Source organism: Streptomyces sp. NPDC005496 (genome assembly GCF_042872045.1).
Classification (GTDB): domain Bacteria; phylum Actinomycetota; class Actinomycetes; order Streptomycetales; family Streptomycetaceae; genus Streptomyces.
In genome coordinates this window covers 56,290-112,533 of sequence record NZ_JBIAJQ010000005.1, presented here as the reverse complement: position 1 = coordinate 112,533, position 56,244 = coordinate 56,290, and the positions used below count along the sequence as shown (strand labels likewise).

The following is a 56,244-nucleotide window of genomic DNA, read 5'->3' as shown; positions in this document are numbered from 1 at the left end:
CCACCACCGGCGTGATCGCGGCGATGTACGACGAGTCGGCGTGGCCGCAGCTGCGCGAGGCCCTCACCTCGGCGATGAAGGACAAGGACGGCGCCGGCCTGCTGGTCCTCTCGGACAGCTACTACGAGCGCGACGAGAACGGCCGGTACACGAACCTGATGTTCGCCAACGCGGCGGTGAACTGCCTGGACCTCCCGGCGGCCTTCTCCACCCCCGAGGATGTGGAGAAGGGGCTCCCCGCCTTCGAGAAGGCGTCCCCGGTCTTCGGCAAGGGACTGGCGTGGGCGTCCCTGAACTGCGCGTACTGGCCGGTGAGGGCGACCGGGGAGCCCCACCGCATCGAGGCGAAGGGCGCGGCCCCGATCCTGGTGGTCGGCACCACCCGGGACCCGGCCACCCCCTACGCCTGGGCGCAGGCGCTGGCCGACCAGCTCTCCTCCGCGACCCTTCTCACGTACAACGGCGACGGCCACACCGCCTACGGCCGCGGCAGCACCTGCATCGACTCCGCGATCAACCGCTATCTGCTCCAGGGAACCGCTCCCGCCAAGGAGAAGCGCTGCTCGTAGCACCGTCGCCCGCCCCGGTGCCGTGGGCCCCGGGGCGTGTGCGGAGCACTCCTCGAAACTGTGTAGACTTACCGACGTTGCTGATCGCACCATGGTGCGGACAGCGCGCCGCCTTAGCTCAGATGGCCAGAGCAACGCACTCGTAATGCGTAGGTCTCGGGTTCGAATCCCGAAGGCGGCTCTGCCGAAGCCTCAGGACTCACTCGCCGTGACCTGGGGCTTTTGCTTTTGTCGGGGGCGGGGAGAGCCCGGAGTCACGCGTCTTGTTCCGGCGGGGCGTCCGCGTAGTCCTCGGCCAGGTTGGCGATGAGTGCCAGGAGCGCGTCGGCCCGGGGGCGGTCGTCCGGTTGGGTCCGCAGGGCCCGGTGGACCTCGCGGAGACGGGCCAGGGCCGCGGGCTCGCGGTCCTGCACCGCTTCGAGGAGCGGCTCGGAGACCAGGTCGACGCAGGCGCTGAGCAGCCGGCGGGTGGCCGGGGACGGCGGGGCGGTCTCGGGCGCGCCGTGGACGGCGGTCAGATGGCGCGCGGGGTCGGTGAGGCTCCAGCCGGCGAGGGTGCCGTGCTGGACCAGGAGCGCCAGGTCCGGGGCGATCCCGATACGGGCCTCCAGCGGCGCGTCGAGGACGTCGGAGTCGCGCAGACAGGTCAGCACCGTGTCCCCGGGCACGCGGCACAGCACCGTGCACATCTCCAGCCGGACGTCCTTCACCTCGTCCGCGCGGAGGCCGCCCGGACGCAGTGGGGGCAGGACGGGAACGCGCTCGGTGGTCTCGGCGTAGGACGACACGTACGGCAGCTGGAACTCGGCCGCCACCAGGTCCCGGCTGTCCGGGTCGAAGCGGAGGATGTCCGGGGTGTCCCACAGCCAGTCCTGGCTGCCGAAGGTGGCCGCCAGCAACCGCTCGCGTTCCTCGCCGCTCGTGTAGGGCGCGAGGTCCACGGAGTTGCCCGTGAAGCGGGGCGGGACGGCGAGGGGTTCGTCGGTCACGCTCGCGTGCCAGTCGTCGCCGATGGTCAGTCTCATGGTCGGTGCCGCCTCATTTGATCTGCTCCGCCGGAGCCATGTAGCCGTTCTTGGACGGAATCCTGCCCTCCACCACGTCGGCGTGGGTGATCGGCCCGCCGGGGTCGGTGGGCAGGCCGCCCAGGGCCTGCGCCCCGGAGTCGCCCTTGAGTCCGGACGGACCGTAGGCCGTGATCACGTTGCCGCCTCCGGCGCCGCCTCCCCGGGCCACCACGACGTCCTCACCCTGCCGGAAGATCAGGTTCCCGCTGCCCGCCGTCGAGTGGTAGACCGCGTCCGGTTTCTTCAGGATCTCCAGGACGCGTTCGTCGCTGAAGCCGTGCCGGGTGTCCGCGTGGTAGTTGCCGTCCTTCCTCATCCGGTCGCCCTGGGCCCGTTCCACGACCTCGTCCGCGGTCTTGACGGCCTTCTCCCGGGCCATCTGGGCCTTCTCCTCCTTCGTGTACTTGGGCATGAGGCCCAGCGGGTCGGACCCGCCGAAGGGGTTGTCCACGTACGCGACCGGGTTCGGCGCGGGAGCAAGGCCGAGGGGGTCGGGGGAGGTGTAGCGGCCGGCTTCCGGGTCGTAGTAGCGGAAGCAGTTGTAGTGGAGGCCGGTCTCGGGGTCGTAGTACTGGCCGGGGAAGCGGAAGGGCGTGTACGTGCTGCTGTCGCGGGCCCAGGCGGTGGTGCCCCACAGGGTGGAGCGGGAGCGCCAGGCGATGTCGCCGCGCTCGTCGACGAGTTCGGTGGGTGTGCCGATCAGGTCGGTGGCGATGGCGAAGAAGCGGCGGTCGATCTCCGCCTGGCCGTCGTCGGCCGTGAGGATGCGCTCGGTCTGGGTCAGGGGAGTGGCGCCCCGGTGGTCCCAGGTGAGGGCGATCGTGTGGGGCCCGCCCGGCTCGTGGCCGGTCTGCTCGCACAGGGTCAGGCCGTCCCAGGTGAAGCGGACCTCCTCGGCGACGCTCTCGCCGTCGGCCGCCAGACGCTGTTTGGCGGTGCGGCGGCCGAGCGGGTCGTAGCGGTAGCGCCAGCGGGTGCCGTCGGGGGTGGTCACGGAGGTGAGGCGGTTCTCCGTGTCCCAGGTGTAGCGCCAGGTGTCGGGCTTGCGGGAGAGGCGGGTCTTCTGCCGGAGGGTGACCCGGCCGAGGGCGTCGTACGCGAAACGGACGCCGCCGGCCCGGGTGAGGGTGGTGCCGGCGTACGCGCGCGGTCCGCCGGACTCCGCGCCGGGGTGGCCGGACGGCAGCGACGCCGAGGTCAGGTCCCCGGCGTCGTCGTAGGCGTACCGCTCCGTCCAGTCGCGGGCGTGGACGGCGGTGACCCGGCCCGCCCGGTCGAGGTCGAAGGCGCGGGTGCCCGAGAGGCGGTCCGTGACGGAGGTCAGGTGACCGTCGGCGCGGTAGGAGTAGGCGCGGCTGTTGACGGTGCGCGCACCGGCGGTGATGTGCTGCGCGGACAGCCGTCCGGCCTCGTCCCAGGCGGAGCTCACGGTGACGAAGTCGCTGAGGACGCGCGTCAGTTCACGGCCGGCGGCGTCGTGGGTGAAGTCGACGGGGCGGCCGCCGGTGGTCAGGCGGTGGGTCTGTCCGTCGGCGCCGTAGGCGTAGGTGGTGACGTGGCCGGTCGGGGTCGTGCGGCGGGTGCGGCGGCCCAGGGCGTCGTAGGCGTAGGTGACGAGTCGGCCGTCCACCTGTTCCGTCTTGGTGCGGCCGCACCGGTCGTAGCGGTACCGCAGTTCGCCGTCCGGGCCGATGGCCTCCAGCAGCCGGCCGGCCTTGTCGTGGACGTAGTCGGTGACGCGGCCGTCGACGTCCTTGCGGACCACCTGGCCGAGCTGGTCGCGTTCGAAGGAGACGGTTCCGCCGAGGGCGTCGACGCGGGCGGCGAGCCGGCCCGCGGCGTCCAGCCGGTAGGTGAGGGTGCGGCCGTCGAAGTCGGTCTCGGAGACGACGTCGCCGGCCGCGTCGTACTCGTAACTCCAGGTCAGGCCGCGCGGATCGGTGACGCGGGTGAGGCGCAGCTCCTTGTCGTGCGTGAACTCGTAGCGGGCGCCGTCGGGTTGGGTGCGGGACACCGGCAGGTCGAAGTGGGTGTACTCGAAGCGGGTGACGCCGCCGGACGGGTCGGTGTGGGTGAGGCGGTTGCCCTCGCCGTCGTAGGTCCACGACTCGGTCGCCCCGTCGGGGGCCGTGCGGTGGGCGAGTTGGCCGTCGGCGGTCCAGCCGAGGAGGGTGACGGCGCCCGTCGGGTCGGTGACGCGGACCGGGCGGCCGAGGGCGTCACGTTCCGTGCGGGTGACGGCGCCCGCCGGGTCGGTGACGTCCACGGGAAGTCCCGCCGCGTCGCACACGACGTGGGTCGTGCCGCCGAGGGCGTCGGTGACCGAGGTGAGGCGGCCGGCGTCGTCGTAGGTGAAGCGGGTGGTGGCGCCGGACTGGTCGGTGACCGCCGTGCGGTTGCCGCGTGCGTCGTACGCGTGGACCATCCGGGTGCCGTCCGGCCCGGTGACCTCCACCGGCAGCCCGAACGGGCCCCGCACGGCGCGTACTTCGCCTCCGTCGGGGCGGACGGTGCGGACGGGCCGGCCGTGCTCGTCGTAGGAGAAGGCGGTGGTGTGGCCCAGCGGGTCGGTGCGGGTCGAGAGGCTGCCGTCCGGGTGGTAGGTGAACCGGGTGGTGCGGCGGAGCGGGTCGGTGACGGCCAGCAGGCGGCAGCCGGCGCCGAACAGGTGGCGGGTGGTGTGCCCCTGGGCGGTGGTGAGCGTGGTGGTGCGGTGGCCCGTCCGGGGGTCGGGTCCGGTGTAGGCGAGGGTGATCTGGACGTGTCCGGCCTCGCCGCCCTCGGCGATCACGCGGTCCTGGTCGTCGTAGACGTAGTCGTAGCGGCTGCCGTTGGAGTCGGTCCAGGCGATGACGCGGTGCCGCTCGTCGTAGAGGAAGGTGGTGGTGGCGCCCGACGGCCTGGTGACGGTGGCGAGGTCGCCGTCCCGGTAGCCGTAGCTCATCAGCCGCAGGTCCGTGCCGTCCTCGCCCGCGCCCGCCAGGGACAGGCCCGTCACCAGGCCCTCGGCGGTGGTCAGTTCGAGGCGGTGGCCCGCCGAGTGGACGACGGCCAGCGGCAGGCCGTCGTCGGCGCGGTCGAAGGTGACGGTGTGGCCGTTGCGGTCGGTGAGGTCCGCCAGCCAGGCGACGCCGTCGCCTCCGGGTTCGCGGCCGGGCGGCGCGGTGAAGCGGCGGACCAGGCCGGTGTCGGGGTCGGTGACCGTGTAGCCGCCGTCGGCGTCCCGCGCGAGGCGCGTGCGGAAGCGGCCCGGCTGCGGCGCGGTGGGCAGGCCGGGGGCCGGGTGCGGGTACGGGATCAGCAGGCCGTCGGCGGTGACGTGCACGACACCGATGGCGTCGATCTGCAGGCGTTCGTCGACGGTGGACGTCCAGGCGGTCCCGAGGAAGCGGCCGGCCGTGCAGCCGGACTCGGTGCGGCGGGCGAAGACCAGCGGCAGGATGCCGGGCAGTTCGACGTCGGTCTGGGGCAGGTACATCCGGCCCGAGGCGAGGTCCACCGGGTCGGTGCCGTCGCTGACGCGCTCCCCGTCCGGCCGGTTGTGCGTGCCGTCCGGGCTGTCGTCCATCAGCCTGCGCAGCCGGGCCGCGTCGGCGGCGTCCTCGGCGATGCGCACGCCCTTCACGGCGGCGCCGCCGCCCCCGCTGGCCGCGGTCAGCGCGAGGTCGGGGATCAGCCGCCCGAAGCCCTCCGCCGGGTCCTTCATGAAGTCGCCGATCATCTGCTTGCCGGTGCCGACCGGGTCGTTGGCGGCGACGACGAGCCCCGCGGCGAGGCTGTTGAGCGAGGTGGCGTACTCGGCGGGGTGCGTGATGTTGTACGGGTCCGTCGGGTTGACGCTGCGGACGAAGTTCAGCAGCCCCGCGGTGCCCTTGATCAGGCCGCCGCCGACATGGTCGCCCATGAACTGCGCCTCCTGGAGCCCGTCGCGCAGTTGCTCGGCGTACGACGGTTTCCGAGGGGCCATGTCGCGGGCGGCGCGGACCGCCGAACGCGCGGTCTCCGCCGCCGTGTTGCGCTGGGTGCGGGCGTCGACGAGGAGGTCCTGCGCCTCCTGCATCAGCTTCTTGCCGGGGTCCTCGAAGGTCGCGGCGGGCTTCGGCGGGAGGGAGGCCGGGTCGCGCTTGTCCGCGGGCTGCGCGTTGTAGCGGTCGACGGCGCCGTTGTAGTCGTCGACCTTCTTGCGGTGGGCGTCGGCGGCGTCCTCGGAGGCCTTCACGCCCTTCTTCCACTTGTCGATCGCGGCCTGCGCCTGCCCCTGCGCCCAGGTGACGGTGTCGGCGAAGGTCTCCAGGGCGCCGACCGCCTTCGCGACGGAGTCGGCGGCGGTGTACCACTTGGGCGGCTGGGTGCTCACCGCGGTGCGCAGCGCCTCGGCGGCCTCGCCCTTAAGCCGGGACGAGTCGAGCCCCCTGAGTCCGTCGCCGGTGTCGTCGAACGCCGTCTGGAAGGTACGCAGGGTGGCGGCGGTCGCGTTGATCTTGGCGGGGCTGCCGTAGACGAGCTTGGTCTTGTCCTCGGTCTGGCCGAGGTCCATCTCCTCGACCTCGGCGCCGAGCCGGTTGGCGACCGAACGGGACTGCTCGCGCACCCAGTCGGCGCCGGACTCCCAGCCGACGTCGTCCAGCCGGTCGGCCGTCCAGTTGCCGGCGTCCTCGACCCGGTTGCCCACCCACTCGACGCCGTCCTCGACCGCGTCCTCGACCGAGTCGGGGGTGATGTCGCTGATGAAGTCGCCGATGCCCACGCCCAGTTCCCCCTACTCGCCCTGCTGGTCCTGTGCGGCGCGCTCCTCCGGCGAGGGGCCGAAGGTGTCGTCCAGCGCCTGGTTCCACTGGTCGTCGGATATGCCGAACGCGTCGTTGAGCGCCTCGGACTGCCGGCCGCCCTGGCCCTCGGTGAGCACGGTCCGGCCGGTGTCCTTCCAGGTCTGCTCCATGTCCTGACCGGCCTTGTCCCAGGACTCGGCACTCCAGTCGGGGTCCAGGGCGTCGGGCGTGAAGACGTCGCCCCAGTCCTGTGCGGCGATGTCCTCCTCGCTCGCGTGCGGGTTGCCGCCGAACACCGAGTTGACGCCCACCTTGATGGCGCCCTCGACGTACTGGTCGTGCTCCCACAGGGTGCCCGCCGCCAGGCCGAGGCGGTTCGCGATCTCGCTCGCGTCGTGCACCAGGGCCCGTACGCCCCACTCCCAGCGTTCGCAGAAGTCCTCGAAGTCGACGGAGAGGCCGTGGTGTCCGGCCTCCATCCCCGTCATCGCCAGCTGTGAGAAGCCCTTCCCCATGATGGAGCCGGTGGGGCCGCCCAGCTCGCCGAGCTGGTCGATCGTCGCGCCCATGCCCTGGGTGAACTTGGCGACGGACGCCTTGTCGAGATTCAGGTCCGCGTCGTCACCGCTCACGAGCGCGCCTCCGGGGCCGGGCGGCCGGTGTCGACGGCCACCGCGTCGGGGACGATGCCGGCGACCGGCGGGAAGAACATCGACCCGTCCTCCGTGGCGATGTCCACGGCGAGACCGGCGGGTTCACCGAGGGAGGGCACGATCTCGTCGACGATGCGCGCGCCGAGCAGCGCCGCGTAGTCCATCGGCCGGTCGCCGGGTCCGTGGCGCAGGGCGAACCGGGCCAGCGCGGCCTCGTCGCTGAACCCGCAGATCCACCGCACCCCGCCCGAACGCACCGACCACAGACCGCCGTCGGCCACCGGCACCAGCAGGACCGAGCGCCGCATCTCCCCGACCAGGGCGCGGGGGTCGCCGTCCCCTCGTCTGCGGTCCGCCGTCCGCTCGGCGAGCGCCGCCTTGGGCTGCTGCACGGTTCCTCCCGGGTCGTGGGTGACTGCTGGCACCGTAGAGCAGGACGCGGGGCATGGCGGCGTCGGTTCTCGTGAAGGTTTCCGCGCGGAGCCGCTCCCGGGACGGGTGGGCGCCGTCCGGCGGCAGCCCCCCCTGGCCGGGGCACGCGTCCGGCGGGCGAACGGGCGGCAGGAGCGCGGACATGGGCCGTACGGCGGGGGAATGAGCGGTGAACGGCTAGCATCCAGGACCTGGTGGTCGGCCGAGATGAGGTGGGTGTCGTGGTGGCGGAACCGCGGATCGCTGTTGCCGTGGTGACCATGGGGAACCGGCCCGCGGAGGTCGACGCGCTGCTGGCGTCCGTCGCCAAGCAGGACGTCGCGCCCGCGCGGATCGTGATCGTCGGGAACGGCTGTCCGCTGCCCGAGTTCGCCGAGCGGCTGGGCCTGCCCGGCGAGGTCACGCCCGTCGAGGTGGACGAGAACCTCGGCTGCCCGGGCGGCCGCAACGTGGGCCTGCGGACGCTGCGGGAGTTCGGGGACATCGACGTCGTGGTCGAACTCGACGACGACGGGCTCCTCGTCGACGCCGACGTGCTGCGCAAGGTCCGCGACCTGTACGCGGGCGACCCGAGGCTCGGCATCGTCGGGTTCCGCATCGCCGACGAGCACGGTGAGACCCAGCGGCGGCACGTGCCCCGCGTCGGCGCCCGCGATCCCATGCGGGGCGGTCCGGTCACCGGCTTCCTCGGCGGAGGGCACGCCTTGTCCATGCGCATGCTCGACGAGATCGGGGACTGGCCGGCCGAGTTCTTCTTCGCCCACGAGGAGACCGACGTCGCCTGGCGCGCCGCCGACGCCGGGTGGACCGTCCTGTACGAGCCCGGACTGCTCCTCCAGCACCCGAAGACCTCGCCCGCGCGGCACGCCATCTACCACCGGGTGACCGCCCGCAACCGCGTGTGGCTCGTGCGGCGGCGGCTGCCCCTGCCGCTCATCCCCGTCCACCTCGGCATCTGGGTGCTGCTCACGCTCCTGCGCACGCGGTCCGCGGGCGGGCTGCGGGCCTGGTTCGGCGGCTTCGTGGAGGGGTTCCGGGTGTCGGGCGGGGAGCGGCGGCCGATGCGGTGGCGGACGGTCTGGCGGCTCACCCGGCTCGGACGGCCCCCGGTCATCTGACCCGCGGCGAGGCGCGGGCGCCCGTGGGGGGACCGCTGAACGCGCGTGCCGCCCGTCGTTTCCGGGCGGACGAGGGCCCCGGTCGCTCACCTCTGGCGACCGGGGCCCTCCCGCGTTCCCGAACCCGGCCGCGGCGGCGTCACTCCCCCGAGTTGCGCGGCGTACGCGCGCGCCGTCGGGCCAGATTCGATGATGTGATCACATCAGACCGCACCAACGGATCGCTAACATGTGGCCAACGGTTCTCCAAGGAATCGCGAGTCGGTCGGCGTGAACTCGTCGTAAGTCGGCGCGGAGTCGCCGGGCGTGGCCGCCCGATGCGGTCTTCGCGGGAAGGCAGTGGGGCGGCGTCATGCGGGACGGGCTGCGGTTCGGACTGCTGGGTCCGCCTGTCCTGTACGCCGCTGACGGTTCCGTCACCCCGGTCGGCGGCGGCAAGACGCGCGCCCTGCTGGTCGCGCTGCTGCTGGAACCGGGCCGGGTCGTGCCGGTCCACGTGCTCAAGGACGCGCTGTGGGACGGGGCGCCGCCGGCCTCCGCCCACGCCTCGCTGCAGAACCACGTGTCCCGGCTGCGGCGCCTCCTCGACTGCCCGACGCGACTGCGCGCCGTCGCCCCCGGCTATCTCCTGCGGATCGGCGACGGCGAGCTGGACGTCCAGGTCTTCGAGCGCCGCCTCACCGCGGCCCGCGCCGCGCACACCCGGCGCGACTGGACCCTCGTACGGCGGGAGTCGGACGCCGCGCTCGCCCTGTGGCGCGGCACGCCCCTGAGCGGCCTGCCGCCGCACACCGGCGGCCACGCCCTCGTCCCCCGGCTGGAGGAGGCGCGGCTCCAGCTCCTGGAGTGGCGGTACGACGCGGAGCTGCGGCTCGCGGAGGCGGCGGACGGGGTCGCGGGAAGCGGAGCCCGTCAACTCAACCGGCTCGCACCGGAGTTGGCGGCCCTCGTCGCGGAGCACCCGCTCCGGGAGTCCTTCCACCGGCTGCTGATGCTCGTCCTGCACCGTACGGGCAGGCAGGCGGAGGCGCTGGCCGTGCACCGCGATCTCCGGGCGCGGCTGATCGGCGAACTCGGCATCGAGCCGGGGCCGGCGGTGCGCGAGGCCCACCTGGAGATCCTCCAGGACGGGGGCAGCGGGGCGGGGGAGTCCGGCACGAGGGAGTCCGGTACCGGGCCGGAATCGTCCGAGGGCTGCGAGGGGTGCCAGGGCTCAGAGCCGCGCCGGGAGCCGACGGCGCCCGAGGGGCGTACGGCAGCCGGGCGTACGGCCGCCCCCGTGGACGCGGCTGCGGGGGCTCCCAGAGGCGCGGGCGAGGTCACTCACGCGGGGGCGGGTGCGGCGCTGCACTCGGGGGCGGGTGCGGTACCCGTCGCGGTGGCGGGCGCGGCAGGTGTCTCCGGCGCGGACGCGGCAACGGAGACCGACCTCCCTCTTCCCGCTCAACTCCCTCCGGCCCCCGCCCACTTCATCGGGCGCCGGGACATCATCGAGGACCTCCACCGCGTACTGGGGCGCGGCGGGGGCGACCTGGGCGACGCCCCGCGCGGAAGCGGCGGGGGCGACCTGGGCGACGGACGGGAGGTGGGCCGCGACGGGGACGGCCGTCCGGGCGCCCGTACGCCGGTGGGCGGCGAGGGCGACCGGGGCGACGGCGCCTCGGAAATCGCCGTGCTCAGCGGCATGGCAGGCGTCGGCAAGAGCGCCCTCGCGCTGCACGTGGCCCATGCTCTGCGGAAACGTTTCCCCGATGGTCAGCTGTACGTCAACCTGCACGGCGCCACGCCCGGCATGACCCCGCTCGGGCCCGGGCAGGCGCTCGCCTCGCTGCTGCGCGACCTCGGCACCGAGCCGCGCCGCATCCCCGAACACCCGGACGCGGCAGCGGCGTTGCTCCGCTCGGTGCTCGCGCCGACGCGCACCCTCATGGTGCTGGACGACGCGGCGAACGCCGCCCAGGTACGGCCGCTGCTGCCCGCCGGTGCCGGGTGCGCGGTGATCGTGACGAGCCGTTCGCCGCTCACCGCGCTCGACGGCGCCCACCGCTTCCCGCTTCCGCCGCTGTCGGACGAGGAGAGCGCGGAGCTGCTGCGCGCGGTGTCCGGCCGGGACGAGGGGCTCGACGGCGCGCACCCACTCGTCGAACTCACCGGCCGCCTGCCGCTCGCCCTGCGGATCGTCGCGGCCCGCCTCGCCGCCCGGCGGGCGCTCACGCCGGACGTCCTCGCCGGACAACTGGCGGCCACCGAGGGGCGGTTGCACCACTTCGAGTACGACGACCTGAGCGTGCGCAGGTCGCTGGCCGTCGCCCATGACGCGCTGCGCACCTCCACGCGGGAGGCGGACCGGGACGCGGCGCTCGCCCTGCTCCGCATCGGCGCGCTCGACCTTCCCGGGTACGGGGTGCCTCTCCTCGCCCGGCTCACCGGCACCGACGCGCGGCGGGCCGAGGCCGCGCTGGACCGGCTGGTCGACGTCGCCCTCCTGGAGGAGACGGCGTACGGCCGGTACGCCCCCCATGACCTGGTCCGCGACTTCGCCCGCGAGATCGCCCGGCCGTCCACGGGGGCGGGCGGCCCGGGGTCGGCCGGGGTTGCCGGGGCGGCCGGGTCTCTCGGGACCGGCGACACGGGGTCGCCCCGGGTCACCGGGACGGAGGGACTCACGGGCACCGGTACCGATACGGGTACCGGTACCGGTACGGATACCGGCACCGGCGTCGGCACCGGCGACGCAGGCCAGCCCCCATCCACGGGTACCGGCACCGGCGTCGGGGGCCGCACCGGCACTGGTACCGGCCACGCAGGCCCGGCCCTGTCCACCGGCGTGGGTGTCGAGGCGAGCCCCGGCGACTCAGGCCGGCCCCCGTCCACCGGCACCGGCGTCGAGGCGAGCCCCGGCGACTCAGGCCGGCCCCCGTCCACCGGCACCGGCGTCGAGGTCGGCACCGGTACCAGCACCAGCACCGGCACCGGCACCGGCGACGTAACCCCACCCCCGTCCACCGGCACCGCTGCCCCCGGCGCCGCCCCTCACGGGGGTGAGGGTGTCGACGTGGTCGGGTGTGCTCTGCGCTGGTACGCCGCCGTCGCCGCCCGGTCCCTCGACGCCATCGTCGAGTCGGGGCCGGACCGCGAGGACCGCAGCCGCCCGACCGCCTCGCAGCCCCCGTCGCACGCGGCGGACGTCGCGTCGGTGCCGCCGTTCGCCTCGGCCAGGGAGGCGTTCGCCTGGGGTGACCAGGAGCTGGAGAACGTGGTGGCGCTCGTCGAGCGCTACGCCCACTCCCACCCGCACGTCCTCGTCCTGGTGCGCCTGATCCACCCGTACGTGCAACGCAGCGGCCGGGTCGCTGAGTTGGAGGTGATCCAGCGGGCGGCACTCGGGGCGGCGCGACGGCTCGGCGACGAGGCGGCGGAGGCGTACGCGCTCGGCGACCTGGCGGGGCTGCACTTCATGACGGGACGCACCACCGACGCCCTCGCCCTGAACGACCGGGCGCTGGCGCTCTGGCGGCGGCTAGGCGTGCTGTCCTGCGTGCGCCGGGGGCTGAACAACCGCGGGATGCTCCTCGAAGGGCTCGGACGCTACGCCGAGTCGGGCGAGGCTCTGCTGCAGAGCCTGGAACTGTCCCGCACGCTGGGCGACCCGCACACCGAGGCCGTCACCTACAGCCACCTGGGCAATCTGTACGAGCACACGGACCCCCGGGCCGCCATCGCCCACCACAAGCGCAGCCTCGCGATCGGCGACGCGACGGACGACGTGATCCTGCGGCACTCCGCCCACTGCAACATCGGCTTCGCGCATCTCACCCTGGGTGAACCCTCCGCCGCCGTACCGCACTTCGAGGAGAGCCTGCGCATCCTCGACGGGCACGGCTACTGGCACGGGGAGTCGCAGACCCGGCTGGGGCTGGTGCGGGCGCTGCGCCGGCTGGGGAGCGTGGAGCGGGCCGCCCGGGAGTGCGAGGTGCTGCTGCGCCGGGCGGACCGGCGTGCGGACCGGTTCACACAGGGGCTCGCCCGCCACCAGCGCGGGCTGCTGCTCCGTGCCTGCGGGCGTCTCGGCGAGGCCTACGAGGAGTGGGAGTCGGCGCTCGACGCGCTGGCGGGCAGGGACACACCCGTGGTCGAGGAGCTGGCGGCACTTCTCGCCACGAGGTGAACGGCTGCCGCCGCCTCGTGCGGGCCGCTCACTTCGCGTCCGCGTAGCACTCCACCACCGCCGTGGTGAACGGGAAGCGGACCGGGGTCGGGCCGAAGGTGAGCGTGCCCGCCAGCTCCGCGGCCTCGCGGATCGCGGTCACCACCGTGCCGGCCTCCTCGGCGGGGCAGTGCACGATCACCTCGTCGTGCTGGAAGAAGACGAGCTCGGCGGCGAGCCCGGCGCAGGTGCGGCGCAGGGCGGCGAGGACCAGCAGGGCCCAGTCGGCGGCGCTGCCCTGGACGACGAAGTTGCGGGCGAAGCGGCCCCGGGCGCGGGAGTCGCTGGACGCGTAGCCGGGGACCCAGCCCTGGTCGGCGGCGCCGGCGTCACCCGAGTCCACCGGGGCGTCCTGCGGGATGCCGGCCTCCTCGGCCCCCTCGCCGGAGCCCGCGGCCGGCGGGCACGTCCGTCCCAGCCACGTCCGCACCAGGCGTCCCTCCTCGCCCGCCCGGGCCGCGTCGTCGACGTAGGCGACGGCCCGGGGGAAGCGGCGGCGCAGCAGGGCGAGGTTCTTCAGTCCGTCGCCGGACGTCTGTCCGTACACCGCGCCGAGGACGGCGAGTTTGGCCTGGGCGCGGTCACCGGCGAAGGCCCGGTCGGACACCGACTGGTACAGGTCGCTCTCGCGGCCGGCGACCTCCATCAGGCCGGGGTCGCGGGAGATCGCCGCCAGTACGCGCGGTTCCATCTGGTCGGCGTCGGCCACCACGAGCCGCCAGCCCGGGTCCGCGACGACGGCACGGCGGATCACCTTGGGGATCTGCAGGGCGCCGCCGCCGTTCGTCACCCAGCGGCCGGTGACCGTGCCGCCCGGCAGGTACTCGGGGCGGAAGCGGCCGTCCCTGACCCAGTCCTGGAGCCAGGACCAGCCGTGGGCGACCCAGATCCGGTACAGCTTCTTGTACTCCAGCAGGGGCTTCACGGCCGGGTGGTCGACGGACTCCAGCTCCCAGCGCCGGGTGGACCTGACCTTGATGCCGGCCTGGGCGAACGCCTTCACGACGTCCGCGGGCAGGTCGGGGCGCACCCGTCGGCCGAAGGCGGCCGACACCTCGTCCGCGAGCTCGGCCAGGCGGCGGGGCTCGCCGCCGCCCGCGTACCGCTCGCCGAGCAGTTCGTGCAGCACCTCGCGGTGGACGTCCGCGCTCCAGGGGAGCCCCGAGCCGTTCATCTCGGCGGCCACCAGCATGCCCGCCGACTCGGCCGCGGTCAGCAACCGCATCCGGTCCGGGTGCGTCGCCGCGTCGTGCCGGCGCCGCTGGTCGGCGTACACCTCCAGGAGGTCGCCGAGAGGTACGCGCCTGGGGCGCGGTTCGAAGAGGGACGACTGCGAGCCGGGCTCGGCTGAGCGCTGGGGCGGGTCCTGCGGCACGGGGCCGCCGCGCAGTCTGGCGAGTGCGGCGGCCGCCGACCGGGGTTCACCGAGGCGCCCCTCGTGGCCGAGCAGCAGGGTCTCGGCCGCCTCGATGTCGTAGCACCGCTCGACTCGCACCCCCGCGGCGAGCAGGCGCGGGTACACCTCGGCCGTCGACCGCCACACCCAGCGGACCACGTCCGGCCGCGTCCGCACGGCCTCGACGAGGTCCGCCTCGCGGTGGACCGGTCCCGCGGGCAGCCCGTCCGGGCCGAGGGCGACGACTTCCGCGCCGCCGTCCTCGGCCGGGGCGAGTGCCCACCGGTCCGTCATGTCTGCGAGTGTCGCAGGGGGGTCTGACATCGGCGTTCCCCACGCGGAGCCCCCGCCTCCGTGTCCCGGCACGTGCCCGCGGGGCGGTCGGTCGGGGCGCGGCGGCCGGCACCTTTCAGCAAGGCGCCCGCACGGCGGCAAGGGGGGCCGGGGACGGAGCGTTCGGGTGCGGCGGGGGTCTGTCCGCGGGGTGGCCGCAGGCGGTCAAGGGGGCCCGGGAACGGAGCGCCCGGGTGCGGCGGGCGCCTGTCCGCGGGGTGGCCGCATGCCGTCGAGGGGGCCCGGGGACGGAGCGCCCGGGTGCGGCGGGGGTCTGTCCGCGGGGTGGCCGCAGGCCGTCGAGCGGGCCAGGGGACGGGCGGCGGGGACTGCCCGCGGGCTGCCCTCGACTCCGCACGGCCCGCCGACGAGACGCCGACGACCACCCCCGAACCGAGCCCGGGCGACCGCGACCGTGCCCCCGGCCGTGGTCACTCCGCCGTCTGTGCCATCCGCTGCTGGATCTCCGCGAGGGCCCGCGTGACGTGGTCCTCGGTCGTCGGCTTGTCGATGCCGAGGGCCGTCAGGACGCCCTCGCCGTTCTCGTGCTCAAGCAGGGCCAGGAGGATGTGCTCGGTGCCGACGTAGTTGTGGCCGAGGCGCAGGGCCTCACGGAAGGTGAGTTCCAGGACCTTCTTCGCCGCGGGGCCGTACGGCACGAGCTCCGGGACCTCGGGGGAGGCCGGCGGGAGCGCGCCGGTGGCGGCCGCGCGGACGGCGTCCAGGGTCACGCCCTGCGCCGTGATCGCCCGGGCGGCGAGTGCCTCGGGTTCGCTGATCAGACCGAGGACGAGGTGCTCGGGCAGGCCCTCGGCGTTCCCCGCGTCCCGGGCCTCGCTGTGCGCGGCCATGACCACCTTCCGCGCGCGCTCGGTGTAGCGCCCGAAGCCCTGGCTCGGGTCGAGGTCCGACTCGGCCTTGGGCACGAAACGCTTCTGGGCCGCCTGCCGTGTCACGCCCATGCTCCGGCCGATGTCCGTCCAGGAGGCGCCCGAGCGCCGCGCCTGGTCCACGAAGTGGCCGATCAGATGGTCGGCCACCTCGCCGAGGTGGTCCGCGGCGATCACCGCGTCCTGGAGCTGGTCGAGTGCGTCGGTGTGGACCTTCTTGATGGCCTCGATCAGGTCGTCGAGGCGCACGGTCGCCTTGCCCGCCGGGTTCGTCGTCATGTGTCAACCGTAGGTTGACAGTACGTCACTGTCAACCCGAAGTTGACATGCCTCTCGCGCGGCCCGTCGAGGGGCCGTCGAGACGGGAGAGCCGCGCCGCGCCCGCCACCGACGCGCCCACCGCGACCACCAGGCACACCCCCGCGCACGCGCCGAGCAGCCCCCACGGCACCGCCGCCGTCACCGGGGCCGACAGCTGCCCGAGGGCGACGGCGAGTCCGCCGAGGCACACCGCTGTCACGGCGACGCCGAGGACCGCGCCCACGGTGACCCCCACCGCCGACTCGCCCGCGACCACCCGCAGCACCTGCGCCCGGGTGGCCCCGGCCAGTCGCAGCGAACGCAGCTCCGTGCCCCGGGCCGAGGTCGCCATCAGCAGCGTCCCGGAGAGCGAGAGGACGGCGTGGACCAACGCGATGCCCAGCACCACGAGCAGCCCGAGCCGGGTCTGCGGGCCGGAGCGCGGATGCGTCGCCGCGAGCCAGGCCTCGGTCGTACGGACCTGCCCTCCGGTGCCGGACGCCCGCAGGCGGGCCTTGACGGCCGCCGGGTCCGCGCCCTTCCGCACCCCCACGTCGAGCCGGTCGACCGCGGCCCCCGGCGCGTTCGCCGTGGTCACGTACGCACCGCCGTTCCCGGTGCCCCGAGCCAGCACCGCGGCGATCCGCAGCCGGGCCGGCCGCCCGTCGCCGAGCCACACCCGGACCCGGGAACCCACCTCGTGCCGTTCCCACTCCTCGTTCACCACGATGGAGCGGTCGTCGAGGTCGCGTACGTCCCCGGCCACCACCGGCAGCCGCGCCACCGACGCGAACGCCGCCACGTCCGTCACCGCCCGCGCCTCGGACCGGATCAGCGCGGTCCCCTCCTCCCGCACGAACACGGCGGTGGACGCGCTGCCCGACACCGTCGCGCCCGGCACCCGCACCGGCCTCAGGGCCTCGCCGGTCACGACGAACCGGGCGCGCGTCAGGTCGCGGGCCTCGCTCGCCCCCGATTCCGCGACGGTCAGTGCCGACCCGAGCAGGCAGCCGGCCAGCGCGACGGTCACCAGGACCGGAGCGGCCACGGCGGACGTCCGCCGCACGGAGGCGCGCGCGTTCTCGCGGACCAGCAGGCCGGAGGCGCCGGGCAGCCGGACCAGCCCCGCGAGCGGGCGGACCAGCAGGGGCGCCAGCGCGGCCACCGCCGTGATCAGCAGCATCGGCCGGGTCGTGTACGTCTTGCGCTTGAGCAGTTCGGCCGGCTCGGTCCCGAGCTGCCAGGCCAGCAGGCCCAGCCCGGCCGCCAGCAGCGCGAGCCCGAGCACCCGTCGCGACCTCGGCAGCACACCCGTGTCCACCGCCGCCTCGCGCAGCGCCTCGGCGGGAGAGGTCCGGCCCGCCCGGCGCGCGGCGGCCCACGCGCCGATGACGGCCACCGACAGGCCGACGGCGCAGGCGACCTCGTACGGCCAGTACGTCGTCCCCCGCAGCGCGAACCACGGCGGCGCCACCTCGCCCTCCACCAGCGCCCGCACCAGCCGCGGCGCTCCCCACGCCCCCAGCGCGCACCCCGCCGCCGAGGCCGCGACGCCCACCGCGAGGGCCTCCCCGAGCAGCACCCGCCGGACCTGCCCGGGCGTCGCCCCGGCGAGCCGCAGCAGCCCGAACTCCCGCCGCCGCAGGGCCACCGCGAACGCGAACGTGGACGCCGTCACGAAGACGGAGACGAACACCGTGACCCCGGCCGCCGTCCCCAGCAGCGCGTCGACCCCGACCAGCGCCTCGGCGTTCCGCGCCGCCGCCGGGTCGGCCAGCCGGCGGTCCTCTCCCGTCAGGACGCGCACCCGGTCGCCGCCGGTCTCACCCGAGGGCCCGGCCCCGGCACCGGACTCGCGGACCACCTCGCGCACGGCCGCGACGGGCGCGTCGACCCCCACCGCGTCCCGGCCCGCCCCGTCCGTCCTTACGGGGCCCAAGTCCCGAAGTCTGCGCAGCAGTTCGCTGTCCACAGGGTGTGGATGCGCCAGCTTCTTCGACACGTGCGCGGTGGACGGCCCCCGCCGCACCTCCACCGTGAGCGTGTCCCGGCCCATGACCACCACCGGCGACCCGGCGAAGCGCTGCGGCTCGCGCGCGCCGGCGTCGTGCGCCGCGTCGAGGCAGAGCCCCATCGCCGCCGTCACCCCGACCCCGAGCGCCACGGCGACGAACGAGCCGAGGAGCGAGGCCCAGCGCGTACGCAGCGACGACACGGTCAGCACGACGCACCCGCCGGAGCCGCGGCCGGACCCTCCAGGCGCGTCAGACGCGCGGCGACGTCCCCCGCCGACGGCGCCGACAGCTCCCCGCTCACCCGGCCGTCGACCAGGAACACCACCCGGTCCGCGTACGCGGCGGCCACCGGGTCGTGGGTGACCATCACGGTCGTCTGCCCCTCGCGGTCCACCAACTCCCGTAGGAGCAGCAGCACTTCGCGACCGGTCCCGGTGTCCAGGGCCCCCGTCGGCTCGTCCGCGAAGAGGACGGCGGGGCTTGTGATCAGGGCCCGGGCCAGGGCGACCCGCTGCTGCTGGCCGCCCGACAGCTGCGAGGGGCGGTGCCCGGCACGGCCCGCGAGCCCCACCCGCTCCAGCGCCTCCCGGACGGCCCCGCGCGAGGGGCGCCGCCCGGCCAGCCGCGCCGGGAGCGCGACGTTCTGCGCCGCGGTGAGCGAGGGCAGCAGGCCGAAGGACTGGAACACGAACCCGATCCGCTCGCGCCGCAGCAGCGTCCGCCGCCGTTCGCTGAGCGCGGCCAGCTCGGTCCCGGCCACGGTCACCGTCCCGGAGGTGGGCCGGTCCAGTCCCGCCGCGCAGTGCAGCAGGGTCGACTTGCCCGACCCCGAGGGCCCCATCACGGCGGTGAAGCTCCCGTCCGTGAAGTCCAGGTCGACCCCGTCCAGGGCGGCGACGGCGCCGTAGTGACGGCGCAGGGATCGGATGCGTACGGCTGTGGTGGTCATGCCTCCCAGCGAACCGCCCGCCGCGCCCGCGCACACGACCACCAGCGGGCGTCCCCGGGGTAGGGCTGGACCCACCCCCGCAGGCCAGGCGGGGCACCGGTCCGCCGGCGTGGCACGATCGAGGGATGACCAGCAGCACGCCCGGCACCGTGGAGCGCGCCTTCGAGGCCCTCTACGCCGACACCGACACCGCCCTCGACGCGGGCGCCTCGCTGCTCGCCGCCGACCCCGCCTCGGACGCCGAACTGGCCCGGCGCGGCGAGGAGTTCGTCGCCGCCGCGTGGCGCCGGGGCTGGCAGCCCGCCGACGTCGTACGCATGGTGCGGCGCGAGCTGGACGACGTACACGTGCGGCTGGCGTCGGAGCTGATCGTGGCGCAGTCGAAGCTGCGGCAGGAGGGTGCCCGGGGGCCGCGCTGGGCGGCGCAGCTCGACGAACTCGCGGCCGGCGAGAAGGCTCCGCGCACCGACCGCTTCTCGTACGCGACGGCCGTGCTGGAGCTGTACCGGCTGCTGCTGCGGCTCCCCTCGATCGAGCCGCTCGACGCACCCCGGCCGGTCTCCGGCCGTGAATCCGGGCGGACCGCCCAGGACTCCCGGATGCTCGGCCGGATCCGCGCGCTGCTCGCCAAGGCGGAGGCGACCGGGTTCCCGGAGGAGGCGGAGGCGCTGAGCGCCAAGGCGCAGGAGCTGATGGCGCGGCACAGCATCGACGAGGCGCTGCTCGCGGCCCGCACGCACGCCAAGGACGCGCCGGGCGCCTGCCGGGTCGGGGTGGAGGCGCCGTACGAGACGGCCAAGGCGGTGCTGCTGGACGCGGTGGCCCGGGCGAACCGCTGCCGGGCGGTGTGGAACGACGACCTCGGCTTCTCCACGGTGGTCGGCTTCGAGCCCGATCTGGAGGCCGTCGAGCTCCTCTACACCTCGCTCCTCGTGCAGGCCACGGCGGCGATGACGAAGGCGGAGGCCGCGCAGCGGGCGGGCGGCCGCAAGCGCACGAAGACGTTCCGGCAGTCCTTCCTCGCGGCGTACGCGCACCGGATCGGCGACCGTCTCGCGGCGGCCGCCGAGGGGCAGGTGTCCGAGTCGGCCGGTGAGCTGCTGCCGGTCCTCGCGGCCCGCGACGTGGCCGTCGCGGACCGGATGGAGGACATGTTCCCGCGGACGGTGACCACCCGGCTGCGCGGCATCACGGACGCGGCGGGCTGGGAGGAGGGATCGGCGGCAGCCGACCGAGCCCAGGTCAGATCCCGGCCCAAGTTGGGCTGACCCGGACCTGCCGACCGCGCTGACCGGGCCTGCCGACCGTGCTGACCCGGGTTCGCTGCCTACGCCTGGACTCCGCTCAGCCGCCCGGCGGCGGGCGTTACCCCGCTGGACCGTCGGGCGCCCCCGGGTCCCGGCCCCGGAACGGCTGACCCGGGCCTGCCGACTGTGCTGACCCGGGTCCGCCGCGGACGCCTGGACTCCGCCCGCGGTGTCCCGCGGCCCCGGGGCTCAGTCGCCGGTCGGCGAGCGGTATCCCCACTGGACCTTCGGGCCGCCCCCGGGTCCCGGCCCCGACCGAGCTGACTCGCCCCGGCCGCGCTGACCCGGGCCGCCGACTGCGCTGACCCGGACTTGCCGAGGGCTGACCCGGACCTGCCGACGGGGCTGACCCGGGCCGCCCCCCGTCAGCAGGTCCCGCCCCGGGGCGTCCTGTCGCCCCGCGCTCAGTCGCCCGCCGTCTGGAACGGGCTGACCGACGCGTCCGGCTCGGACCCGCCCTTCAGGGCGACCGGGCCGTACGTCCACGGGAAGGACTGGGTGGCGTCCGAGCCGGGCAGGCCGATCTGCACCTTCTTCGCGTCGGCGCTCTTCGCGGTGTCGCCCTCGGGCCCCCGCGCGTACGTGATCGTGAAGGTGGCCGCCTCGTCCTGCTTCAGCTTCACCTTCACCGGGTTCGCCCCCTCCTGCGCGGCGACGGTCCAGGAGTCGGAGCCGCCCAGCAGGTCTACGCGCGGGAAGCCCCGCAGGGTGCAGTCGGCGGGGCCGCGGTTGGTGACGGTGACCGGGATGTTGCCGGTGTCGCCGGCGGCCGGAGCGGCGTTGCCGGGGCCGACCTCGATGCCCACGTGGTCGGCGGTACAGGTCCCGGAGGCCGCGGAGGGCTTGGCGTCGGTGTCGGCGCCTGCGCCGCCGTCGTCGCAGGCGGTCAGGGTGAGAGCCGCCGTGAGGACGGTGACGGCGATGGGAAGGGCGCGCATGGGTTCCCCCAGTGGTCGTGACGGTGCACATGGATCATCACGCAACCGGGTCCGTGTCCGCCTCGCGCCCCCACCCTTTCGCGCCCCGAATGGCGGCCGCCGGTGTCCGCGCTCCCATTGCGTACGCAGCGCGCCCCCACCTTTACGCGCCCGAATCGTGAACGCCGATGCCAGTGCTCCCTGCGCGCCCCGGGTCGCAACCGCCGAAAGCCCAGGGCCCCGGACGGCTCGCGCCCCGAGCCCTGGACGCCGACGGGCCGCCGACCCCGGAGGATCGCGCGGCCCGCAGGTCAGGACACGGCCGCCGATGGACGGCGGCCGCGGCGGTTCAGGAACCGAGGCCCGTCGAAGGCAGCCCGGAGGGCAGCTTGCCGCCCTCGGCCTTGCGGTAGGTCTCCACGAGCCCGCCCTCCCACTTGACCTTCATGGTCGTGGCGCCGAAGGACTCGACCATGCCGTCGGTGCGGTCGCCGGCGCCCTTGGTGCACTTGAGGTGGATCATCTGCATGTCCGCCTCCTTGCCCGCGGTGCCGCTGCACACGGTGCCGCCGGTGGCGAAGAGGCCCGCCTCCTTGCCGTTGACGACCAGTGCCACGGCCTTGCCGTCGGTCGTGGCGAGCCAGCTGCCCTGGAGCTTCCCCGACCCGGCCGTGCCCCCGGAGCCCCCGGAGCCGCCGGTGTCGCCGCTCGCGGTGGCCGTCGGGCTCGCCGACGCGGAGGAGTCGGAGCCGGAGTCGCCGTCGCTGCTGCAGGCGGTCAGCACGAGTGCGGCCGCCAGTCCCGCGGCCGCGGCCGCGCTCCGCACCCGCTGGCGCGGGAAGGTCGCCGAAGTCACTGGAAGTCCCCCAAGGGTGGGCGGGTGATGACTGAGGTCGCCGGGACGACCGCAGCAAGCTACCAGGACGACTTGCGGACACCGGGGAGAAATCCGGCGTGCGCTTGCTCACGCAGGTTCACCCGGGAGAGGCCGAAGGCCCGGAAGTAGCCGCGCGGCCGCCCGTCCACGCCGTCCCGGTTGCGTACGCGGGTGGCACTGGCGTCCCTGGGCTGCCGGCCCAACTCCGCCCGCGCGGACTCCCGTTCGGCTTCGGTGGAGCCGGGCCGGCGCAGGATCTCCTTGAGTTCGGCGCGCCGGGCGGCGTACCGCGCGACGGTCTCCCGGCGCCGGTCGTTCTTCGCGATCTTGCTCTTCTTGGCCATCAGATCCTCACCCCGCGGGCGCGGATGCGGGCGACGGCCGCCTCGACGCCGATGGCGTCCACCGTCCTGATCCCCTTCGTGCTCAGCCGCAGCCGCACGAACCTGCCCTCGCTCGGCAGCCAGTAGCGCTTGCGCTGGACGTGGGGGTCGAAGCGGCGCGAGGTGCGCCGGTGGGAGTGGGAGACGGAGTTGCCGAAGCCCGGGCGGGCGCCGGTCAGCATGCAGTGGGCGGACACGGGTGACGCACCTCTCCAGTTCGCGTATTGGTAATGGGAGTCGTTTTCAGTAAGATAGCAGCATGGCACGCAACGAACTCCGTCCCGTGATCAAGCTCCGGTCCACGGCCGGGACCGGCTTCACCTACGTCACCCGCAAGAACCGCCGCAACGACCCCGACCGCATGACGCTGCGCAAGTACGACCCGGTCGCCGGGCGGCACGTCGACTTCCGAGAGGAGCGCTGAGCGGCATGCGCGAGGGAATCCATCCCCCGTACGGGCACGTGGTCTTCCGTGACCGCGCCGCGGGCCACGCCTTCCTCACCCGTTCCACGATGACGAGCGGCAAGACCGTCGAGTGGGAGGACGGGCAGACCTACCCGGTCGTCGACGTGGAGATCTCGAACGTCAGCCACCCCTTCTACACGGGCACCGCACGCGTCCTGGACACAGCGGGCCGGGTGGAGCGCTTCGAGCGGCGGTACGGCAAGCGCGGAGACCGCTGATGGGGTCCCGCGGCCTGTCCGTCGTGATCGTCGGCGGCCTGCACGCGGACGCGCGGCGGGCCGCCGTCGCCCAGCTGCTCGCCGAGGTGCCGGACAGCGTCGCCCTCCACCACGACCTCGCCTCCGCCGTACGGGGCACGGTCGTGCGTACGGTCAGGGACGCGGCCGGCATCGTGTCGGCGGGGGAGGCGCCCCTCGTCGGCGACTGCGCGTGCTGCGCCCTGCGCGAGGACCTCGTGCCCGAGCTGCGACGGCTCGCGGACGAGGGGCGCACCCGGCTCGCGGTGGTCGAGCTCTGGGACTCCGTCGAGCCCAGGGCGATGGCCGAGGTGGTGGCGGCCGGCGGGCTGACGGTGACGGGCGTGATCACCGCCGTCGACCCGGCCCTCGTCCTGCCCTGCCTCGCCGACGGCGACGACCTCGCCGACCGGGGTCTGGCCGCCGCCGCCACCGACCGGCGCACGGTCGCCGACACCTTCGCGCGGCAGCTGGAGTACGCCCCCGTCCTCGCCGTCACCGCCTCCGGGGAAGCGGACGAGGAGGACCACGCCCTGCTCACCCAGCTCCACCCGACCGCCCGCCGGGTCCCGCTCGGTCCGCCCGCGACCCCGGCGGACCCGGGCCGGGAGGGGGCGGCGCCGAACACGGGAACGCCGGTTCCGGGGACGCCGGTCCCGCCCGCACGTCAGGCCGATTCCGCGCTGGTGCGGGCCGCGTTCGCGGGCTTCGACGTGGAGGCGGCGGCCGCGGCCCAGCATCCGGCGTGCGCGCTGCTGCCGGCCGAGGACGACGCGGGCGGGGTCGCCACCTTCGTATGGCGCAGGCGGCGTCCGTTCCACCCGGAGCGACTGTACGCGGCACTGGAGGACCTGACCTGCGCGGCGGCCCGCAGCCGGGGGCGGTTCTGGCTCGCCGACCGGCCGGACACGCTGCTGCACTGGGACGCGGCGGGCGGCGCCCTGTGCGTGGAGAGCGCGGGGCCCTGGCTCGCATCGCTGCCGGACGCCGCCTGGGACCTGGTCCCGCCGGTCCGCCGTGCCGCCGCGGTCCTCGACTGGCATCCCGAGCACGGCGACCGCTGCCAGCACCTCGTCTTCACGTCGCCCGGCCTGGACCGGGACCGGCTCGAACCGCTCCTGGAGTCCTGTCTGCTGACCGACGCCGAGTACGCCGCCGGGCCCGACGCCTGGAAACTGCTCCCGCCCGCCTTCGACTCCCTGCTGGAGGTCTGACCCGCGCCCCGACCCGCTTGCGGGAGTGCCCCCGTCCCGCCCGGTGGCCTGCGCCTCGCAATAGGTAGGAGTTTCCCTACGCTTGACTCGTAGGGAAACTCCTACCTATCGTGGTGTCCATGAACATCACCCACGCCTCCTTCGTCACCCTCCCCGTCGCCGACCAGGACCGGGCCCTGCGCTTCTACACCGACGTCCTCGGCTTCGAGGTCGTCGCGGACCGGGAGATGCCCCCGGGCCGCTGGCTCCAGGTCGCGCCGAGGGGCGCGCAGACCGTCTTCACGCTCTCGGGACCCGGCATGGGTGGTTTCGTGCCGGGTGAGAGCCGGGGGATCATGTTGGTCACGACCGACGTCGACGCCGACTGCGCCCGGCTCACGGCCGCCGGGGTCGAGGTCGACGGCCCGGGTGAGCTGCCCTGGGGCCGCATGGCCTCCTTCCGGGACCCGGACGGCAACGGTCTGATGCTGCTGACGGAGAAGGAAGGCTTCTGAGCGCGACATGACGATCACCGGGGCCCGTGAGGACCGCCTCTTCGCCGCACTCGCCAACGGCACCCGCCGCGAGGTGCTGCGGCTGCTGCGCGACGAGGGACCGCAGCCGGTCCAGGCCCTCGCCGACCACTTCGACATGCGCCGGCCGAGCCTCTCCGAGCACCTCAAGGTGCTCAGGGACGCCGGTCTGGTGTCGGAGGAGCGCTCCGGACGCCGGCGCATCTACCGGCTGGAGGCCGCCCCGCTCGCCGAGGTGCAGGACTGGCTCCATCCGTACGAGCGGTTCTGGCGCGACAGGCTGAAGGGCCTCGGTGATCTGCTGGACCGCATGCCCGACCATGACGAGCCATGAGCCCCGCTGACGAACCCGCCCCGGACTTCGCAGCCGACGACGACCTGACGACGGTGCGCGTCGACCAGTTCTTCCCGCACCCGCCGGCCAAGGTCTGGCGCGCGCTCACCGACCCCGGACTCCTCGCGCAGTGGCAGATGCCGGGCTCCGAGGACTTCCGCCTTGAGGTCGGCCACCGGTACACGCTGACCTCGGTCCCCCGGCCCAACACGGGCTTCTCCGGCAGGGTCGACGTGCGGGTCCTCGCCTACGAGCCCGAGCGGATGCTGCGCGTCCGGTGGGCCGACGCCGACCCCGCGCGTCCCGCGGACTGGACCATCACGTGGACGTTGGAACAGGAAGGGCGCGGGACGCGTCTCTTCCTAGTGCACGAAGGGTTCGACCCGGACGACCCCGCGCAGCTGACGGCGCGGAAGATCATGGGCGGCGGCTGGCGTTCGCAGGTGCTGCGTTCCCTCGGGCAGACGCTGGACCGGCTGTAGCCGGCCGGGACGGCGGGCAGCGGTCAAGAACCGGTAAAAGCTGTAACCGTGGGACCACCCCGCGTGCACGTGCATCTGCTCATGCATCTGCACATGAACAGGGCTATGATCCGGGACAGTTGACCGCTACACCAATGGTCACATCAGCCAATGCACCACCCGGGGAGCAACCTGTGGACCACGACGTGTGCGACGTGGACGACGTGTACAACGGCATGGCGGCCACGGCGCTGCATGGGGTGAACTGGCAGAAGAGCAGACACAGCAACTCGCAGGGTTCCTGCGTGGAGTTCGCCCGGCTGCCCGGCGGCGAGGTCGCCGTCCGCAACTCGCGCTTCCCGGAGGGGCCGGCGCTGGTCTACACGCGCGCCGAGATAGAGGCCATGCTCCTGGGCATCAAGGACGGCGAGTTCGACCACCTGATAGCGGGCGCCTGAGTGCGGCCGCGGCGGTCCGGGACGCCGGGCGGGCGCGACCTTCCGTAACGTTCGGTCGACGCGCCGTGACGCGCGTAGAACCGCGGCGCCGAAAAGCGCCGCGGTCCGTCATTCGGCGGCGGCCCCGGCCGTGGGCAGGCGGAACAGCGCCCATACGACCTTGCCGCTGAGTCTGCCCGCGAGCGGGTGCCAGCCCCAGCCGTCGGCGAACGACTCGACCAGGAAGAGGCCGCGCCCCGACTCCGCCGAGAAGTCGTCCGAGTCGCGTGCGACCGGACTCTCGTTGCTGGGGTCGCGCACGGCGCACACCAATCGCGTCGTCCAGCGCATCAGGTGCAGCCGCACCGGCGAGTCCTCGCCGGCGCGCGGGGTGTCCGCGGGCAGCGCGTGCCGCAGGGCGTTGGTCACGAGTTCGGAGACGACCAGACAGACGTCGTCGAAGCGGTCGCCGATCTCCCACTGGTCGAGCGTCCTGCGGGTGAACTGCCGTGCTTCGCGCACCGCTTCGAAGCGGGCGGGCAGGGCGCACGAGGCGGCGCTGGACACGGCCGCGGGGTCGAGCGGCGGAAGCCCCTGCCGTAACGGCTCGAGCATGGTCGATCCATTCGTCCCCATGCGAGGCACTCCCGGGGTTCGCGGTCGTGGCGATGCAGCGGTGGCGCGGGAGCCATGGTTCCGAAAGCGTTCAGCAGATGCAAGGGCAGATGCACGTGCACGCGCCGGACTCGGTACCTCTGGTACCCATTCCTGCGCATTTCTTCTGTCACCTTCTTCCCACTTGTTTGCCCTCAACTGATCCTTTCCTATGGTGCTGCTTCGGTTGCTTTCCCTTTCTGTAACCGAACGAGTACAGCTTGAAGTGTTTTAGTGGCAGACTTCGGCCCCTGCACACGGTTGGGGAGGCGGAGAACGTGAGCGCTGGTGAGGCATGGGGGTACCCCCGGTCGACCGCAGTTGAGGCTGGGGGAGGCTCGGTGGTGCGGCGCATGCTGCTGGGGTCGCACCTGAGGCGCCTGCGGGAGACGCGCGGGATCACCCGGGAAGCGGCCGGCTACTCGATCCGTGCCTCCGAATCGAAGATCAGCCGCATGGAGTTGGGACGGGTGAGCTTCAAGACGCGTGACGTCGAGGACCTGCTGACGCTCTACGGCATCACCGACGAGGCCGAGCGGACGTCTCTCATCTCCCTCGCGAAAGAGGCCAACGTCGCGGGCTGGTGGCACAGTTACTCGGACGTCCTGCCCAGTTGGTTCCCGACCTATGTCGGCCTCGAAGGCGCGGCGCACGTCATCCGCTCCTACGAAGTGCAGTTCGTGCACGGCCTGTTGCAGACCGAGGCGTACGCGCACGCGGTCGTCCGGCGCGGCATGAAGGGCGCGAGCGCCGCGGACGTCGACCGGCGGGTGGCCCTGCGCCTGGAGCGCCAGAAGCACCTCGTCTCCGAGCGGGCCCCCGAGTTCCACTGCGTCCTGGACGAGGCCGCGCTGCGCCGTCCCTACGGCGACCGCGAGGTGATGCGCGGACAGCTCCAGCACCTGATCGAGCTGTCGGAGCGTCCGAACATCAAGATCCAGGTCATGCCGTTCAGCTTCGGCGGCCACTCGGGCGAGAGCGGCTCCTTCACCATCCTGAGCTTCCCTGAGTCCGACCTGTCGGACGTCGTCTACCTGGAGCAGCTCACCAGCGCCCTCTACCTGGACAAGCGCGAGGACGTCACCCAGTACGAGGGCGCGCTCAAGGAGCTGCAGCAGGACAGTCCCGGCCCGTCCGAGAGCCGGGACCTGCTGAGGGGTCTCCTGCAGCTCTCCTGACGCGGCCTGCCGGGCGTGCCGCGCGGTCCTGCGGGGCCGTGCGGCAGTCCTCGCCGACTGTCCGGAGCGTCCCTCAACTCCCTTTGCACACCAGTACGATGACGTGTGATCAGACGTTGATCGGATGTCTGCCTCGGCAGCCCTGGGATTGAGGGATCACATGTCGTCCTACTTCACCGACCTGGCACAGCAGTACATCGACGGCGAGTGGCGCCCCGGCACCGGCTCCTGGGACATCATCGACTTCAACCCGTACGACGGGGAGAAGCTGGCGTCGATCACGATAGCCACGGTCGACGAGGTCGACGAGGCGTACCGCGCGGCCCAGCGCGCCCAGAAGGAGTGGGCCGCGACCAACCCCTACGCGCGTCGCGCCGTCTTCGAGCGGGCCCTCAGGATCATCGAGGAGCGCGAGGCGGAGATCACCGAGGTGATCATCGCGGAGCTGGGCGGCACCCACCTCAAGGCCGGCTTCGAGCTGCACCTCGTCAAGGAGTTCCTGCGCGAGTCGATCCAGCTGGCGCTGCGGCCCGAGGGACGCATCCTGCCCTCGCCGGTCGACGGCAAGGAGAACCGCGTCTACCGCGTCCCGGTCGGCGTGGTCGGCGTCATCAGCCCCTTCAACTTCCCCTTCCTGCTGTCGCTGAAGTCCGTCGCGCCCGCCCTCGCGCTCGGCAACGGCGTGGTCCTCAAGCCGCACCAGAACACCCCGATCGTCGGCGGCTCGCTGGTCGCCAAGGTCTTCGAGGACGCGGGTCTGCCCGGCGGTCTGCTGAACGTCGTGATGACCGACATCGCCGAGATCGGCGACGCCTTCCTGGAGCACCCGGTCCCCAAGGTCATCTCCTTCACCGGCTCGGACAAGGTCGGCCGCCACGTCGCCACCGTCTGCGCCTCGCAGTTCAAGCGCTCGGTGCTCGAACTCGGCGGCAACAGCGCGCTCGTGGTGCTGGACGACGCGGACGTCGACTACGCCGTGGACGCGGCGGTCTTCAGCCGGTACGTGCACCAGGGCCAGGTCTGCATGGCGGCCAACCGCGTCCTCGTGGACCGTTCCGTGCTGGCCGAGTTCACCGAGAAGTTCGTCACCAAGGTCAAGGGCCTGAAGACCGGCGACCCGAGCGACCCGCAGACGGTCATCGGCCCGGTCATCAACTCCTCCCAGGCGGACGCGATCACGGGCGCCGTCGACCAGGCCCTCGCCGAGGGCGCCACGGCCCTGCTGCGCGGCGCGACCACCGACAACCTCGTCGAGCCGACCGTGCTGACCGACCTGCCCGCCGACTCCGCCGTCCTGCGCCAGGAGATCTTCGGCCCGGTCGCGCTGCTCGTCCCCTTCGACGGCGAGGAGGAGGCGGTGCGCATCGTCAACGACACCCCGTACGGCCTCAGCGGCGCCGTCCACACGGCGGACGTCGAGCGCGGTGTCGCCTTCGCCAAGCAGATCGACACCGGCATGTTCCACGTGAACGACGGCACCGTGCACGACGAGCCGCTGGTCGCCTTCGGCGGCGAGAAGCGCTCCGGCATCGGCCGCCTGAACGGCGAGGCGACGGTCGAGGCGTTCACCACGCAGAAGTGGATCTCCGTGCAGCACGGGCGCAGCTTCTTCCCGTTCTAGGGCCTGTCCGCGTTTCGCGAGCCCTTGCGGACAGCACCTGACCGCAAGGGTCCGTAGCGTCGTGGGTGTCGGCAGAGAACGGCAACGGCATCCACGAAAGGCGGCCCGTCATGGTCACTCACGTTCACGCGGAAGCGCACGGCGACGAACGCGGCGCGCTGCTCGCGTTCCTGGAGGGCGAGCGCGGCGGCGTCCGGCGCACCCTGCTCGGGCTCACCGCGGAGCAGGCGAGCAGCAGGCCGAGCGCGAGCGAGCTGTCCCTGGCCGGGCTGGTCAAGCATCTCGCCGAGGTCGAGCAGGGCTGGATCGCCCGCGCCCAGGGCGAGCCGCCGGCCGTCCGGCGGGACGCGTCGAACTGGCACGAGTGCTTCGTGCTGACCGGGGACGAGACCCCGGAGTCGGTGCTGGCGTACTGGGAGAAGGTCGCGGCGAGTACGGAGGCGTTCATCCGCTCGGTGCCGAGTCTGGACGACACGTTCGCGCTGCCGAACGACCCCTGGTTCCCGCCGGACGAGCGGGTGTCCATGCGCTGGGTGATGCTGCGGCTGATCTCCGAGACGGCCCGGCACGCGGGCCACGCCGACATCGTCCGGGAGTCCCTGGACGGGCGGACGGCCTTCGAGCTGGTCGCCGAGGAGCGGGGCGGCGGCCAGGGCTGACGGGACCGGCCGAAGGCCCGCGGGCGGCGGGGTCCTAACCTGGACCCCATGTCAGCGATCCGTCTCCTCGTGCTGGGCGCGGTGCGCCAGCACGGGCGGGCCCACGGCTACCAGGTGCGCAACGACCTGGAGTACTGGGGCGCGCACGAGTGGTCCAACGCCAAGCCGGGTTCGATCTACCACGCGCTCAAGCAGATGGCGAAGCAGGGACTGCTGCACGCCCACGAGATCGCCCCCTCCACGGCCGGCGGGCCGCCGCGCACCGAGTACGAGATCACGGACCGCGGTACCGAGGAGTTCCTGTCCCTGCTGCGGGAGTCGCTGACCTCGTACGACCAGAAGATGGACGTGAAGTCGGCCGGGATCGGCTTCATCGTCGAACTGCCGCGGGACGAGGCGGTGGGGCTGCTGAAGGAGCGGATCCACCGGATCGAGGAGTGGCGCTCCGCGGTGACCGAGCACTACGTGCCGGAGGACGGCCCGGAACAGCTCGGCCACATCGGCGAGATCATGAACCTCTGGGTGCACAGCGCGGACGCCGACGCCGAGTGGACCCGGGGCCTGATCGAGCGGATCGAGGGCGGCGCGTACACCTTCGCCGGTGAGGGCGAACCGTTCGTCGGGGTCCTGCACGAGGGCGAGGAGAACCCGTACGCGACGGGGACGCCGCATCCCGGGGACCGCGACTAATCAAGTTTGACGAATGAGGTTCCGGGTCGTACCTTCGAGCCAGTGGTCAAGTTTGACTACTTGGGGTGCTCGGGCGGAGGGAGCCGGATGGCCGACGCGATCGCAGTCGAGGGCGTGGAGAAGCGGTACGGGGAGAGGGCGGCGCTGGACGGACTGGACCTGGCGGTGCGGCGGGGCACCGTCCACGGCCTGCTGGGGCCGAACGGGGCGGGCAAGACCACCGCGGTGCGGGTGCTGACGACGCTGCTGCGGCCGGACGCCGGGCGGGCGGAGGTCGCCGGGTGCGACGTGGTGCGCGAGGCCGCCCGGGTACGGCGCCGCATCGGCCTGCTCGGCCAGCACGCCGCGCTCGACGAGGAACTCGACGGGAGGCAGAACCTGGAGATGTTCGGGCGGCTGTACCACCTGGGCGCCTCCCACGCGCGCGTGCGGGCCGGCGAGCTGCTGGAGCGCTTCGGGCTCGCGGACACCGGCCGCAAGCCGGTCGGGAGGTACAGCGGGGGCATGCGCCGCCGGCTGGACCTGGCGGCCTCGCTGATCACCGGGCCGGAGGTGCTGTTCCTGGACGAGCCGACGACCGGACTCGACCCGCGCGGGCGCGCCGAGGTGTGGGCGGCCGTGCGGTCCCTGGTCGGCGAGGGCACCACGGTCCTGCTGACCACGCAGTACCTGGAGGAGGCGGACCAGCTGGCCGACCGCATCTCGCTCGTCGACCGGGGCCGGGTCGTCGCGGACGGCACGGCCGACGAACTCAAGGCGCGCACCGGCGGCGACCGCATCGACGTGGTGCTGCGCGACGCCGGTCTGCTGGGCGCCGCCGCGACCCTGCTGCCCCTGGCCGCCGAGGACGTCTCGGTGGACGTCGACCGGCGCCTGCTCAGCGCCCCGGTCACCGACCGGATGGCGGCGCTCTCCGGGGTCGTGCGCGCCCTGGAGGAGGCCGGCATCGAGGCGGAGGACATCGCCCTGCGGCGGCCCACCCTGGACGAGGTGTTCCTGCACCTCACCGGGGACGGCCGGCGCGTGAAGGAGGCCGTATGAGCACCACGTACGAGACCGGCTGGAGCCGTTCGGGGGCCCGTGCCCTGACCGACTGCTGGACCATGACCCGCCGCGAACTCGCCCACTGGGCACGGCAGCCGGTGCGCGTGCTCGTCGGCCTGGTCTTCCCGGTGATGCTGCTGCTGATGTTCGGCTACCTGGTCGGCGGCGGCCGGGAGGTCGACGGCGACTACGTGGACTTCCTGGTGCCGGGCATGCTCGCGCTGACCATGGCCTTCGGCCTGGAGGGCACGATGCTCGCGGTCACCCAGGACCTCAACAAGGGCGTCGTGGACCGCTTCCGGTCGATGCCGATGGCCGACGCGGCCTTCCTCGTGGGGCGTTCGGCCGCCGACATGCTCCAGTCGGCGCTGTCCCTGCTCGTGCTGTGCGGGGTCGGCTACGCGATCGGCTGGCGCGTGCACGGCGGCCCGGGCGCCTTCCTGGGCGCCCTCGGCCTGCTGCTGCTCTTCCGGTTCGCGATGCTGTGGATCGGCATCCAGCTGGCGATGGTGGCGGGCAGACCCGAACTCGTCCAAGCGGTGCAGATCCTGGTCTGGCCGGTCGGGTTCCTCTCCAACGCGTTCGCGACCCCGGACGCCATGCCCGGCTGGCTGGGCACGGCCGTCGAGTGGAACCCGATGTCCCAGACGGCGACGGCGGTACGGGACCTCGTCGGCGGCCCGGGCGGCGAACCGGGCCACGTCTGGGCGGCCGTCGCCTGGCCGCTCGCCCTGCTCGCGGTGTTCTTCCCGCTGGCCGTGCGCCGGTTCGCCCGCCTCAGCCGCTGACGCGCCTCAGTGGTGGAAGCCGGTGGCCGCGCCCTTGTCGTGCGTCGACGGGCGCGGCTGCCGGCGCAGTTCCGGCAGCAGCCGGTTCAGGTCGTCCACGAAGAGCTCCGCCAGGTCCACCGAGAAGCCGTTGCGGCACACCACGCGCAGCACGGACAGGTCCTCCCGGTTCGGCGGGAAGGTGTACGCGGGCAGCAGCCAGCCGCGCTCGCGCATCCGCCGGGACACGTCGAAGACGTCGTACGACGTCACCTCCGGCCGTGTCGTGAAGGCGAAGACCGGCAGCTCGTCGCCCCGGGTCAGGAGCCGGAAGTCCTCCATCTCCTCGATCCGGCCCGCGAGTTCCCGGGCCACGTTCCGGGTCGTCTGCTGCACGGCCCGGTAGCCCTCGCGGCCCAGCCGCAGGAACGTGTAGTACTGCGCCACCACCTGCGCGCCCGGCCGGGAGAAGTTGAGCGCGAAGGTCGGCATGTCACCGCCCAGGTAGTTGACCCGGAACACGAGCTCGTCGGGCAGTTCGGCGGCCGACCGCCACAGCGCCCAGCCGACGCCGGGGTAGACCAGGCCGTACTTGTGCCCCGAGGTGTTGATGGACGACACCCGCGGCAGCCGGAAGTCCCAGACCACGTCCTCGTCGAGGAAGGGCGCCACCATCGCACCCGACGCCCCGTCGACGTGGACGGGGATGTCCAGGCCGGTGCGCTCCTGGAGTTCGTCGAGGGCCCCGCACAGGTCGGCGATCGGCTCGTACGACCCGTCGAAGGTCGAGCCGAGGATGCCGACGACGCCGATGGTGTTCTCGTCGCACAGCTCGGCGGCGGCCTTCGGGTCGAGGTGGAAGCGCTCGCCCTCCATGGGCACCAGGCGCGCCTCGACCTCCCAGAAGTTGCAGAACTTCTCCCAGCAGACCTGGACGTTCACGCCCATCACGAGGTTCGGGCGGGCCCCGGGGTAGCGGTCGGCGTTGCGGTTGGACCAGCGGCGTTTGAGGGCCATCCCGGCGAGCATGCACGCCTCGCTGGAGCCGGTCGTCGAACAGCCCACTGCGGCACCGGGGTCGGGCGCGTTCCACAGGTCGGCCAGCATCGCCACGCAGCGCCGCTCCAGTTCGGCGGTGCGCGGGTACTCGTCCTTGTCGATCATGTTCTTGTCGCGGCATTCCGCCATCAGCACCCCGGCCTGCGGCTCCATCCAGGTGGTGACGAAGGTGGCGAGGTTCAGCCGGGCGTTGCCGTCCAGCATGAGTTCGTCGTGGACCAGCTGGTACGCCGTGGTGGGCGGCAGCGGCCCGTCCGGGATGCGGTGCTTGGGCGGCGCCTCGGCCATGCCGCTGACGGGGTTGGTCTCGCCGAAGAAGGGGTTGACGGACAACGGACGTTCGCCGGACTCGGGGCCTTTGTGCAGTGCCATGTCGCCTCCGGTGGGGGAGAGGGGGGTGGGGGAGCGGGGGTCAGCGGAGCGGGGTCCCGTCGTCGTGGAGCTGCATCAGGGGCCGGCCGGTCACCAGCAGCCAGGCCGGCACCGACGCCATGACGAGCAGCGGCAGCACTGCCGCGTCGGCTGCCAGGACGGCGGCGGTGAAGAGGCTGATCCAGCCCTGCCGGGTGACGGCCATGAGCATCCCGAGCACGGCGCAGACGACGGCGAGGGTGACGTCCACCTCTGGCACCAGGGCGTGGGCGCACAGGCCGAGGGCCACCCCCGCGAAGACCGACGGGAAGATCCGGCCACCGCGGAACCCGCACGAGGTCGCGACGACCAGCGCGGCGAGTTTCACCACGGTCATCAGCGCGAACTCGCCCGAGGACCAGCCGTCCGGGTCCTCGGCCAGGACCTTGATCTCCGTCAGGCCCTTGAAGAGGGTCAGGTGCCCGCCCAGCGCGCCCAGCAGGCCGAGCACCAGACCGCCCAGGGGAAGCGCCAGCCACGGGCGTCCGAGCCGCGCGAAGGCGCCGTGGACGTACGGCAGGGCGTAGACCGCCGCCATGCCGATCAGCGCCCCGACGGAGGCGACGATCAGGGCGCCGGGCAGGTCGCCCCAGTGCGGCCCCGAGTACGCGGGCAGCGAGAGGTCGAAGCTCGGGTGGGCCAGCAGGGTGACGGTCAGCGCGCCCATGCCGCCCGCGAGCAGCGGCGGCAGCAGCCGGTCCCAGAGGGCGCCGGGTCCTGGCCGCTCGGCCAGCACCTCGGAGAAGATCAGTGCGGCCGCCACCGGGGTGCCGAAGAGGGCGCCGACCGTTCCCGCGGCCGCCAGCGACAGCCACAGCATGGTGGGGGAGCCGGGGGCGATCCGGGCGCCCAGCCAGCAGGCGAGGGCGATGTTGGTGGCCGTGATCGGGTTCTCGGGGCCGAGACTGACCCCGCCCGCCAGCGCCAGGACGGTGACGACGAGCAGTCCGGGCAGTACCGCGGGTGCCAGCGGAGGGTCGACGAGGCCGCTGGCCGCCGGATCGGGACCCGCGTGCCGCGGCACCTTCCAGATGACCAGGCCCACCGCGACGCCGGTCGCCGTGAGCATCACGATCATCCAGAGCGAGGAGTAGCGGCCGATCCCGAGCGCGTCCGGCAGGGTCTGCCACAGGACGTCCTGCAGATGGTCGGCGACCCAGCTGACGCCCAGCAGGACGAGAGCCGCGGCGATGCCGACGAGGATGGAGGGCACGAGCAGCGGCAGCAGCCGCCGGACGGGGGTCGGACCCGGCGCCGCCGGGGCTTCGGTGCTCACGAGCCACACCTTAAGTGGGCAAAAGCCGCATAACATCCCGAGGAATTCCGGCTTGCACCTCACGTCGCGTCAGGGGCCAGGCTGAGGGGCGTACCCAGAAGGGAGCGGAAGGTTGAGCTACTCAGTGGGCCGGGTCGCCGGTTTCGCGGGCGTCACGGTGCGCACGCTGCACCACTACGACGAGATCGGCCTGCTCGTGCCGAGCGAGCGCAGCCGCGCGGGGCACCGCCGGTACGGCGACGCCGACCTCGACCGGCTCCAGCAGATCCTGTTCTACCGGGAGCTCGGCTTCCCGCTCGACCAGGTCGCGGTCCTGCTCGACGATCTGGCCACCGGAAAAGCGGACCCGCGCGCGCACCTGCGCCGCCAGCACGAACTGCTGACCGCCCGGATCGAGAAGCTGCGGAAGATGGCCGCGGCCGTGGAACACGCCATGGAGGCACGCACGATGGGCATCGATCTCACACCCGAGGAGAAGTTCGAGGTCTTCGGGGACAAGGACCCCGAGGAGCACGCCGAGGAGGCCGAGCGGCGCTGGGGCGGCACGGAGGCGTACGCCGAGTCGCAGCGCCGCGCGGCCCGCTACACCAAGGAGGACTGGAAGCGGATGCAGGCCGAGGTCGCCTCCTGGGGCGAGCGCTACGGCGCCCTCATGGCGGCGGGCGAACCCCCGTCCGGGGGCCCGGCCATGGACCTGGCCGAGGAGCACCGCCTGCACATCGCCGAGTGGTTCTACCCGTGCCCGTACGAGACGCACCGGGGGCTCGGCGAGATGTACGTCTCCGACGAGCGGTTCAAGGAGTTCTACGACTCCATGCGGCCGGGTCTCGCCGAGCACCTGCGGGACGCGATCGCGGCGAACGCCGAGCGGAACTCCTGAGCGCCTGGCCCGGGCTCACTCCTCCCGGGCCAGGACCACCGCCGTCCCGTACGCGCACACCTCCGTGCCGACGTCGGCGGCCTCCGAGACGTCGAAGCGGAACATCAGCACGCCGTTGGCGCCCCGTGCGCGGGCCTGCTCGACGAGCCGCTCCATGGCCTGGTTGCGGGTCTCCACCAGCGTCTTGGTGAGGCCCTTGAGCTCACCGCCGATCATCGACTTCAGGCCCGCGCCGATCTGGCTGCCCAGGTGCCGGGAGCGCACGGTGAGGCCGAACACCTCCCCGATGACCCGCTCGACGCGATGACCCGGGACGTCGTTCGTCGTGACGACCAGCACGTCGGGCCGGGGCCCGGTGCCGCCGCCGTAGTCTTCGATACCCATGGCTCTCAGCTTTGTCCCAGTCGGGGCACAGTGCATCCCGGGGACCCCGGTGGAACCTGGCGTGGACACGCGACGTTGATAGCTTTGGGTCGGCCTGACACCACAGCCGAACCCTTCCTTCACCCCCAGGAGCCCGGAACCGTGACGACGCTTGCCCTTGGACCAAGCTGGCTGGATCCGAACACGCTCCTGGACAATTTCGGCATCTGGGGCCTGCTGCTCATCGTCTTCGCCGAGTCCGGCCTGCTCATCGGCTTCTTCCTGCCGGGCGACTCGCTGCTGTTCACCTGCGGCCTGCTGATCGCCTCGCACCAGCTGGACTTCCCGCTGTGGCTGGCCGTCGTGCTGATCTGCGTCGCCGCGATCGCCGGCGACCAGGCGGGTTACCTCTTCGGCAAGAAGGTCGGCCCCTCGCTCTTCACCCGCCCGGACTCCCGCCTCTTCAAGCAGGAGAACGTGGTCAAGGCCCACGAGTTCTTCGAGAAGTACGGCCCGAAGTCCCTGGTCCTGGCCCGCTTCGTGCCCATCGTGCGCACGTTCACGCCGATCATCGCCGGCGTCAGCGGCATGCGGTACCGCTCGTTCATCACGTTCAACGTCATCGGCGGCGTGCTCTGGGGCGCGGGTGTCACGCTGCTCGGCTCCTGGCTCGGCAACATCGAGTTCGTGCACAAGAACATCGAGGCGATCCTGATCCTGATCGTCCTCGTCTCGGTGGTCCCGATCGCCGTCGAGTACCTGCGCGCCCGCGGCAAGAACAAGAAGGCGGCCGCCGCCTCGCCCGCGTCGACCCCTCCGGGCCAGCGCGGGCGCCACGCCAAGCGCTAGCCGCCGCCGAGCGTCCGCCCCGGTGGGCGGGAGCCGTCAGAAGCCGCGTGTCCGCTTGGCCGCGCGGCGGCCCGCGGCGTCCCCGCCCGGCATCCGCAGGAACAGCCGGGAGATCTCGGAGCCCAGGTTCACCCCGATGGCGATGGCCATCGCCAGCGCCGCCGCCTTGGTCAGCGACACGAGCCCCTTGTCGACGTCGTTCTGCGCGATGGCCAGCAGCCCGAAGTACGTGGCCGAACCGGGCAGCAGCGGCCCGATCGCGGCCGTCGTGTACGGCAGCGCCGACGCGAACCGGTAACGGGACAGCAGCTGCCCGAACAGGCCGACCAGACCGGCCGCCACGGCCGTGGAGGCGACCGGCGAGATGTCCCCGGCGTAGCGCATCGCGCCGTACACCGCCCAGGCCACGCCCCCGTTGAGGGTCACCGCCAGCACGGTGGAGCGCTCCTGCTGGAGCAGCACCGCGAAGGTGAGCGACAGCAGCATCGAGGCGACGAGCTGGAGCACCGGCCGCTCGGAGACGCCGAGGGCCTGGTCCGGATTGAGCCCGGCGCCCAGCTTCACCCCGAAGTACAGGATCAGCAGCACACCCGTGACGATGCCGACGAAGAAGTACATGACCTCCAGCAGGCGTGCCGACGCGGTGATGTAGAAGCCGGTCAGACCGTCCTGGACGCCCGCGACCAGCGCTCTTCCCGGCAGCAGGGCGAACAGTCCACCGGTGATCACGGCGGACGCCTTGACCCCGGCCCCGGACAGCTGGAGCGCCACCCCGATCGCGGCGGGCGGCATCGCGGCCACCGTGAACTGGTAGAACTCCGGCAGTCCGCGCCCCGCGCACAGCCACGCCAGCCGGTCGCCCAGCATCGCGCCGAGCGCCGCCGCGACGAACACGAAGACGTCACCGCCGACGAGCACCGAGGCCGCGCCCGCGAGGAGCCCGCCCGCCGCGGTGAGCACCCATCCCGGGTACGGGTGGCGGTTGCGGCGGATCTCCGCGAGGCGGCCATAGGCCTCCTCCAGGGAGATCGTGGTCTCCGCGTCGCTGAGGTCGTCCACGAGCCGGTACACGGCCGCGAGACGGGTGTAGTCGGTGCCGCGGCGCCGTACCGTCCGCGAGGCCGTCACCGGGTCGTCCACGAGAGACGGCTGGTACGAGATCGACAGCAGGGTGAACGTGACGTTCGGTTCGCAGCGGTCCAGCCCGTACGAGCGGCAGACCGCGAACATCGCCGCCTCGACGTCCTCGGCGCCCTCGCCGCCCGCCAGCAGCAGCTCGCCGATACGCAGCGTCAGGTCGAGCACGCGCGGGACGGCCGGACCGGCGTCGTCCTCCTTCTGTACGGGCTCGGGCGCCGGACGCTCCGTCACCGGCATCCGCAGCATCGTGCGCATGCGGTCCTGCCAGGGCGCGTCCTTGGTCAGCCGGACCACCGGCATGCCGCCGGGCGGGGTGAAGGCGGGCGGCGCGTGCTGGGCGCTGTAGGTGCGCGGGGTGCTGAACGCCGAACCCTCGGTGTCGCCGGGAACCGTGTGCGGGGCGTCGAGGCCCTTGGGGAGGGCGAACTCCGACGTCGTCGACGACTCGTCCTCGACCACCGGGGCCTGCGGCGCCACCACCCCGGCCGGCGGGGCGAACGCGCTCCTCGCCTCGTCCGACTGCGGTTTGCGGTCTTCCGCCTCCGGGTCCGCCACCAACTGCCGCCTTGCCTTCCGTGCCGTGCGCGTACGTCGTATGCGTACGTCCCGTACGCCTCACGCGTACCTTCCGTAGGCCTCAGTATGCGTACGGATACGCGAACGGGCCGTGCGGCCCTGAACAGGGTCGCACGGCCCGGACGATGAGAAGAGGCAGGTCAGTGACCGCCCGACTCCTTGAAGCGCTTGTAGGAACGCTCGATCTCGGCCTCGGCGTCGGTGCGGCCGACCCAGTTGGCGCCCTCGACGGACTTGCCGGGCTCCAGGTCCTTGTAGACCTCGAAGAAGTGCTGGATCTCCAGGCGGTCGAACTCCGACACGTGGTGGATGTCGCGCAGGTGCTCCACGCGCGGGTCGTGCGCCGGGACGCACAGCAGCTTGTCGTCGCCGCCGGCCTCGTCGGTCATGCGGAACATGCCGATCGTGCGGCACTGGATGAGGCAGCCCGGGAAGGTCGGCTCGTCCAGGATGACCAGCGCGTCCAGCGGGTCGCCGTCCTCGCCGAGGGTGTTCTCGACGAAGCCGTAGTCGGCCGGGTAGCTGGTCGAGGTGAAGAGTCGACGGTCCAGGCGGATCCGACCGGTCTCGTGGTCCACCTCGTACTTGTTCCGCGAACCCTTCGGAATCTCGATCGTGACGTCGAACTCCACCGGTGGCTCCTCCATGATCAGCACATAGTTCTGGTGGTTAAGTGTCCCTCACGCAGGTGTGTGATCGCGAAAGGGGCTGGTGGTCGTGCCAGAGCTGAGGGCCTGGCGGGCCGCGAGACCGCACGTGGTGCGGGTCGCGCGGACCGTGAAACCGCACGTCGTGCGGGTCACCCGAGCCGTCCGGCCGCGCCCCGTGAAGGTGACGACTCTGCAGCTCACAGCCGTCTCCGCCACCGTGGGCCTGGCGCTCGCGGCCGCGGTGGCGACCGCCGCCGGTCCCTGGGACTCCTCGGGTCAGCGTACGGCGGAGCGCGACTGGGCCGCATCGCGGCCCGGACAGGGTGGCGCAGATCACGGCCGTGATCCGGGAGCGGCGGCGGGCGGACCCCGCCCCGCGCCCAGCGCCGCGTCCGTCCTGGCGGGCCTCGGCGGCGCCACCGTCTCGGCGCCCGCGCCCGCCGAGAGGGCCCTCGCGGACGTCCTGGACCCGCTCCTGAAGGATCCGTCGCTCGGCACGCGGCACTCGGCCGCCGTCGTGGACCTCGCGACCGGCAGACGGCTGTACGGCACGGGCTCCGCCGACGCGCTGACCCCGGCCTCCACCACGAAGATCGCCACCGCCGTCGCCGCCCTCACCGCGGCCGGCGCCGACCACCGCATCACCACCCGCGCCGCCCTGGAGCCGGACACCGGCGAGGTCGTGCTCGTGGGCGGCGGCGACCCGACCCTGACCGCCCGGAAGAAGCGCGACGGGGACTGGGCGAGCCTGCGCACCCTGGCCGCCCGTACCGCCCGCGCCCTGGAGGCGCGCAAGCTGGACGAGGTCACGCTCTCCTACGACACCTCGCTGTACGCGGGCCCGGGGCAGCCGCCCGCCGGGGTCGAGGGCAACATCGCGCAGGTCACCCCGCTGATGGTCGACGAGGGCCGCCTCGACGACTCCACCAGCGGCGCCGCGGGGCGCAGCCCCGACCCGGCGGCCGACGCCGCCCGGAAGTTCGCCGGACTCCTGAAGGACGAGGGCATCAGGACGACGTCCCCCGGCCCCTCCAAGGCCACCGGCCGCTCGAAGCCCCTCGCCGAGGTCCAGTCCCCGCCGCTGTCCGCCCTCGTCGAGCGGATGCTCACCAACAGCGACAACGACATCGCCGAGGCCCTCGCCCGGCAGACGGCCCTCGCCGCGGGCGAACCGGCGAGCTTCGCGGGCGGCGCGACCGCGATCCGCGCCCAGCTGAAGAAACTGGACATTCCGCTGAGGGACGCCGTTTTCGCGGACGGAAGTGGCCTGAATCGTTCGGACAAGCTCTCGGCCGACCTGCTGACCGCCCTGCTGGCCAAGGCCGGTGACCCCGCCCACCCCGAACTGCGCCCCGCCCTCACCGGACTTCCCGTCGCGGGATTCACGGGCACCCTCAGCCAGCGCTACGCCGACGGCGCGGTCCGGCCGGCCACCGGCGTCGTACGTGCCAAGACCGGCACGCTGACGGGCGTCAACGCGCTGGCCGGCACGGTGGTCGACACCGACGGCAGGCTGCTGGCCTTCGCCTTCCTCGCCGACGGCACCACGGACCGCACCACCGCCCAGACGGCCCTGGACCGCACCGCGTCCGCGCTGGCGGCGTGCGGCTGCCGCTGAGACCCGTCCGGCGGCGCCCGCGAACGGGCGGGACGACCGTGCCGGGCAGGCGCCACGGGGTGTCCGGAAGCCGCTTCGCCCCTGCCGTCCCGGGGCCACCGGCCGCCCCGCCGGCCCCACGCGGGACGCACACCCGGCGTCTCACCCCTCACCGCGGCCGGACGCCCTCACGTACGGTTGACGCATGACGAGCATCGGTGGTGCCGAGATGGTCGACTGGAATCTCGCGGTGGCGACCGCGACCCGGCTCGTGAGGCCGGGCCCCGAGGTGAGCCGCGACGAGGCCCGGGCCGTCGTCGCGGAGCTGCGGCGGCACGCGAAGGCCTCGGAGGAGCACGTCCGGGGATTCACTCGTCTGGGTGAGGACGGGGTGCACGACACCCCCGTGCTCGTCGTCGACCGCCCCGGCTGGGTCCGGGCGAACGTCGCCGGATTCCGGGAACTCCTCAAGCCGCTTCTCGACAAGATGCAGGAGCGGCGCGGCAGTTCGCCGGGCGGAGCCGTCTTCGGCGCCGTCGGCGGCAAGGTGACCGGCGTCGAGCTGGGCATGCTCCTGTCGTTCCTGTCCTCGCGGGTCCTCGGGCAGTACGAGACCTTCGCCCCGGCGACGCGCGACCTCCCGGCCGGGGGGAACGGCGGCGGCAGGCTCCTGCTGGTCGCCCCCAACATCGTGCACGTCGAGCGGGAACTCGACGTCCAGCCCCACGACTTCCGGCTGTGGGTCTGCCTGCACGAGGAGACCCACCGCACCCAGTTCACGGCCGTGCCCTGGCTGCGCGACCACCTCGAGGGCGAAATCCAGTCTTTCTTGGCGGAGACCGAGGTCGACCCCATGACGGTCCTGGAGCGGATCAGGGAGGCCGCCCAGTCCCTCGCGGGCGGGCGCCCCGAGGGCGAGGAGGGCGAGGACGGCCGGTCCCTCGTGGAACTGGTGCAGACGCCGGCCCAGCGAGAGATCCTCGGCCGCCTCACCGCCGTGATGTCCCTGCTCGAAGGTCACGCCGACTTCGTCATGGACGGCGTCGGCCCCGCCGTCGTCCCGTCCGTCGCCGAGATCCGCGAGAAGTTCCAGCAGCGCCGGGCCAAGGGCGCCTCCCGCCTGGACCTGGCCCTGCGCAAGCTGCTCGGCCTGGACGCCAAACTCAGGCAGTACCGCGACGGCGAGCGGTTCGTGCGCGCCGTGGTCGACGAGGTGGGCATGGACGGCTTCAACCGTGTGTGGACCTCCCCGAACACCCTCCCGACCAAGGCGGAGATCTCCAAACCGGCGGACTGGGTCACTCGGGTGCACCGCAAACCGGAGTCGTGAAGCGCCCCGCGGGGTCGTGAGACGAATCCGGCCGACGGCAGGTGAACGCCCCTTCAATCACCCGTCCGAGGGACCGTGGGGCATGAGTAGGCGTGCAATGCTCGGGGAACGGCCCGGTTCTGTCACCATCTACACACTCTGAGTGACCGACACCGGGTTCACCCCCCGAAAACTTCATGAAGGGAACCGGACATGGGTCCCCATCCTGCGGTCGCGGCGATACGCCTGGCGGTTCGCCGCGTACTCCACGACATCCTCACCGAGCACACACCCTCCCCGGGCGCCGGGCGTACGCCCGCCTCCTGCGCCGGGTGCGCGCCCGCAACCACCGCCGTACGCCCCGCCGTCACCGGCGAGCGCGTACCGGCCCCCGCATCCCGGCGCGGGCGCACCACCGGCGCGTCCCCGGACACCCCGCACGAACAGCCGCCGCCCCTCGTCCTCGTCGCGTGCTCCGGCGGCGCCGACTCCATGGCGCTCGCCTCCGCCCTCGCCTTCGAGGCCCCCAGACTCGGCATCCGCGCCGGCGGCATCACCGTCGACCACGGACTGCAGCCCGGCTCCGACCTGCGCGCCGACGAGGTCGTCCTGCGCCTGACCGAGCTCGGCCTCGGCCCCGCGGAGTCCGTCGCCGTCACCGTCGGCCGCGAAGGCGGGCCCGAAGCGGCCGCCCGCGACGCCCGGTACGCCGCCCTGGACGCCGCCGCCGAACGCCACGGGGCCGCCGCGGTCCTGCTCGGCCACACCCGCGACGACCAGGCCGAGACCGTCCTGCTCGGCCTCGCCCGCGGCTCCGGCATCCGCTCCCTGTCCGGAATGGCCGCGGTCTCGGGGGCCGACGGCCGTTACCGGCGCCCCTTCCTGCACCTCGACCGGCAGACCGCCCGCAAGGCCTGCATGGTCCAGTCGCTCCCGGTCTGGGACGACCCGCACAACGCCGACCCCGCCTACACGCGCTCCCGGCTGCGCCACGAGGGCCTGCCCGCGCTGGAGAAGGCGCTCGGCAAAGGAGTCGTCGAGGCGCTCGCCCGTACGGCCCAGCTCTCGCGCGACGACGCCGACGCCCTCGACTCCTGGGCCCGCCAGGCCGAGGCCTCCGTACGCGACGCCTCCGGCCTCCTGGAGTGCGCCAAGCTCTACGCCCTGCCGCCCGCCGTACGCCGCCGCATCCTGCGCCGTGCCGCCATCGAGGCGGGCGCACCCGCCGGTTCGCTCTTCGCCCGGCACGTCGAGGAGATGGACCGGCTGATCACCGGATGGCGCGGTCAGGGGGCCATCAATCTCCCGGGCAAAGTCGTCGCCCGTCGGCAGGGTGGCAGACTGGTGATCCGGCAAGGCTGAAACCGGACCCTCCGCCGGGGCCGCTCCAATGGCTCCTGGGGACCGCTTACGCGGGGTGTGGGCGGTCCGAGCGGCCGTTGGGACGGACGACCGAAAGTGATGCGGGTGGACGCGAAAGACATGGGCACCGACCTCAAGTCGGTGCTCATCACCAAGGAAGAGATCGACGCGAAGCTGGCCGAGCTGGCCGCGAAGATCGACGCGGAGTACGCGGGCAAGGACCTGCTGATCGTCGGAGTGCTCAAGGGCGCGGTGATGGTCATGGCGGACCTGGCGCGTGCGCTGTCCACCCCCGTCACGATGGACTGGATGGCCGTGTCCTCGTACGGCGCGGGCACCCAGTCCTCCGGTGTGGTGCGGATCCTCAAGGACCTCGACACCGACATCAAGGGCAAGCACGTCCTGATCGTCGAGGACATCATCGACTCGGGACTGACCCTGTCCTGGCTGATCTCCAACCTCGGCTCCCGCGAGCCGGCCTCCCTCAAGGTGTGCACGCTGCTGCGCAAGCCGGAGGCGGCCAAGGTCGCGATCGACGTGGAGTGGGTCGGCTTCGACATCCCGAACGAGTTCGTGATCGGCTACGGCCTCGACTACGCCGAGAAGTACCGCAATCTCCCGTTCGTGGGTACGCTCGCGCCCCATGTCTACGGCGGCTGAGCGAGCGGGCCACCGGTCTTCGTAAGACGATCGGGAACCCCAGCGGGTTTCACGGCGTTGGAGCATGCGTGGACGGGATTGTCAGTCGTCCCCTGCGTCTTCGGGTGACAATGCTGGGGTACCGTCCGAAGAACAGTCTTTACAAGTCTTTGTCAAACTCACTATGGCAGGAGGGACGGGGCGGCTCCGCTCCGTATGGATGGACGTGAAGCGATACTTCCGTGGGCCGGTCATGTGGATCGTGCTGGCCGTCCTTGCCGTGGTCGTGTTGATGCAGGTCGTCGGCTCGTCCGGCGGCTACAAGACAGTGGACACCGGCCAGGTCGTCCGAGCGATCAATGAGAACAAGGTCGAGTCGGCCAAGATCACCACCGGCGACGAGCAGGTCATCAAGGTCTCGCTCAAGGACGGCGAAAAGGTCGACGGCAGCTCGAAGATCCAGGCGAGCTACATCGGCGACCAGGGCGTGAGCCTCGCCGGCACCCTTCAGGACAAATACCAGAACAAGCAGATTCCGGACGGCTACACCGTCTCGCCGTCCAAGCAGAACCCGTTCGTCGGCATCCTGCTGTCCCTGCTTCCCTTCGTACTCATCGTCGTCGTCTTCCTGTTCCTGATGAACCAGATGCAGGGCGGCGGCTCCCGGGTCATGAACTTCGGGAAGTCCAAGGCGAAGCTCATCACCAAGGACACCCCGAAGACGACGTTCTCGGACGTCGCGGGCTCGGACGAGGCGGTCGAGGAACTCCACGAGATCAAGGAGTTCCTCCAGGAGCCGGCGAAGTTCCAGGCCGTCGGGGCGAAGATCCCCAAGGGCGTGCTCCTCTACGGGCCTCCTGGAACCGGCAAGACGCTGCTCGCCCGCGCCGTCGCGGGTGAGGCGGGCGTGCCCTTCTACTCGATCTCGGGTTCCGACTTCGTCGAGATGTTCGTCGGTGTCGGTGCCTCCCGGGTCCGTGACCTGTTCGAGCAGGCCAAGGCGAACGCCCCGGCGATCGTCTTCGTCGACGAGATCGACGCGGTCGGCCGCCATCGCGGCGCCGGCCTCGGCGGCGGTCACGACGAGCGCGAGCAGACGCTGAACCAGCTGCTCGTCGAGATGGACGGCTTCGACGTCAAGGGCGGCGTGATCCTCATCGCCGCGACGAACCGGCCCGACATCCTCGACCCGGCGCTGCTGCGTCCCGGCCGTTTCGACCGCCAGATCGCGGTCGACCGCCCGGACATGCAGGGCCGTCTGGAGATCCTCAAGGTCCACCAGAAGGGCAAGCCGGTCGCCCCGGACGTCGATCTGTCGGCCGTCGCGCGCCGCACCCCGGGCTTCACCGGTGCGGACCTGGCGAACGTGCTGAACGAGGCCGCGCTCCTCACCGCGCGCAGCAACCAGAAGCTGATCGACAACAACATGCTCGACGAGGCGATCGACCGTGTGGTCGCGGGCCCGCAGAAGCGGACCCGGATCATGTCGGACAAGGAGAAGAAGATCACCGCGTACCACGAGGGCGGTCACGCCCTGGTCGCGGCGGCGTCTCCGAACTCCGACCCGGTGCACAAGATCACCATCCTGTCGCGCGGCCGGGCCCTCGGTTACACGATGGTCCTGCCGGACGAGGACAAGTACTCCACCACGCGCAACGAGATGCTCGACCAGCTCGCGTACATGCTGGGCGGCCGCGCCGCGGAGGAGCTGGTCTTCCACGACCCGACCACGGGCGCGGCGAACGACATCGAGAAGGCCACCGCGACGGCCCGCGCGATGGTCACGCAGTACGGCATGACCGAGCGTCTGGGCGCGATCAAGTTCGGCGGCGACAACACCGAGCCGTTCCTCGGCCGGGAGATGGCGCACCAGCGCGACTACTCGGAAGAGGTCGCCGCGCTCGTCGACGAAGAGGTCAAGAAGCTCATCGAGAACGCGCACAACGAGGCCTGGGAGATCCTGGTCGAGAACCGCGACGTCCTCGACAACCTGGTGCTTCAGCTGCTGGAGAAGGAGACGCTGGGCAAGGAGCAGATCGCCGAGATCTTCGCTCCGATCGTCAAGCGTCCGGCCCGCCCCGCGTGGACCGGTTCCTCCCGGCGCACGCCGTCCACCCGCCCGCCGGTGCTCTCCCCCAAGGAGCTGTCGCTGACGAACGGGGCGAACGGGGCCTCGGCCACGATCGCCAGCGCGACGGAGTCCGTCCCCTCGACGGAGACCGCCCCGGAGGAGCGCCCCGAGAGCTGATCGTTACGGCTCCCGGAGCTCTCACCAGGCCCGGAATGGATGCCGTGCCCCCCTGGTTCTAGCCTGGGGGGTACGGCATTTCTTATGCCCGGATGTCCGACGCGTCGACTGTCACGCGTGAGAGGCCAAGGAACGAGGAACAGATGACCGACCCCGTGACGCTGGACGGCGAGGGCGCGATCGGCGTGTTCGACGAGAAGCGCGCCGAGAACGCCGTGCGCGAGCTGTTGATCGCGGTCGGCGAGGACCCGGACCGCGAGGGCCTGCGCGAGACGCCGGGGCGGGTCGCCCGGGCCTACCGGGAGATATTCGCGGGACTGTGGCAGAAGCCCGAGGACGTGCTCACGACGACGTTCGACCTGGGGCACGACGAGATGGTCCTGGTGAAGGACATCGAGGTGCTCAGCTCCTGCGAGCACCACCTCGTGCCGTTCGTCGGGGTGGCCCACGTCGGGTACATCCCGTCCGTGGACGGCAAGATCACGGGCCTGTCGAAGCTGGCCCGGCTGGTGGACGTCTACGCACGCCGCCCGCAGGTGCAGGAGCGGCTGACGACGCAGGTCGCGGACTCGCTGATGGAGATCCTGGAGCCGCGCGGGGTGATCGTCGTCGTGGAGTGCGAGCACATGTGCATGTCCATGCGGGGTGTGCGCAAGCCGGGGGCCAAGACCATCACGTCGGCGGTGCGGGGGCAGCTCCGTGACCCGGCCACCCGCAACGAGGCGATGAGCCTGATCATGGCCCGCTGAAGCCCGGCCGACCGCACATCGGCCGCCGACCGGCCATTCGCCGCCTGTCCGGCCGTCCGCCGTCTGTCCGGTCCGTGGGGGCCCGGACAGGCGGGACGACAGGTTCGGGGTCGGGAACTGCCTAGGCGGCCGGGGCCGTCCCGCCGTTCTCGTCGTCGTCCTCCGGGAGCTTGCAGACGCGCTCCAGGAAGAAGGCGGCCGCTATCACGCCGATCCCGGCGACGACGGAGAAGCCCGCGTAGATCGCCTGGTCGCGGCGGGCGGGGACCTCCAGGGATTCGAGCAGGAAGACGCCCGTGCCGCCGTACATCCCGGAGACCAGGGCGGCCACCAGGGCGCTCGCCTGGCCGAAGACGACCGCGCGGGCCGCCATCAGTGGGTCGACGCCCTTGGCGCCGGGGCGGCGCTCGCGCTGGGCCTTGAGCCGGCCGCGCAGCGAGAGCGCCGTGGCCAGCAGCACGACGGCGATCAGGGCGAGGACGACGGGGGCGGCCAGCGGGACCCGGGGGAGGGTCCCCACCGCGTTCCACAGGCGGGCGCCCGCCCAGGACAGGACGCCGGCCACGACGAACACGGCGGCCAGCGTCCTGATGCGCAGCTGTTTCACGTTGCCCCTTCGGTAAGCCGGCCTTGGTCGGTCGTCCTGACCTTAACGACTACTCGGGCAGCCGGAGTTCCAGGTCGGCGCGGGGCGTCACACCGTCTCGGGTGACGGCGTCGAGAAGTCCGGCCACCGGGCCGTGACCGGGCAACTGGGCCTCGGGGTCCACGTCGTGCCAGGGGGCGAGGACGAACGCGCGCTCGTGGGCCCGCGGGTGGGGGAGCGTCAGCACCGGGTCGTCGGAGACGACACCGTCGTACGCGATGATGTCCACGTCGATCGTGCGCGGCCCCCAGCGCTCGTCGCGGACGCGGTTGAAGGCCTCCTCCACGGCGTGCGCGCGCTCCAGCAGGGACGAGGGCGGCAGGGTGGTCTTGAGGACCACGACCGCGTTGAAGTAGCTCGGCTGGCTGCCGGGGGCGACTCCCCAGGGCTCGGTCTCGTAGACCGGGGAGACCGCTTTGACGCGGACGCCCGGGGTGTCCTCCAGGGCGTCGACGGCTCCCTGGAGGGTCTCCAGGCGGTTGCCCAGGTTCGCGCCGAGGGAGATCACCGCACGCTTGGGGTTGCTCAGCGTCGTGTCGGCGGCGTCCACCCGCTCGACGACGGAGGGCGGCACCGGCTGGACGGTCGGGTCGCTCTGACCCCCGGTGAAGAAGGCGGTCATACTCGGCTCCGGGTGATGGTGACGGTCACGTCGTCGAAGGGGACGGTGATCGGCGCGTCCGGCTTGTGGACGCAGACCTCGACCTCCTGGACCGCTTCGTGCTTCAGGCATGTCTGGGCGATGCGCTCGGCGAGCGTCTCGATGAGGTCGACGGGCTCGCCCTCGACGACGGCGACGACCTCCTCCGCGACGATGCCGTAGTGCACGGTCTTCGTCAGGTCGTCCTCGGCCGCGGCCGGCCGGGTGTCCAGGCCGAGCGTCAGGTCCACGATGAACGTCTGGCCCTCTTCGCGCTCCCTGGGGAAGACGCCGTGGTTCCCACGGGCCTTCAGGCCGCGCAGCGCGACACGATCCACGCGAATCACTCCTGCAATCGTCGGTAGCGGCGGGTGCGTACCGAGTGCGGTCGGCACACCAGCCTCGGGTGAATCTACCTGCGGGCACCGACAGCGCTCGGCCACGGGTGGGACACCGGTGTGGGGCGGACAGGCCTTCACCGGATGTTTCCCATGGGGAACACGGCGGCTCACGGGTTGGTAGCCGCCCCTACCCAGGGCCCGGTGGAACCAACCGCTGGAGCGCGCCTACCCACTCAACCGGGTGTGTCCTCACCCTCGTCGTCATCGGATTCGGCCAGGACGGGCGAGGCGTGGTGCGACCAGAGCTTCCAGCCGTCGGGTGTGCGGTGGAACACGTTGGTGGCGACGACGAGCTGGCCCACCAGCGGGCCCAGTTCGTCGCTGTCCTCCGGCGGCGGACCGCCGCTGAGGATGTTCTCCGTGCAGGTCACCAAAGCGGTGTCGCCGGTGACGGAGACGTGCACGTCGGTGAGGAAGAACTGGATGTACTCGGTGTTCGCCATGATCAGCGCGTACGACCTGAGGACCTCGCCGCGGCCGAAGAGCACCGGCCAGCCGGGGTGCACGCAGGAGATGACCGCGGCGTCCGCCGGGTCGTGGACGTCCTCGTCGATGCCGAGGTCGGCCGGCGTGATCCACAGGGAGGACAGCTCCTCGAAGTCGCCCCGCTCCATCGCCTCGTAGTACGCGGTGTTGGCGAGCTCGACCTGCTCGACGTCGATGTGCGGGGCGTTCACCGGTCTCCTTCCCCGTCCAGCTCGCGGGGGCCGGGGACCTGGGCCGCGGCGGTGCCGGCGGCACGGGCACCCTCGACGGCCCGGGCCACCCGGACCGCGTCGGCGGTGGCCCGCACCTCGTGCACGCGCACCGCCCAGGCGCCCTGCTGGGCGGCGAGCGCGGAGACGGCCGCGGTGGCGGCGTCCCGTTCCCGGGCGGGCGGCGGGGCGCCCTCGGGGCCCGCGAGGACCCGGCCGAGGAAACGCTTGCGGGAGGCGGCGACGAGCAGCGGGTGGCCGAGGGCGCGCAACCGGTCGAGGTGGGCCAGGAGGGTCAGGTCGTGCTCCGCCTCCTTGGAGAAGCCGAGGCCGGGGTCGACGACGATCCGGTCGGGGGCGATGCCGCCCGCCAGGACGGCCTCCACGCGCGCGTGCAGTTCGTCGACGACCTCGGAGACGACGTCCTCGTAGGAGCCCTTGACGTTGCCGCCCGCGAGGAAGCCGCGCCAGTGCATCACCACGAAGGGGGCTCCGGCGGCGGCGACGACCGGGATCATCGCGGGGTCGGCGAGGCCGCCGCTGACGTCGTTCACGAGGGCGGCCCCGGCGGCGAGGGACCGCTCGGCGACGGAGGCGCGCATGGTGTCGACGGAGACGGTGACCCCCTCGGAGGCCAGTCCGCGCACGACCGGGATGACGCGCCGCAGTTCCTCGGCCTCGTCGACGCGGGTGGCGCCGGGGCGGGTCGACTCACCGCCGACGTCCACCAGGTCGGCGCCCTCGGCGACCAGGCCGAGACCGTGCTTGACGGCGGCCGTCGTGTCGAACCAGCGGCCTCCGTCGGAGAAGGAGTCGGGCGTCACGTTGACGACCCCCATCACCGCGCAGCGGTCCCATGCCGGCAGTCCCGCCACTTCGCCGCGCCCGCTCTTCGTGCTCATGCGTCCAGCCTAGGGGGTGTCGTTCGGATCCCCCCTGGCCCGGGACGCCCGGTACGGCCCCTGGCGGCGCCGTGACAGGACCCGGTCGCGCCCGGTACGTAGGTCGCGCGCCGTCCGTGAGGCACTCCGCCGTACGCGGTGGCCGGATCCGAAGTGATCCACCCGACACCCCTCGGCTCGGCCGGGGCGACTCGGCGGCGCGGGCGCAGACCTCGTCCCGGGCCCGTGGGCGGCTGCTACGCCGCTCTGATCTCGCGTTCCGTGACGCCGTGCGGGCACGGGCGGGGGGCCGCGGCGCGGCGGCGCAGCAGCCGGGGCAGGGCGAGCTGCACGAAGCCCTCCGCCTGCATGGCCGCGAGGCCGATCCGCGGCAGCTCCCCGGAGGAGCGGTAGACGACGAAACGGGGTTCCCAGCGGGGACGGAACTTCGCGTTGAACTTGTACAGGGACTCGATCTGGAACCAGCGGGAGAGGAAGACCAGCAGGCCGCGCCAGGCGCGCAGCACCGGACCGGCCCCGATCTTCTCGCCGCGGGCGAGGGCGGAGCGGAACATCGCGAAGTTCAGCGAGACCCGGGCGACGCCGAGCCGGGGGGCCGCCTGGAGGGCGGCCACGATGAGGAGTTCGTTCATGCCGGGGTCGGCCGAGCGGTCGCGCCGCATGAGGTCGAGGGAGACGCCGTCGGCGCCCCACGGGACGAAGTGCAGGACGGCCTTGAGATCGCCGTACGGACCCGGCTCGGCGTCGGCCCGGTGGGCGGTGGCGATCAGGCAGTCCCCGTCGGCGGGGTCGCCGATGCGGCCGAGCGCCATCGAGAAGCCGCGTTCGGTGTCGGTGCCGCGCCAGTCCTCGGCCGCGCGCCGTATCCGGTCGAGTTCGCCCTCGCCGAGGTCACGCACGCGCCGTACCCGGGTCTCGTAACCGGCCCGCTCGATGCGCTTCACCATCTGGCGCACATTGCGCATCGCGCGCCCGCCGAGGCTGAAATCCGCCACGTCCACCACCGCCTCGTCCCCCAGTTCGAGGGCGTCGAGGCCGGTCTCGCGCGTCCACACCTCGCCGCCCGTCTCCGAGCAGCCCATGACGGCGGGCGTCCAGGAGTGGGCCTTCGCCTCGTCCATGAAGCGCTCGATGGCGCCGGGCCAGGCCTCGACGTCGCCGATCGGGTCGCCGCTCGCGAGCATCACGCCCGAGACGACGCGGTAGGTGACCGCCGCCTTGCCGCTGGGGGAGAAGACGACGGCCTTGTCGCGGCGGAGGGCGAAGTGGCCGAGCGAGTCGCGGCCGCCGTGCCTCTCCAGCAGGGCGCGCAGCCGGCTCTCGTCGTCGGGGGTCAGCCGCGCGGCCGGGTGTTCGGGACGGAAGGCCAGGTAGACCGTGGTGACCGCGGTCAGGAGGCCGAGGGCGCCGAGGGAGAAGGCGACCGTCCAGGAGGTGGGCCCGGTGTAGTCGACGGGGCCCGAGAAGCCGAACAGGCCGTAGAGCACGTGCTGGATGCGGTCGGCGAGGCTGGGGTCGCCGGTCATCCGGTCGGAGTGGACGCTCACGATGACCAGCCCGAGGACCAGGGAACCGGCGCCCATGAGCACGAAGTTGGCCAGCGCGCGCCAGCGGCTGCGCGGGTCGGGCAGGGCGGCGAACTCACTCCGGTGGCGCAGCAGCGGCGCGAGCAGGGCGAGCGAGATGACGACGCCGACGAGGGAGTGGCGGTACGCGAACTGGGCGAGGGCACCGGCCGGCAGGAGGACGACGGCGGCCCGCCACGCCCGGCGTTTGTGCCGGCGCAGGCCGTGCGCGAGGAGCAGCAGGAGCACGCCGGCGCTGAGCGACAGGGCGGCGGCGAACGGGCCGAGCGCGCCCGGCAGTACCTCGGCGACGCTGTGCATGCGGCTGTGCCGGAAGCGGGGGAAGACACCGGCGCAGACGTCCAGGAGTCCCACCAGGGTGCAGGCTCGGGCGACCAGCGCGGGGGCCGCCTCGGGGCTCGGGCCGCGCAGCAGACGCCGTGCCCGGCCCGGTCGGTCCGGAACCCCACCCGACAATTCGCCATCTATCCTGACAGACATCGCATCCCGTAGTTCCGCGAGAGACCGTGAATCCGGTGCCAATCCGGCATCCGGCGACATTGCGCCCTCTAGGACGGTGTCGTGGGGAGAGAGGTTCACTCCCTTCCGGAAAGCCGTTTCAAAAGGCAGGGAAAGTCCCGGGCAAGCGTTCGCGAAGGAGCGTCGCGCGAGCCCGGGACCGGAAAGCGCAGGCAGGAAGAGCCCATGGGTCTCACGAGCAACAAGGTGCTGGTGCTGGCGGTCTCGTCCGCCGTGCTGCTGTTCGTCGGCACGGTGTGGCTGTGGCCGCGGCTGGCGCGCCGCACCTGGCGGGCCGTCGGCGGCCGGGTCGGACTGCTGCTCGCCACGCAGGTCGCGGTCCTCGCCTCGATCGGGCTCAGCACCAACCAGGCCTTCGGCTTCTACGCCAGTTGGGCGGATCTGTTCGGCCGGGAGAGCGGACAGGGCGTGGTCGTCGACCACGGCACCGGCGGGGCCGGCGGCGGGCCCCTCAGGGTCACCGGCACCCAGCAGGTGAACGTGTCCGGCGGGGCGCGCCCGCGGATCGGCGGCCAGATCCAGAAGGTCGCCCTCGTCGGCCGTACGACGCACATCGCCACGCCCGCGTACGTCTATCTGCCGCCGGAGTACTTCCAGCGGCAGTACCGCACCCGGACCTTCCCGGCGGTCACGGTCCTCACCGGCTACCCGGGCACGGCCGAGGCCCTCATCAAGGGCCTGCACTACCCGCAGACGGCGCACGCGCTGGCCAAGGACGGGAAGATCCAGCCGATGATCCTGGTCATGCTGCGGCCGACGGTGGCGCCGCCGCGGGACACGGAGTGCGTGGACGTCCCAGACGGCCCGCAGGCCGAGTCCTTCTTCGCCAAGGACCTCCCGGACGCCGTGGCGGCGCACTACCGGGTGGGCCGGAAGCCGGGCAGCTGGGGTGTCGTCGGCGACTCCACGGGCGGGTACTGCGCGCTGAAGCTCGCCGTCCACCACCCCGGGACCTACGCGGCCGGTGCGGGTCTGTCGCCGTACTACGCGGCGCCGAACGACGCCACCACCGGCGACCTCTTCCACGGGGACCGGGCGCTGCGCGACCACGCCGACCTGTGGTGGTACCTCAAGCACCGGCCCGCGCCCGACACCTCACTGCTCGTCACCAGCAGCAGGCAGGGGGAGACGAACTACCGGGACACGCTGAGGTTCATAGAGCTGGTGAAGTCGAGGCGGCCGACGCGGATCTCGTCGGTCATCCTCGACAGCGGCGGCCACAACTTCAACACCTGGCGGCGCGAGATCCCGGGCACCCTCCAGTGGCTCAGCGGACGGCTGAGCGACCGCTGAACCCGCGTCAGGACGGCCGCCCGCGCGCGGGGGCGGCACGGACGACGCCTGCCTAGGAGCCGCTGACCGTCTCCAGGTCGACGTCCGCGCGGGCGATGTCCTGGGCGTCCGCGGCCGTGGAGCGGCGCAGCGCCTCGTGCAGCCGGGCCGGGGTGAGCACGCCGAGGAACCGGCCCTCGCTGTTCCCGTCGATGACGGCGATCCAGCCGGCGTCGTGCTGGAGCATCGTCGAGAACGCCTGCTTGAGGGACGCGCCGACCGGCAGCCACGCCTCCATCCGGCGGGCGTGCTCCCGGACCGTGCCGGTCCGCCCGTTCGCGTGCTCGGCGGAGATCCAGCCGTGCAGGTCCCCCTGAGCGTCCAGGACCACCGCCCAGCGCGCGTCGAGCTTCCTCGGCAGCGGGTCGTCGAGGCGCACCACCGGCGGCTGTTCGAGGTCGCTCTCCTCGATGGGTGTCACGGACAGCCGCTTCAGGCCGCGGTCGGCACCCACGAAGTCGGCCACGTACGGGGTCGCCGGAGCGCCCAGGACGGCGGACGGGGTGTCGAACTGCTCGATGCGGCCGGCGCCGTAGACGGCGATGCGGTCGCCGAGGCGTACGGCCTCCTCGATGTCGTGCGTGACGAACAGCACGGTCTTGCGCACGGACTGCTGGAGCCTCAGGAACTCGTTCTGGAGGTGCTCGCGCACCACCGGGTCGACCGCGCCGAACGGCTCGTCCATGAGCAGGACGGGCGGGTCCGCGGCCAGGGCCCGGGCGACGCCGACGCGCTGGCGCTGGCCGCCGGAGAGCTGCTCGGGGTAGCGGTCGCCGTAGACGGCGGGGTCGAGGCCGACCAGGTCGAGCAGTTCGGCCGCGCGCTCCCGGGCCTTGGCACGCTTGACGCCGAGCAGGTGCGGGACCGTCGCCGTGTTGTCGAGGACCGTCTTGTGCGGGAAGAGGCCGACCTGCTGGATGACGTAGCCGATACGGCGGCGGAGCTGGACGGGATCGATGTCCGCTATGTCGTCGCCGTCGAGGAATATCCGCCCGCTCGACGGTTCGATGAGGCGGTTCACCATCTTCATGGTGGTGGTCTTGCCGCAGCCCGAGGGGCCGACCAGCGTGACCAGTTCGCCCTCGGCGACCTCGAAGGACAGGTCGTCGACGGCGGTGGTGCCGTCCGCGTACCGCTTGGTGACGTTCTCGAACCGGATCATGGCTCCCCATTGTGGCCGCGGACGGCGGGTGTTGTGTGAAGGCAGTGTTTCGCTCGTACGGCGACTCTCGGCCATTGTCGGTGGTGGGCGTTAGGGTCGCCAGCAAGTCAAAACGATGTGCGGGTGCGCGGTCCACTGACATACGTTCGGTGATCCGGGGGAGGTGAGGCGGGTGAGCGAGCAGAACTGCCTGGTGGCGAACGACTGGATCTGCGGGGAGTACGTCCGCTCCCGCAGCCAGGAGTTGATCGACGCCACGGTGCAGCACGTGTGGATCACGGTGGCCTCGGTGGCCATCGGCGTCCTCGTGGCCTTTCCGCTGGCCCTGCTGGCCCGGCGCTTCCGCACCGTCGCCGGCCCGATCCTCGGTCTGACGACCGTCCTGTACTCGGTGCCCTCGCTCGCGATGTTCTCGCTGCTGCTGCCCGTGTTCGGGCTCTCGGCCGCCCTGGTCGTCACCGGACTCGTCCTGTACTCGCTCACGATCCTCGTGCGGAACATCCTCGCGGGACTCCAGTCCGTCCCCGAGGAGGCCCGCGAGGCCGCCAGGGGTCTGGGGTACGGCTCGGGGCGGCTGCTGTGGGAGGTGGAGCTGCCGCTGGCGCTGCCCTCGGTGCTGGCCGGCGTGCGCATCGCCACCGTCTCCACCGTGGCCCTGACGACGGTGGGGTACATCGTCGACTACGGCGGGCTCGGCACGCTGATCGTCAGCGGGCTGCGCAGCGACTTCAAGGCGCAGGTGCTCACCGCGTCCGTGATCTGCGTGCTGCTCGCCCTGGTGGCCGACCTGCTGCTGCT

At 72.8% G+C, this 56,244-nt stretch carries 51 protein-coding genes, 1 tRNA gene and 1 pseudogene (2 of these 53 cut by a window edge); 28 read left to right on the top strand and 25 right to left on the bottom strand.

All coding sequences use genetic code 11. The features are described 5' to 3' along the window. Together ACFYQQ_RS16575 and ACFYQQ_RS16570 are read left to right on the top strand one after the other, a co-directional pair. Positions 1-569 carry the final stretch of an alpha/beta hydrolase gene (locus tag ACFYQQ_RS16575; RefSeq protein WP_355790839.1) on the top strand. The gene continues 1,108 nt to the left of window position 1, outside the view, so only the last 569 of its 1,677 coding nucleotides appear in the window; its start codon lies off the left edge, out of view; the stop codon is at positions 567-569. A 107-nt stretch (positions 570-676) separates the two neighbouring features. Continuing rightward, positions 677-750 (top strand) — tRNA-Thr (locus ACFYQQ_RS16570). 73 nt (positions 751-823) lie between these two features. Here ACFYQQ_RS16570 and ACFYQQ_RS16565 read toward each other — a convergent pair. From ACFYQQ_RS16565 to ACFYQQ_RS16550, 4 genes are read right to left on the bottom strand one after another with little or no spacing between them, the layout of a single operon-like run. Next, the gene (locus tag ACFYQQ_RS16565; RefSeq protein ID WP_355790842.1) at positions 824-1,594 is read right to left on the bottom strand and encodes a hypothetical protein; all 771 of its coding nucleotides are present in this window, start codon (positions 1,592-1,594) and stop codon (positions 824-826) included. Positions 1,595-1,607: 13 nt separating this feature from the next. Next, positions 1,608-6,383, bottom strand: a complete 4,776-nt coding sequence (locus tag ACFYQQ_RS16560; RefSeq protein ID WP_388904805.1) for a putative T7SS-secreted protein — start codon at positions 6,381-6,383, stop codon at positions 1,608-1,610. 12 nt (positions 6,384-6,395) lie between these two features. Beyond that, positions 6,396-7,037 (bottom strand): hypothetical protein, encoded by a 642-nt coding sequence (locus ACFYQQ_RS16555; RefSeq protein WP_355785744.1) that lies wholly within the window; start codon positions 7,035-7,037, stop codon positions 6,396-6,398. After that, positions 7,034-7,450: a hypothetical protein gene (locus ACFYQQ_RS16550; protein WP_388904804.1), complete on the bottom strand. Its 417-nt coding sequence runs from the start codon at positions 7,448-7,450 to the stop codon at positions 7,034-7,036. The genes ACFYQQ_RS16555 and ACFYQQ_RS16550 overlap by 4 nt, the downstream gene beginning before the upstream one ends. Positions 7,451-7,714: 264 nt before the next feature. On the opposite strand from ACFYQQ_RS16550, the gene ACFYQQ_RS16545 reads away from it, so the two are divergent. Then, positions 7,715-8,608, top strand: coding sequence for a glycosyltransferase (locus ACFYQQ_RS16545; protein WP_355795268.1), 894 nt, complete (start codon positions 7,715-7,717; stop codon positions 8,606-8,608). Positions 8,609-8,960: 352 nt separating this feature from the next. Then, entirely contained in the window at positions 8,961-12,776 is a 3,816-nt protein-coding gene (locus tag ACFYQQ_RS16540) for a BTAD domain-containing putative transcriptional regulator (RefSeq protein WP_388904803.1), read from the top strand. A gap of 28 nt (positions 12,777-12,804) precedes the next feature. Here the strand turns inward: ACFYQQ_RS16540 and ACFYQQ_RS16535 are convergent, their stop codons facing one another. The 4 genes from ACFYQQ_RS16535 to ACFYQQ_RS16520 all read right to left on the bottom strand — a co-directional run bounded on the left by ACFYQQ_RS16535 (position 12,805) and on the right by ACFYQQ_RS16520 (position 18,698). After that, on the bottom strand, positions 12,805-14,505 hold the full coding sequence (locus ACFYQQ_RS16535) for a bifunctional 3'-5' exonuclease/DNA polymerase (RefSeq protein WP_355787755.1): 1,701 nt from the start codon (positions 14,503-14,505) through the stop codon (positions 12,805-12,807). Between the two features lie 470 nt (positions 14,506-14,975). Then, a complete protein-coding gene (locus tag ACFYQQ_RS16530) occupies positions 14,976-15,713 on the bottom strand; it encodes a Clp protease N-terminal domain-containing protein (protein WP_355793620.1) in 738 nt (245 codons plus the stop codon). A 31-nt stretch (positions 15,714-15,744) separates the two neighbouring features. Next, on the bottom strand, positions 15,745-17,958 hold the full coding sequence (locus ACFYQQ_RS16525) for an FtsX-like permease family protein (protein WP_388904802.1): 2,214 nt from the start codon (positions 17,956-17,958) through the stop codon (positions 15,745-15,747). Then, entirely contained in the window at positions 17,952-18,698 is a 747-nt protein-coding gene (locus ACFYQQ_RS16520; protein ID WP_356163822.1) for an ABC transporter ATP-binding protein, read from the bottom strand. Before ACFYQQ_RS16520 ends, ACFYQQ_RS16525 begins: the two co-directional genes overlap by 7 nt. A 125-nt stretch (positions 18,699-18,823) precedes the next feature. Here ACFYQQ_RS16520 and ACFYQQ_RS16515 point away from each other — a divergent pair, with 125 nt between their 5' ends. After that, entirely contained in the window at positions 18,824-19,966 is a 1,143-nt protein-coding gene (locus ACFYQQ_RS16515; protein ID WP_355789144.1) for a DUF2786 domain-containing protein, read from the top strand. 443 nt (positions 19,967-20,409) lie between these two features. Here the strand turns inward: ACFYQQ_RS16515 and ACFYQQ_RS16510 are convergent, their stop codons facing one another. The 4 genes from ACFYQQ_RS16510 to rpmB all read right to left on the bottom strand — a co-directional run bounded on the left by ACFYQQ_RS16510 (position 20,410) and on the right by rpmB (position 22,379). Then, complete coding sequence (locus tag ACFYQQ_RS16510; protein WP_355789142.1) at positions 20,410-20,943, bottom strand: DUF4232 domain-containing protein; 534 nt, start codon at positions 20,941-20,943, stop codon at positions 20,410-20,412. A 328-nt stretch (positions 20,944-21,271) separates the two neighbouring features. Then, entirely contained in the window at positions 21,272-21,778 is a 507-nt protein-coding gene (locus ACFYQQ_RS16505; protein ID WP_355789139.1) for a hypothetical protein, read from the bottom strand. Between the two features lie 59 nt (positions 21,779-21,837). Then, positions 21,838-22,143, bottom strand: a complete 306-nt coding sequence (gene rpsN / locus ACFYQQ_RS16500) for a 30S ribosomal protein S14 (RefSeq protein ID WP_355789137.1) — start codon at positions 22,141-22,143, stop codon at positions 21,838-21,840. Continuing rightward, on the bottom strand, positions 22,143-22,379 hold the full coding sequence (gene rpmB, locus ACFYQQ_RS16495) for a 50S ribosomal protein L28 (RefSeq protein ID WP_355789134.1): 237 nt from the start codon (positions 22,377-22,379) through the stop codon (positions 22,143-22,145). Before rpmB ends, rpsN begins: the two co-directional genes overlap by 1 nt. Before the next feature lie 62 nt (positions 22,380-22,441). Here rpmB and rpmG point away from each other — a divergent pair, with 62 nt between their 5' ends. From rpmG to ACFYQQ_RS16460, 7 genes are all read left to right on the top strand, one after another. Beyond that, the gene (gene rpmG / locus ACFYQQ_RS16490) at positions 22,442-22,606 is read left to right on the top strand and encodes a 50S ribosomal protein L33 (RefSeq protein WP_015658813.1); all 165 of its coding nucleotides are present in this window, start codon (positions 22,442-22,444) and stop codon (positions 22,604-22,606) included. Positions 22,607-22,611: 5 nt separating this feature from the next. Continuing rightward, entirely contained in the window at positions 22,612-22,866 is a 255-nt protein-coding gene (locus ACFYQQ_RS16485) for a type B 50S ribosomal protein L31 (protein WP_355789131.1), read from the top strand. Then, complete coding sequence (locus ACFYQQ_RS16480; protein ID WP_388904801.1) at positions 22,866-24,098, top strand: CobW family GTP-binding protein; 1,233 nt, start codon at positions 22,866-22,868, stop codon at positions 24,096-24,098. The genes ACFYQQ_RS16485 and ACFYQQ_RS16480 overlap by 1 nt, the downstream gene beginning before the upstream one ends. Positions 24,099-24,217: 119 nt before the next feature. Beyond that, on the top strand, positions 24,218-24,592 hold the full coding sequence (locus tag ACFYQQ_RS16475; RefSeq protein ID WP_355781104.1) for a VOC family protein: 375 nt from the start codon (positions 24,218-24,220) through the stop codon (positions 24,590-24,592). A gap of 7 nt (positions 24,593-24,599) precedes the next feature. Then, positions 24,600-24,944, top strand: coding sequence for a metalloregulator ArsR/SmtB family transcription factor (locus ACFYQQ_RS16470; protein WP_355781101.1), 345 nt, complete (start codon positions 24,600-24,602; stop codon positions 24,942-24,944). Then, positions 24,941-25,426, top strand: a complete 486-nt coding sequence (locus ACFYQQ_RS16465) for an SRPBCC domain-containing protein (RefSeq protein ID WP_355781098.1) — start codon at positions 24,941-24,943, stop codon at positions 25,424-25,426. The genes ACFYQQ_RS16470 and ACFYQQ_RS16465 overlap by 4 nt, the downstream gene beginning before the upstream one ends. A gap of 173 nt (positions 25,427-25,599) precedes the next feature. Next, a complete protein-coding gene (locus tag ACFYQQ_RS16460) occupies positions 25,600-25,863 on the top strand; it encodes a DUF397 domain-containing protein (protein ID WP_355781096.1) in 264 nt (87 codons plus the stop codon). Positions 25,864-25,971: 108 nt separating this feature from the next. Here the strand turns inward: ACFYQQ_RS16460 and ACFYQQ_RS16455 are convergent, their stop codons facing one another. Further along, positions 25,972-26,457 (bottom strand): ATP-binding protein, encoded by a 486-nt coding sequence (locus tag ACFYQQ_RS16455; protein ID WP_355781093.1) that lies wholly within the window; start codon positions 26,455-26,457, stop codon positions 25,972-25,974. Positions 26,458-26,849: 392 nt separating this feature from the next. On the opposite strand from ACFYQQ_RS16455, the gene ACFYQQ_RS16450 reads away from it, so the two are divergent. The 6 genes from ACFYQQ_RS16450 to ACFYQQ_RS16425 all read left to right on the top strand — a co-directional run bounded on the left by ACFYQQ_RS16450 (position 26,850) and on the right by ACFYQQ_RS16425 (position 32,476). Continuing rightward, complete coding sequence (locus ACFYQQ_RS16450; protein ID WP_355781091.1) at positions 26,850-27,674, top strand: helix-turn-helix transcriptional regulator; 825 nt, start codon at positions 26,850-26,852, stop codon at positions 27,672-27,674. A 160-nt stretch (positions 27,675-27,834) separates the two neighbouring features. Further along, positions 27,835-29,295 (top strand): aldehyde dehydrogenase family protein, encoded by a 1,461-nt coding sequence (locus ACFYQQ_RS16445; protein ID WP_355781088.1) that lies wholly within the window; start codon positions 27,835-27,837, stop codon positions 29,293-29,295. Between the two features lie 110 nt (positions 29,296-29,405). Beyond that, a complete protein-coding gene (locus ACFYQQ_RS16440; protein ID WP_355781085.1) occupies positions 29,406-29,954 on the top strand; it encodes a DinB family protein in 549 nt (182 codons plus the stop codon). A gap of 48 nt (positions 29,955-30,002) precedes the next feature. Next, complete coding sequence (locus tag ACFYQQ_RS16435) at positions 30,003-30,644, top strand: PadR family transcriptional regulator (protein ID WP_355781082.1); 642 nt, start codon at positions 30,003-30,005, stop codon at positions 30,642-30,644. Positions 30,645-30,731: 87 nt separating this feature from the next. Next, complete coding sequence (locus ACFYQQ_RS16430; protein WP_355793556.1) at positions 30,732-31,685, top strand: ATP-binding cassette domain-containing protein; 954 nt, start codon at positions 30,732-30,734, stop codon at positions 31,683-31,685. Next, positions 31,682-32,476, top strand: coding sequence for an ABC transporter permease (locus ACFYQQ_RS16425; protein ID WP_355793554.1), 795 nt, complete (start codon positions 31,682-31,684; stop codon positions 32,474-32,476). Before ACFYQQ_RS16430 ends, ACFYQQ_RS16425 begins: the two co-directional genes overlap by 4 nt. A 6-nt stretch (positions 32,477-32,482) precedes the next feature. Here ACFYQQ_RS16425 and ACFYQQ_RS16420 read toward each other — a convergent pair whose 3' ends face one another. Both ACFYQQ_RS16420 and ACFYQQ_RS16415 read right to left on the bottom strand, forming a co-directional pair. Beyond that, a complete protein-coding gene (locus ACFYQQ_RS16420; protein WP_388904800.1) occupies positions 32,483-33,886 on the bottom strand; it encodes a glutamate decarboxylase in 1,404 nt (467 codons plus the stop codon). A 40-nt stretch (positions 33,887-33,926) separates the two neighbouring features. Continuing rightward, positions 33,927-35,201, bottom strand: a complete 1,275-nt coding sequence (locus ACFYQQ_RS16415) for an ion channel protein (protein WP_356163837.1) — start codon at positions 35,199-35,201, stop codon at positions 33,927-33,929. Positions 35,202-35,313: 112 nt separating this feature from the next. Here ACFYQQ_RS16415 and ACFYQQ_RS16410 point away from each other — a divergent pair, with 112 nt between their 5' ends. After that, complete coding sequence (locus ACFYQQ_RS16410; RefSeq protein ID WP_355780962.1) at positions 35,314-36,081, top strand: MerR family transcriptional regulator; 768 nt, start codon at positions 35,314-35,316, stop codon at positions 36,079-36,081. Positions 36,082-36,096: 15 nt separating this feature from the next. Here ACFYQQ_RS16410 and ACFYQQ_RS16405 read toward each other — a convergent pair whose 3' ends face one another. Beyond that, positions 36,097-36,465 carry a YbjQ family protein gene (locus ACFYQQ_RS16405; RefSeq protein ID WP_355780959.1) on the bottom strand — a complete coding sequence of 123 codons (369 nt, stop codon included), beginning with the start codon at positions 36,463-36,465 and terminating at the stop codon, positions 36,097-36,099. Positions 36,466-36,606: 141 nt separating this feature from the next. Between ACFYQQ_RS16405 and ACFYQQ_RS16400 the strand changes: the two are divergent. Beyond that, positions 36,607-37,263, top strand: a pseudogene (locus ACFYQQ_RS16400) (DedA family protein); the annotation flags it as partial. Positions 37,264-37,329: 66 nt separating this feature from the next. On the opposite strand, the gene ACFYQQ_RS16395 reads toward ACFYQQ_RS16400, so the two are convergent. Both ACFYQQ_RS16395 and ACFYQQ_RS16390 read right to left on the bottom strand, forming a co-directional pair. Continuing rightward, the gene (locus ACFYQQ_RS16395; protein ID WP_355780956.1) at positions 37,330-38,988 is read right to left on the bottom strand and encodes a threonine/serine exporter family protein; all 1,659 of its coding nucleotides are present in this window, start codon (positions 38,986-38,988) and stop codon (positions 37,330-37,332) included. A 161-nt stretch (positions 38,989-39,149) separates the two neighbouring features. Then, positions 39,150-39,641 (bottom strand): inorganic diphosphatase, encoded by a 492-nt coding sequence (locus ACFYQQ_RS16390; protein ID WP_355780971.1) that lies wholly within the window; start codon positions 39,639-39,641, stop codon positions 39,150-39,152. Positions 39,642-39,720: 79 nt separating this feature from the next. Here ACFYQQ_RS16390 and dacB point away from each other — a divergent pair, with 79 nt between their 5' ends. From dacB to folE, 6 genes are all read left to right on the top strand, one after another. Further along, positions 39,721-41,277 (top strand): D-alanyl-D-alanine carboxypeptidase/D-alanyl-D-alanine-endopeptidase, encoded by a 1,557-nt coding sequence (dacB, locus tag ACFYQQ_RS16385; protein WP_355780953.1) that lies wholly within the window; start codon positions 39,721-39,723, stop codon positions 41,275-41,277. Between the two features lie 184 nt (positions 41,278-41,461). After that, positions 41,462-42,586, top strand: coding sequence for a zinc-dependent metalloprotease (locus ACFYQQ_RS16380; RefSeq protein WP_355780950.1), 1,125 nt, complete (start codon positions 41,462-41,464; stop codon positions 42,584-42,586). 192 nt (positions 42,587-42,778) lie between these two features. Further along, positions 42,779-43,927, top strand: a complete 1,149-nt coding sequence (tilS, locus tag ACFYQQ_RS16375) for a tRNA lysidine(34) synthetase TilS (protein ID WP_355780947.1) — start codon at positions 42,779-42,781, stop codon at positions 43,925-43,927. Between the two features lie 99 nt (positions 43,928-44,026). Beyond that, the gene (gene hpt, locus ACFYQQ_RS16370; protein ID WP_010986089.1) at positions 44,027-44,587 is read left to right on the top strand and encodes a hypoxanthine phosphoribosyltransferase; all 561 of its coding nucleotides are present in this window, start codon (positions 44,027-44,029) and stop codon (positions 44,585-44,587) included. Between the two features lie 199 nt (positions 44,588-44,786). Then, positions 44,787-46,814 carry an ATP-dependent zinc metalloprotease FtsH gene (ftsH, locus tag ACFYQQ_RS16365; protein ID WP_355780942.1) on the top strand — a complete coding sequence of 676 codons (2,028 nt, stop codon included), beginning with the start codon at positions 44,787-44,789 and terminating at the stop codon, positions 46,812-46,814. A 143-nt stretch (positions 46,815-46,957) separates the two neighbouring features. After that, on the top strand, positions 46,958-47,563 hold the full coding sequence (gene folE / locus ACFYQQ_RS16360) for a GTP cyclohydrolase I FolE (RefSeq protein WP_121405280.1): 606 nt from the start codon (positions 46,958-46,960) through the stop codon (positions 47,561-47,563). A 121-nt stretch (positions 47,564-47,684) separates the two neighbouring features. Here the strand turns inward: folE and ACFYQQ_RS16355 are convergent, their stop codons facing one another. The 6 genes from ACFYQQ_RS16355 to ACFYQQ_RS16330 form a co-directional block, all read right to left on the bottom strand. Next, entirely contained in the window at positions 47,685-48,170 is a 486-nt protein-coding gene (locus ACFYQQ_RS16355; protein WP_356163840.1) for a DUF3180 domain-containing protein, read from the bottom strand. A gap of 49 nt (positions 48,171-48,219) precedes the next feature. After that, positions 48,220-48,831, bottom strand: a complete 612-nt coding sequence (gene folK, locus ACFYQQ_RS16350; protein ID WP_356163841.1) for a 2-amino-4-hydroxy-6-hydroxymethyldihydropteridine diphosphokinase — start codon at positions 48,829-48,831, stop codon at positions 48,220-48,222. Continuing rightward, entirely contained in the window at positions 48,828-49,187 is a 360-nt protein-coding gene (gene folB / locus ACFYQQ_RS16345) for a dihydroneopterin aldolase (protein WP_355791889.1), read from the bottom strand. Before folB ends, folK begins: the two co-directional genes overlap by 4 nt. A gap of 236 nt (positions 49,188-49,423) precedes the next feature. Continuing rightward, entirely contained in the window at positions 49,424-49,927 is a 504-nt protein-coding gene (locus tag ACFYQQ_RS16340) for a nuclear transport factor 2 family protein (protein ID WP_355791886.1), read from the bottom strand. Further along, positions 49,924-50,847, bottom strand: a complete 924-nt coding sequence (gene folP / locus ACFYQQ_RS16335; RefSeq protein WP_356237979.1) for a dihydropteroate synthase — start codon at positions 50,845-50,847, stop codon at positions 49,924-49,926. Before folP ends, ACFYQQ_RS16340 begins: the two co-directional genes overlap by 4 nt. Before the next feature lie 236 nt (positions 50,848-51,083). Then, positions 51,084-52,913 carry a phosphatidylglycerol lysyltransferase domain-containing protein gene (locus ACFYQQ_RS16330; RefSeq protein ID WP_388904799.1) on the bottom strand — a complete coding sequence of 610 codons (1,830 nt, stop codon included), beginning with the start codon at positions 52,911-52,913 and terminating at the stop codon, positions 51,084-51,086. 204 nt (positions 52,914-53,117) lie between these two features. Here ACFYQQ_RS16330 and ACFYQQ_RS16325 point away from each other — a divergent pair, with 204 nt between their 5' ends. Then, positions 53,118-54,245 (top strand): alpha/beta hydrolase-fold protein, encoded by a 1,128-nt coding sequence (locus ACFYQQ_RS16325; RefSeq protein WP_355781142.1) that lies wholly within the window; start codon positions 53,118-53,120, stop codon positions 54,243-54,245. Positions 54,246-54,297: 52 nt separating this feature from the next. Here ACFYQQ_RS16325 and ACFYQQ_RS16320 read toward each other — a convergent pair whose 3' ends face one another. Further along, positions 54,298-55,446 carry a betaine/proline/choline family ABC transporter ATP-binding protein gene (locus ACFYQQ_RS16320; protein ID WP_355781138.1) on the bottom strand — a complete coding sequence of 383 codons (1,149 nt, stop codon included), beginning with the start codon at positions 55,444-55,446 and terminating at the stop codon, positions 54,298-54,300. A 172-nt stretch (positions 55,447-55,618) separates the two neighbouring features. Here ACFYQQ_RS16320 and ACFYQQ_RS16315 point away from each other — a divergent pair, with 172 nt between their 5' ends. After that, a protein-coding gene (locus ACFYQQ_RS16315) for an ABC transporter permease (protein WP_355781135.1) crosses the window boundary here: on the top strand, positions 55,619-56,244 show its 5' portion. The gene runs 97 nt beyond the window's last position; the window shows 626 of its 723 coding nt (coding positions 1-626); its start codon is at positions 55,619-55,621; its stop codon lies beyond the right edge, outside the window.

Coding starts and splice junctions, on each gene's coding strand:
- ACFYQQ_RS16565 (WP_355790842.1), bottom strand. CDS start 1,594: ATGAGACTGACCATCGGCGACGACTGGCACGCGAGCGTGACCGACGAA.
- ACFYQQ_RS16540 (WP_388904803.1), top strand. CDS start 8,961: ATGCGGGACGGGCTGCGGTTCGGACTGCTGGGTCCGCCTGTCCTGTAC.
- ACFYQQ_RS16535 (WP_355787755.1), bottom strand. CDS start 14,505: ATGACGGACCGGTGGGCACTCGCCCCGGCCGAGGACGGCGGCGCGGAA.
- ACFYQQ_RS16530 (WP_355793620.1), bottom strand. CDS start 15,713: ATGACGACGAACCCGGCGGGCAAGGCGACCGTGCGCCTCGACGACCTG.
- ACFYQQ_RS16520 (WP_356163822.1), bottom strand. CDS start 18,698: ATGACCACCACAGCCGTACGCATCCGATCCCTGCGCCGTCACTACGGC.
- ACFYQQ_RS16515 (WP_355789144.1), top strand. CDS start 18,824: ATGACCAGCAGCACGCCCGGCACCGTGGAGCGCGCCTTCGAGGCCCTC.
- ACFYQQ_RS16510 (WP_355789142.1), bottom strand. CDS start 20,943: ATGCGCGCCCTTCCCATCGCCGTCACCGTCCTCACGGCGGCTCTCACC.
- rpsN (WP_355789137.1), bottom strand. CDS start 22,143: ATGGCCAAGAAGAGCAAGATCGCGAAGAACGACCGGCGCCGGGAGACC.
- rpmG (WP_015658813.1), top strand. CDS start 22,442: ATGGCACGCAACGAACTCCGTCCCGTGATCAAGCTCCGGTCCACGGCC.
- ACFYQQ_RS16485 (WP_355789131.1), top strand. CDS start 22,612: ATGCGCGAGGGAATCCATCCCCCGTACGGGCACGTGGTCTTCCGTGAC.
- ACFYQQ_RS16480 (WP_388904801.1), top strand. CDS start 22,866: ATGGGGTCCCGCGGCCTGTCCGTCGTGATCGTCGGCGGCCTGCACGCG.
- ACFYQQ_RS16475 (WP_355781104.1), top strand. CDS start 24,218: ATGAACATCACCCACGCCTCCTTCGTCACCCTCCCCGTCGCCGACCAG.
- ACFYQQ_RS16470 (WP_355781101.1), top strand. CDS start 24,600: ATGACGATCACCGGGGCCCGTGAGGACCGCCTCTTCGCCGCACTCGCC.
- ACFYQQ_RS16465 (WP_355781098.1), top strand. CDS start 24,941: ATGAGCCCCGCTGACGAACCCGCCCCGGACTTCGCAGCCGACGACGAC.
- ACFYQQ_RS16455 (WP_355781093.1), bottom strand. CDS start 26,457: ATGCTCGAGCCGTTACGGCAGGGGCTTCCGCCGCTCGACCCCGCGGCC.
- ACFYQQ_RS16450 (WP_355781091.1), top strand. CDS start 26,850: ATGCTGCTGGGGTCGCACCTGAGGCGCCTGCGGGAGACGCGCGGGATC.
- ACFYQQ_RS16445 (WP_355781088.1), top strand. CDS start 27,835: ATGTCGTCCTACTTCACCGACCTGGCACAGCAGTACATCGACGGCGAG.
- ACFYQQ_RS16440 (WP_355781085.1), top strand. CDS start 29,406: ATGGTCACTCACGTTCACGCGGAAGCGCACGGCGACGAACGCGGCGCG.
- ACFYQQ_RS16435 (WP_355781082.1), top strand. CDS start 30,003: ATGTCAGCGATCCGTCTCCTCGTGCTGGGCGCGGTGCGCCAGCACGGG.
- ACFYQQ_RS16430 (WP_355793556.1), top strand. CDS start 30,732: ATGGCCGACGCGATCGCAGTCGAGGGCGTGGAGAAGCGGTACGGGGAG.
- ACFYQQ_RS16425 (WP_355793554.1), top strand. CDS start 31,682: ATGAGCACCACGTACGAGACCGGCTGGAGCCGTTCGGGGGCCCGTGCC.
- ACFYQQ_RS16420 (WP_388904800.1), bottom strand. CDS start 33,886: ATGGCACTGCACAAAGGCCCCGAGTCCGGCGAACGTCCGTTGTCCGTC.
- ACFYQQ_RS16405 (WP_355780959.1), bottom strand. CDS start 36,465: ATGGGTATCGAAGACTACGGCGGCGGCACCGGGCCCCGGCCCGACGTG.
- ACFYQQ_RS16380 (WP_355780950.1), top strand. CDS start 41,462: ATGACGAGCATCGGTGGTGCCGAGATGGTCGACTGGAATCTCGCGGTG.
- tilS (WP_355780947.1), top strand. CDS start 42,779: ATGGGTCCCCATCCTGCGGTCGCGGCGATACGCCTGGCGGTTCGCCGC.
- hpt (WP_010986089.1), top strand. CDS start 44,027: ATGCGGGTGGACGCGAAAGACATGGGCACCGACCTCAAGTCGGTGCTC.
- ftsH (WP_355780942.1), top strand. CDS start 44,787: ATGGACGTGAAGCGATACTTCCGTGGGCCGGTCATGTGGATCGTGCTG.
- folE (WP_121405280.1), top strand. CDS start 46,958: ATGACCGACCCCGTGACGCTGGACGGCGAGGGCGCGATCGGCGTGTTC.
- folK (WP_356163841.1), bottom strand. CDS start 48,831: ATGACCGCCTTCTTCACCGGGGGTCAGAGCGACCCGACCGTCCAGCCG.
- folP (WP_356237979.1), bottom strand. CDS start 50,847: ATGAGCACGAAGAGCGGGCGCGGCGAAGTGGCGGGACTGCCGGCATGG.
- ACFYQQ_RS16330 (WP_388904799.1), bottom strand. CDS start 52,913: ATGTCTGTCAGGATAGATGGCGAATTGTCGGGTGGGGTTCCGGACCGA.
- ACFYQQ_RS16325 (WP_355781142.1), top strand. CDS start 53,118: ATGGGTCTCACGAGCAACAAGGTGCTGGTGCTGGCGGTCTCGTCCGCC.
- ACFYQQ_RS16320 (WP_355781138.1), bottom strand. CDS start 55,446: ATGATCCGGTTCGAGAACGTCACCAAGCGGTACGCGGACGGCACCACC.